The 56,105-nt window shown below is 62.3% G+C and carries 55 protein-coding genes and 1 pseudogene (1 of these 56 running past the window's edge); 30 read left to right on the forward strand and 26 right to left on the reverse strand.

What is annotated here, in order from left to right; genetic code table 11:
* A partial coding sequence (locus ACODTZ_RS21265; protein ID WP_489027849.1) for a hypothetical protein occupies positions 1-185 on the forward strand: 185 nt, incomplete at its 5' end.
* A 139-nt stretch (positions 186-324) separates the two neighbouring features.
* Here ACODTZ_RS21265 and sufB read toward each other — a convergent pair.
* Complete coding sequence (sufB, locus tag ACODTZ_RS21270) at positions 325-1,794, reverse strand: Fe-S cluster assembly protein SufB (protein WP_413396204.1); 1,470 nt, start codon at positions 1,792-1,794, stop codon at positions 325-327.
* A 164-nt stretch (positions 1,795-1,958) separates the two neighbouring features.
* A complete protein-coding gene (locus ACODTZ_RS21275; RefSeq protein WP_489028083.1) occupies positions 1,959-3,125 on the reverse strand; it encodes a cysteine desulfurase family protein in 1,167 nt (388 codons plus the stop codon).
* Between the two features lie 204 nt (positions 3,126-3,329).
* Here ACODTZ_RS21275 and ACODTZ_RS21280 point away from each other — a divergent pair, with 204 nt between their 5' ends.
* Positions 3,330-4,007: an alpha/beta hydrolase gene (locus ACODTZ_RS21280; RefSeq protein ID WP_018902229.1), complete on the forward strand. Its 678-nt coding sequence runs from the start codon at positions 3,330-3,332 to the stop codon at positions 4,005-4,007.
* A 91-nt stretch (positions 4,008-4,098) separates the two neighbouring features.
* On the forward strand, positions 4,099-4,317 hold the full coding sequence (locus ACODTZ_RS21285; RefSeq protein WP_209233485.1) for a hypothetical protein: 219 nt from the start codon (positions 4,099-4,101) through the stop codon (positions 4,315-4,317).
* Between the two features lie 9 nt (positions 4,318-4,326).
* Here the strand turns inward: ACODTZ_RS21285 and ACODTZ_RS21290 are convergent, their stop codons facing one another.
* Together ACODTZ_RS21290 and ACODTZ_RS21295 are read right to left on the reverse strand one after the other, a co-directional pair.
* A complete protein-coding gene (locus ACODTZ_RS21290; RefSeq protein ID WP_209233486.1) occupies positions 4,327-4,854 on the reverse strand; it encodes a GNAT family N-acetyltransferase in 528 nt (175 codons plus the stop codon).
* Positions 4,851-5,975 (reverse strand): anhydro-N-acetylmuramic acid kinase, encoded by a 1,125-nt coding sequence (locus ACODTZ_RS21295; RefSeq protein ID WP_209233487.1) that lies wholly within the window; start codon positions 5,973-5,975, stop codon positions 4,851-4,853. The genes ACODTZ_RS21290 and ACODTZ_RS21295 overlap by 4 nt, the downstream gene beginning before the upstream one ends.
* 130 nt (positions 5,976-6,105) lie before the next feature.
* On the opposite strand from ACODTZ_RS21295, the gene tyrS reads away from it, so the two are divergent.
* Positions 6,106-7,362 carry a tyrosine--tRNA ligase gene (tyrS, locus tag ACODTZ_RS21300; protein WP_489027852.1) on the forward strand — a complete coding sequence of 419 codons (1,257 nt, stop codon included), beginning with the start codon at positions 6,106-6,108 and terminating at the stop codon, positions 7,360-7,362.
* Positions 7,363-7,836: 474 nt separating this feature from the next.
* Here the strand turns inward: tyrS and ACODTZ_RS21305 are convergent, their stop codons facing one another.
* Positions 7,837-11,235 carry a hypothetical protein gene (locus ACODTZ_RS21305; protein ID WP_489027854.1) on the reverse strand — a complete coding sequence of 1,133 codons (3,399 nt, stop codon included), beginning with the start codon at positions 11,233-11,235 and terminating at the stop codon, positions 7,837-7,839.
* A 118-nt stretch (positions 11,236-11,353) separates the two neighbouring features.
* Between ACODTZ_RS21305 and ACODTZ_RS21310 the strand changes: the two genes are divergently transcribed.
* From ACODTZ_RS21310 to ACODTZ_RS21325, 4 genes are all read left to right on the forward strand, one after another.
* Complete coding sequence (locus tag ACODTZ_RS21310) at positions 11,354-11,827, forward strand: peroxiredoxin (protein WP_413391628.1); 474 nt, start codon at positions 11,354-11,356, stop codon at positions 11,825-11,827.
* Between the two features lie 125 nt (positions 11,828-11,952).
* Positions 11,953-13,260: a M23 family metallopeptidase gene (locus tag ACODTZ_RS21315; RefSeq protein ID WP_489027856.1), complete on the forward strand. Its 1,308-nt coding sequence runs from the start codon at positions 11,953-11,955 to the stop codon at positions 13,258-13,260.
* 98 nt (positions 13,261-13,358) lie between these two features.
* Positions 13,359-14,933 (forward strand): DEAD/DEAH box helicase, encoded by a 1,575-nt coding sequence (locus tag ACODTZ_RS21320; RefSeq protein ID WP_489027858.1) that lies wholly within the window; start codon positions 13,359-13,361, stop codon positions 14,931-14,933.
* A gap of 4 nt (positions 14,934-14,937) precedes the next feature.
* Positions 14,938-15,357 carry an NUDIX domain-containing protein gene (locus ACODTZ_RS21325; RefSeq protein ID WP_489027860.1) on the forward strand — a complete coding sequence of 140 codons (420 nt, stop codon included), beginning with the start codon at positions 14,938-14,940 and terminating at the stop codon, positions 15,355-15,357.
* A gap of 25 nt (positions 15,358-15,382) precedes the next feature.
* Here the strand turns inward: ACODTZ_RS21325 and ACODTZ_RS21330 are convergent, their stop codons facing one another.
* Genes ACODTZ_RS21330 through ACODTZ_RS21340 form a run of 3 tightly spaced genes read right to left on the reverse strand, consistent with a single transcriptional unit; the run spans position 15,383 to position 16,374 of the window.
* Positions 15,383-15,700 (reverse strand): TfoX/Sxy family protein, encoded by a 318-nt coding sequence (locus ACODTZ_RS21330; protein ID WP_113011301.1) that lies wholly within the window; start codon positions 15,698-15,700, stop codon positions 15,383-15,385.
* A gap of 13 nt (positions 15,701-15,713) precedes the next feature.
* Positions 15,714-16,208 carry a flavin reductase gene (locus ACODTZ_RS21335; protein WP_489027863.1) on the reverse strand — a complete coding sequence of 165 codons (495 nt, stop codon included), beginning with the start codon at positions 16,206-16,208 and terminating at the stop codon, positions 15,714-15,716.
* Positions 16,209-16,212: 4 nt separating this feature from the next.
* The gene (locus tag ACODTZ_RS21340) at positions 16,213-16,374 is read right to left on the reverse strand and encodes a hypothetical protein (protein ID WP_155947887.1); all 162 of its coding nucleotides are present in this window, start codon (positions 16,372-16,374) and stop codon (positions 16,213-16,215) included.
* On the opposite strand from ACODTZ_RS21340, the gene ACODTZ_RS21345 reads away from it, so the two are divergent.
* From ACODTZ_RS21345 to purB, 4 genes are all read left to right on the forward strand, one after another.
* Positions 16,373-17,455, forward strand: coding sequence for a branched-chain amino acid ABC transporter substrate-binding protein (locus ACODTZ_RS21345; RefSeq protein WP_489027865.1), 1,083 nt, complete (start codon positions 16,373-16,375; stop codon positions 17,453-17,455). The two genes, ACODTZ_RS21340 and ACODTZ_RS21345, sit on opposite strands and share 2 nt — an antisense overlap.
* 39 nt (positions 17,456-17,494) lie before the next feature.
* Positions 17,495-18,172: a ribulose-phosphate 3-epimerase gene (rpe, locus tag ACODTZ_RS21350; RefSeq protein WP_018902216.1), complete on the forward strand. Its 678-nt coding sequence runs from the start codon at positions 17,495-17,497 to the stop codon at positions 18,170-18,172.
* Between the two features lie 37 nt (positions 18,173-18,209).
* Positions 18,210-18,698: a hypothetical protein gene (locus ACODTZ_RS21355; protein WP_489028085.1), complete on the forward strand. Its 489-nt coding sequence runs from the start codon at positions 18,210-18,212 to the stop codon at positions 18,696-18,698.
* A gap of 82 nt (positions 18,699-18,780) precedes the next feature.
* Positions 18,781-20,088 (forward strand): adenylosuccinate lyase, encoded by a 1,308-nt coding sequence (gene purB / locus ACODTZ_RS21360; RefSeq protein WP_209190589.1) that lies wholly within the window; start codon positions 18,781-18,783, stop codon positions 20,086-20,088.
* A 9-nt stretch (positions 20,089-20,097) separates the two neighbouring features.
* Here the strand turns inward: purB and ACODTZ_RS21365 are convergent, their stop codons facing one another.
* Both ACODTZ_RS21365 and ACODTZ_RS21370 read right to left on the reverse strand, forming a co-directional pair.
* A complete protein-coding gene (locus ACODTZ_RS21365) occupies positions 20,098-20,598 on the reverse strand; it encodes a low affinity iron permease family protein (protein WP_489027868.1) in 501 nt (166 codons plus the stop codon).
* Positions 20,599-20,672: 74 nt separating this feature from the next.
* Positions 20,673-21,476: a DUF2189 domain-containing protein gene (locus ACODTZ_RS21370; RefSeq protein ID WP_047512162.1), complete on the reverse strand. Its 804-nt coding sequence runs from the start codon at positions 21,474-21,476 to the stop codon at positions 20,673-20,675.
* Positions 21,477-21,630: 154 nt separating this feature from the next.
* On the opposite strand from ACODTZ_RS21370, the gene ACODTZ_RS21375 reads away from it, so the two are divergent.
* The 7 genes from ACODTZ_RS21375 (at position 21,631) to ACODTZ_RS21405 (ending at position 27,493) form a co-directional block, all read left to right on the forward strand.
* Complete coding sequence (locus tag ACODTZ_RS21375; protein ID WP_026283685.1) at positions 21,631-22,185, forward strand: RBBP9/YdeN family alpha/beta hydrolase; 555 nt, start codon at positions 21,631-21,633, stop codon at positions 22,183-22,185.
* Between the two features lie 401 nt (positions 22,186-22,586).
* Positions 22,587-24,818, forward strand: a complete 2,232-nt coding sequence (locus ACODTZ_RS21380; protein WP_489028087.1) for a putative bifunctional diguanylate cyclase/phosphodiesterase — start codon at positions 22,587-22,589, stop codon at positions 24,816-24,818.
* Between the two features lie 229 nt (positions 24,819-25,047).
* Complete coding sequence (gene purC, locus ACODTZ_RS21385; RefSeq protein WP_018902208.1) at positions 25,048-25,812, forward strand: phosphoribosylaminoimidazolesuccinocarboxamide synthase; 765 nt, start codon at positions 25,048-25,050, stop codon at positions 25,810-25,812.
* Between the two features lie 46 nt (positions 25,813-25,858).
* Complete coding sequence (gene purS / locus ACODTZ_RS21390; RefSeq protein ID WP_018902207.1) at positions 25,859-26,101, forward strand: phosphoribosylformylglycinamidine synthase subunit PurS; 243 nt, start codon at positions 25,859-25,861, stop codon at positions 26,099-26,101.
* Positions 26,102-26,120: 19 nt separating this feature from the next.
* Positions 26,121-26,378, forward strand: coding sequence for a hypothetical protein (locus ACODTZ_RS21395; RefSeq protein WP_112983316.1), 258 nt, complete (start codon positions 26,121-26,123; stop codon positions 26,376-26,378).
* Positions 26,375-27,046, forward strand: a complete 672-nt coding sequence (gene purQ / locus ACODTZ_RS21400) for a phosphoribosylformylglycinamidine synthase subunit PurQ (protein ID WP_489027872.1) — start codon at positions 26,375-26,377, stop codon at positions 27,044-27,046. The genes ACODTZ_RS21395 and purQ overlap by 4 nt, the downstream gene beginning before the upstream one ends.
* Before the next feature lie 48 nt (positions 27,047-27,094).
* Positions 27,095-27,493: a hypothetical protein gene (locus ACODTZ_RS21405; RefSeq protein ID WP_018902204.1), complete on the forward strand. Its 399-nt coding sequence runs from the start codon at positions 27,095-27,097 to the stop codon at positions 27,491-27,493.
* A gap of 23 nt (positions 27,494-27,516) precedes the next feature.
* Here ACODTZ_RS21405 and ACODTZ_RS21410 read toward each other — a convergent pair whose 3' ends face one another.
* Positions 27,517-27,768, reverse strand: a complete 252-nt coding sequence (locus tag ACODTZ_RS21410) for a DUF1127 domain-containing protein (RefSeq protein ID WP_489027874.1) — start codon at positions 27,766-27,768, stop codon at positions 27,517-27,519.
* Between the two features lie 78 nt (positions 27,769-27,846).
* Between ACODTZ_RS21410 and ACODTZ_RS21415 the strand changes: the two genes are divergently transcribed.
* The 8 genes from ACODTZ_RS21415 (at position 27,847) to ACODTZ_RS21450 (ending at position 37,013) form a co-directional block, all read left to right on the forward strand.
* Positions 27,847-29,265 (forward strand): aminotransferase-like domain-containing protein, encoded by a 1,419-nt coding sequence (locus ACODTZ_RS21415; protein ID WP_489027876.1) that lies wholly within the window; start codon positions 27,847-27,849, stop codon positions 29,263-29,265.
* A 142-nt stretch (positions 29,266-29,407) separates the two neighbouring features.
* Positions 29,408-29,974 carry an acyloxyacyl hydrolase gene (locus tag ACODTZ_RS21420; RefSeq protein ID WP_018902201.1) on the forward strand — a complete coding sequence of 189 codons (567 nt, stop codon included), beginning with the start codon at positions 29,408-29,410 and terminating at the stop codon, positions 29,972-29,974.
* 123 nt (positions 29,975-30,097) lie between these two features.
* Positions 30,098-32,332, forward strand: a complete 2,235-nt coding sequence (gene purL, locus ACODTZ_RS21425) for a phosphoribosylformylglycinamidine synthase subunit PurL (RefSeq protein WP_489027878.1) — start codon at positions 30,098-30,100, stop codon at positions 32,330-32,332.
* Between the two features lie 20 nt (positions 32,333-32,352).
* The gene (locus tag ACODTZ_RS21430) at positions 32,353-32,586 is read left to right on the forward strand and encodes a BolA/IbaG family iron-sulfur metabolism protein (RefSeq protein ID WP_018902199.1); all 234 of its coding nucleotides are present in this window, start codon (positions 32,353-32,355) and stop codon (positions 32,584-32,586) included.
* Positions 32,587-32,942: 356 nt separating this feature from the next.
* Positions 32,943-33,857 carry a LysR substrate-binding domain-containing protein gene (locus ACODTZ_RS21435; protein WP_489027880.1) on the forward strand — a complete coding sequence of 305 codons (915 nt, stop codon included), beginning with the start codon at positions 32,943-32,945 and terminating at the stop codon, positions 33,855-33,857.
* 145 nt (positions 33,858-34,002) lie between these two features.
* Complete coding sequence (gene grxD, locus ACODTZ_RS21440) at positions 34,003-34,338, forward strand: Grx4 family monothiol glutaredoxin (RefSeq protein WP_018902196.1); 336 nt, start codon at positions 34,003-34,005, stop codon at positions 34,336-34,338.
* A 142-nt stretch (positions 34,339-34,480) separates the two neighbouring features.
* Positions 34,481-35,686, forward strand: coding sequence for a multidrug effflux MFS transporter (locus ACODTZ_RS21445; RefSeq protein WP_489028089.1), 1,206 nt, complete (start codon positions 34,481-34,483; stop codon positions 35,684-35,686).
* A 46-nt stretch (positions 35,687-35,732) separates the two neighbouring features.
* Positions 35,733-37,013 carry a multidrug effflux MFS transporter gene (locus ACODTZ_RS21450; RefSeq protein WP_489027883.1) on the forward strand — a complete coding sequence of 427 codons (1,281 nt, stop codon included), beginning with the start codon at positions 35,733-35,735 and terminating at the stop codon, positions 37,011-37,013.
* A gap of 37 nt (positions 37,014-37,050) precedes the next feature.
* Here ACODTZ_RS21450 and ACODTZ_RS21455 read toward each other — a convergent pair whose 3' ends face one another.
* From ACODTZ_RS21455 to ACODTZ_RS21515, 13 genes and pseudogenes are all read right to left on the reverse strand, one after another.
* Entirely contained in the window at positions 37,051-37,875 is an 825-nt protein-coding gene (locus ACODTZ_RS21455) for an inositol monophosphatase family protein (RefSeq protein WP_489027885.1), read from the reverse strand.
* A 98-nt stretch (positions 37,876-37,973) separates the two neighbouring features.
* On the reverse strand, positions 37,974-38,867 hold the full coding sequence (ttcA, locus tag ACODTZ_RS21460; protein WP_489027887.1) for a tRNA 2-thiocytidine(32) synthetase TtcA: 894 nt from the start codon (positions 38,865-38,867) through the stop codon (positions 37,974-37,976).
* 70 nt (positions 38,868-38,937) lie between these two features.
* Positions 38,938-39,867, reverse strand: coding sequence for a glutaminase (locus ACODTZ_RS21465; protein ID WP_209233586.1), 930 nt, complete (start codon positions 39,865-39,867; stop codon positions 38,938-38,940).
* A 75-nt stretch (positions 39,868-39,942) separates the two neighbouring features.
* On the reverse strand, positions 39,943-40,560 hold the full coding sequence (gene rpsD / locus ACODTZ_RS21470; protein WP_018902188.1) for a 30S ribosomal protein S4: 618 nt from the start codon (positions 40,558-40,560) through the stop codon (positions 39,943-39,945).
* 308 nt (positions 40,561-40,868) lie between these two features.
* The gene (gene phoA / locus ACODTZ_RS21475; protein ID WP_489027889.1) at positions 40,869-42,323 is read right to left on the reverse strand and encodes an alkaline phosphatase; all 1,455 of its coding nucleotides are present in this window, start codon (positions 42,321-42,323) and stop codon (positions 40,869-40,871) included.
* Positions 42,324-42,505: 182 nt separating this feature from the next.
* Positions 42,506-44,023: a helicase HerA domain-containing protein gene (locus ACODTZ_RS21480; RefSeq protein WP_489027891.1), complete on the reverse strand. Its 1,518-nt coding sequence runs from the start codon at positions 44,021-44,023 to the stop codon at positions 42,506-42,508.
* 100 nt (positions 44,024-44,123) lie between these two features.
* Positions 44,124-45,299 (reverse strand): MFS transporter, encoded by a 1,176-nt coding sequence (locus tag ACODTZ_RS21485; RefSeq protein WP_489027893.1) that lies wholly within the window; start codon positions 45,297-45,299, stop codon positions 44,124-44,126.
* A 125-nt stretch (positions 45,300-45,424) separates the two neighbouring features.
* Complete coding sequence (gene murI / locus ACODTZ_RS21490) at positions 45,425-46,228, reverse strand: glutamate racemase (protein WP_489027895.1); 804 nt, start codon at positions 46,226-46,228, stop codon at positions 45,425-45,427.
* The gene (locus ACODTZ_RS21495) at positions 46,209-47,039 is read right to left on the reverse strand and encodes an RNA methyltransferase (protein WP_489027897.1); all 831 of its coding nucleotides are present in this window, start codon (positions 47,037-47,039) and stop codon (positions 46,209-46,211) included. The genes murI and ACODTZ_RS21495 overlap by 20 nt, the downstream gene beginning before the upstream one ends.
* Positions 47,040-47,124: 85 nt before the next feature.
* A complete protein-coding gene (locus ACODTZ_RS21500; protein WP_489027899.1) occupies positions 47,125-47,451 on the reverse strand; it encodes a type II toxin-antitoxin system RelE/ParE family toxin in 327 nt (108 codons plus the stop codon).
* Positions 47,448-47,708 (reverse strand): CopG family ribbon-helix-helix protein, encoded by a 261-nt coding sequence (locus ACODTZ_RS21505; protein WP_112430990.1) that lies wholly within the window; start codon positions 47,706-47,708, stop codon positions 47,448-47,450. Before ACODTZ_RS21505 ends, ACODTZ_RS21500 begins: the two co-directional genes overlap by 4 nt.
* 104 nt (positions 47,709-47,812) lie before the next feature.
* Positions 47,813-49,781 (reverse strand): annotated as a pseudogene (locus tag ACODTZ_RS21510) (FUSC family protein).
* Positions 49,782-49,889: 108 nt separating this feature from the next.
* A complete protein-coding gene (locus ACODTZ_RS21515; protein WP_489027901.1) occupies positions 49,890-50,420 on the reverse strand; it encodes a hypothetical protein in 531 nt (176 codons plus the stop codon).
* Between the two features lie 188 nt (positions 50,421-50,608).
* On the opposite strand from ACODTZ_RS21515, the gene ACODTZ_RS21520 reads away from it, so the two are divergent.
* The 3 genes from ACODTZ_RS21520 (at position 50,609) to ACODTZ_RS21530 (ending at position 53,073) form a co-directional block, all read left to right on the forward strand.
* The gene (locus ACODTZ_RS21520; RefSeq protein ID WP_047512202.1) at positions 50,609-51,820 is read left to right on the forward strand and encodes an NADP-dependent isocitrate dehydrogenase; all 1,212 of its coding nucleotides are present in this window, start codon (positions 50,609-50,611) and stop codon (positions 51,818-51,820) included.
* 80 nt (positions 51,821-51,900) lie between these two features.
* Positions 51,901-52,347: a GNAT family N-acetyltransferase gene (locus tag ACODTZ_RS21525; RefSeq protein WP_489027903.1), complete on the forward strand. Its 447-nt coding sequence runs from the start codon at positions 51,901-51,903 to the stop codon at positions 52,345-52,347.
* A 96-nt stretch (positions 52,348-52,443) separates the two neighbouring features.
* Positions 52,444-53,073 (forward strand): glutathione S-transferase family protein, encoded by a 630-nt coding sequence (locus tag ACODTZ_RS21530; protein WP_489027905.1) that lies wholly within the window; start codon positions 52,444-52,446, stop codon positions 53,071-53,073.
* Positions 53,074-53,080: 7 nt separating this feature from the next.
* Here the strand turns inward: ACODTZ_RS21530 and ACODTZ_RS21535 are convergent, their stop codons facing one another.
* Positions 53,081-53,932 carry an AraC family transcriptional regulator gene (locus ACODTZ_RS21535; RefSeq protein ID WP_489027907.1) on the reverse strand — a complete coding sequence of 284 codons (852 nt, stop codon included), beginning with the start codon at positions 53,930-53,932 and terminating at the stop codon, positions 53,081-53,083.
* Positions 53,933-54,069: 137 nt separating this feature from the next.
* On the reverse strand, positions 54,070-56,105 hold the 3' portion of the coding sequence (alaS, locus tag ACODTZ_RS21540; protein ID WP_489027909.1) for an alanine--tRNA ligase. It continues 625 nt past the right edge of the window; the window shows 2,036 of its 2,661 coding nt (coding positions 626-2,661); its start codon lies beyond the right edge, outside the window; the stop codon is at positions 54,070-54,072.

Below are 56,105 nucleotides of genomic sequence, written 5' to 3' on the forward strand. Positions count from 1 at the left end.
GGTTGGCGGCAGCAGATCCTCGGGACAAGCCCGAGGATGACGCCGAGTGTGAGGCGACCTGGCCGTCACACAAACCGTCAGACTGGAGACGACATTACAGCAAGGCCATATCCGCCAACGCCAACCATCGTCACCCGTCACCAACCTTCACCACCGTCATCCTCGGGCTTGTCCCGAGGATCTAACCACGTCTCCACTCGTCGCAACGGTCATGGACAAATCCACCACCGTCGAATTCCTGGCCGGCCGCAGCAGATCCTCGGGACAAGCCCGAGGATGACGCCGAGTGTGAGGCGAGCCCGCCGTCACACAGGGGCCGCCTCATTACCCCACAGATCCCTCAAGCGAGATGCTGATCAGCTTCTGCGCCTCGACGGCGAATTCCATCGGCAGTTCCTGCAGGACTTCCTTGACGAAGCCGTTGACGATCAGGGCGATCGCCTCTTCTTCGGGAATGCCGCGCTGCAGGCAGTAGAACTTCTGGTCCTCGGAGATCTTCGAGGTGGTCGCCTCGTGTTCGAACTGCGCGGTCGAGTTCTTCGCCTCGATGTAGGGCACCGTGTGGGCGCCGCACTTGTCGCCGATCAGAAGCGAATCGCACTGCGTGAAGTTGCGGGCGTTCGATGCCTTGCGGTGAGCCGAGACCTGGCCGCGATAGGTGTTCTGCGAGACGCCGGCGGCAATGCCCTTTGAGACGATGCGGCTCGACGTGTTCTTGCCGAGATGGATCATCTTGGTGCCCGAATCGATCTGCTGGTGGCCGTTCGAAACGGCGATCGAGTAGAACTCGCCTCTGGAATCATCGCCACGCAGGATGCACGACGGGTACTTCCAGGTGATCGCCGAGCCGGTTTCGACCTGCGTCCACGAGATCTTCGAGCGCGCGCCACGGCAATCGCCGCGCTTGGTCACGAAGTTGTAGATTCCGCCCTTGCCCTGCGCATCGCCGGGATACCAGTTCTGGACCGTCGAATACTTGATCTCGGCATCGTCGAGGGCGACCAGTTCGACAACGGCCGCGTGCAGCTGGTTTTCATCGCGCTGCGGCGCGGTGCAGCCTTCGAGATAGGAGACGTAGGCGCCCTCTTCAGCGATGATCAGCGTGCGCTCGAACTGGCCGGTGTTCTTCTCGTTGATACGGAAATAGGTGGAGAGTTCCATCGGGCAGCGAACGCCCTTCGGAATGAACACGAAGGAACCATCAGTGAACACGGCCGAGTTCAGCGTCGCATAATAGTTGTCGGAGGTCGGAACGACCGAGCCGAGATACTTCTTCACCAATTCCGGGTGCTCGCGGATAGCTTCGGAGATCGACATGAAGATCACGCCGGCCTTCTTCAGCTCCTCCTTGAAGGTGGTGACGACGGAAACGCTGTCGAAAACCGCATCGACGGCGATCTTCGGCCGTTCGACGCCGGCGAGAATCTCCTGTTCCTTCAGCGGAATGCCGAGCTTCTCATAGACCTTGAGAATCTCCGGATCGACCTCGTCGAGCGACTTCGGGCCCGGCGTCGACTTCGGCGCGGCGTAGTAATAGATGTCGTTGAAATCGATCTTCGGATAGTCGACACGAGCCCAGGTCGGCTCTTCCAGCGTCAGCCAGCGCTTGTAGGCGTCCATGCGCCATTCGAGCATCCATTCCGGCTCCTGCTTCTTGGCGGAGATGAAACGGATGATATCCTCGGACAGGCCCTTGGGCGCCTTGTCCATCTCGATGATCGTCTCGAAACCGTATTTGTACTGATCGACGTCAATCTCGCGGACGCGATCGACCGTTTCCTGGACGGCGGGCATATCGTTCTCCAATCTCGCCGGAGAAAAGGTCCGGCAGCTTGTCGTTCGGGCAATTTTTATTGCCCCTTATGTAAGTGGCCAAAGGGGACTTTTCAGCCCGAATGGCAAGTGGAAATTTGCGTTTTCGCAAATTTATCAGGCGGTCGTGACGCTTTATCAGGCAATCACGCCGCCTCGCCCGCCGGCTTGCGCCGCGCGGCTATCTTCGTGAATGTGGCGACGGCCCTGGCGATATCCTCGTCCGTCGTCGAAAAACCGAGCGACATCCTGAGCGCGCCGAGCTTGGGATCACGCCCCATCGCCACCAGAACATGGCTCTCACCGACCTTGCCGGACGAGCAGGCAGCGCCCGCAGACAGCGCCACACCTTCGAGATCGAAGGCGATCTGCCCGGTCTCCGCCTTCAGCCCCGGCAGGGTGAAGAAGGTGGTGTTGGAGACCCGCTGTTGATCCGCGCCGTAGATGACGACGTCGGCTGCGGCGTTGCGCATTCCGTCTTCCAGCTGCTTGCGCAGAGCGGAGATGCGGGCATTGCGCTCGTCAAACTCCCGGACAGCGATGTCCGCAGCCGCGCCAAAGCCGATCACGGCGAGCGAATTCTCGGTCCCCGAGCGGTGACCCTTCTCCTGCCCGCCGCCATGGATCAGCGCTCTCGGCATCAGCACTTCGCCGCGCGACACCAGCGCACCGGCACCCTTCGGGCCGCCGATCTTGTGCGAGGAGACGATGATGAAATCGGCGCCGAGCGCATTGATATCAAGCGCGATCCGGCCCGCCGCCTGCACAGCATCGACCACCAGCAGGCCACCATGCGCCTGCACGATCTTGGCAACCTCGGCCACCGGTTGCACCACGCCTGTCTCGTTGTTGACAAGCATGACGGCGACCATCGGCAGGCCGGTCGATTTGTCGTGGCCGGCAAGAAGCCTCTGCAGCTGATCGAGATCGACGACGCCATCGGCGGTCACCGCGATCTCGCTCGTGCGGTCCTTCCCAAAACGTCCGCCTTCGCGGATTGCCGGATGCTCGATGGCAGAATGATAGAGATGGCCGATCGCCATCGGCGTGCGGCCCATGCGGAAATCCGGCGTCAGCACCATGTTGGCGGCTTCGGTGGCGCCGCTGGTGAAGACAACATGGGCGGGATCGGCGCCGACGAGGGCCGCCACTTGGCGCCGGGCGCCTTCGATCGCGGCGCGCACCGCGCGGCCCTCGCCATGGACCGAACTCGGATTGCCGAACATATCCAGCGCCCGCAGAACCGCGTCGCGCGCTGCGGGATGCAGCGGTGCCGTCGCGTTCCAATCGAGATAGAGCCGGGCCGGCGCCATGATCTTTTCGTCCTGCGCTTGGTTCTTGCGTGGCAAGCCGGTGCATTTTCCTTGAAAAGTCAGCCGGGCTTGCCTTATGACACATCCAACACTGCGTGGATTGCCATGCAAGTTTCGAATTGTTCTAAACTGCGTTTTAGAAAAGCTGACAACGTCCGTCAAGTCTGCGCAGCGCGAACGCGAGAAATAAAAGCCGGAGTACCGATGCCCGAAGTCATTTTCAACGGCCCCGCAGGCCGCCTTGAAGGCCGCTACCAGCCCTCCAAGGAAAAGAGCGCGCCGATTGCCCTCATCCTGCACCCGCACCCACAGTTCGGCGGCACGATGAACAACCAGATCGTCTACCAGCTCTTCTACATGTTCCAGAAGCGCGGGTTCACGACGTTGCGCTTCAACTTCCGTGGTATCGGCCGCAGCCAGGGCGAATTCGACCATGGCGCCGGCGAGCTTTCGGATGCCGCGTCGGCACTCGACTGGGTGCAGAGCCTGCATCCTGATTCGAAGACCTGCTGGGTCGCCGGCTATTCCTTCGGCTCGTGGATCGGCATGCAGCTCCTGATGCGCCGTCCGGAGATCGAAGGCTTCATGTCGATCGCGCCGCAGCCGAACACCTACGACTTCTCCTTCCTCGCTCCCTGCCCGTCGTCGGGCCTGATCATCAACGGCGACGCCGACAAGGTGGCACCCGAGAAGGACGTCAACGGCCTGGTCGAGAAGCTGAAGACCCAGAAGGGCATCCTCATCACCCACCGCACGGTGCCGGGCGCCAACCACTTCTTCAACGGCCAGGTGGAAACGCTGATGGGCGAATGCGAGGACTACCTCGACCGTCGCCTCAACGGCGAACTGGTCCCGGAACCGGCTGCCAAGCGCATCCGCTGACGATGCGGATCGTTGTCGATACCAATGTGCTCGTCAGCGCATGTATCGGCAACGGCCATAGACTCAGCGTCGTTTTCGAAGAGCGAAATTCATGACGATGCTGAGTTTTCAGGTTTCCAAGGACGTCGAGAGGAAGGTCGCGGACAACGCGGCCGAGAGCGGCAGAACCGTCGAGGATCTGCTGAGCGACATGACCGCACGCATGGTGCGGGACTTCGAAGCGCGCCAGACGTTCGAAACGATGGCGCAACGCGGACGCGGTGAAGTCGACAAGGCGCTCGACTTGCTGCGCAAGTCCGACAGAAGCTAAGCGCGTCCGCTACGCCTGACGCATCTCGGCGGTCAGCTCGAAGGTCGGGCAGGACATATTGTCAATGGTCAGCGGCATGCGGCCCCGCATGCCGATTTTCGTTAAAACGCGCTGCGATGCCAGATTGTCCGGATGCGTGAAGGCGATGAATCGGTCAGCGAATCTCTTGTCGAAAAACCAATCCGCCAACCCCTTCCCCAATTCCGTCGCGTAACCCTTGCCCCACTCCTCGTGGCGGAGCGAATAGCCGAGTTCGAATTCGCCGCGATCTCCGCCATAACGGGAAAAGCCGGCGCGGCCGATGAAGCGGCCGTCTTCGAGGCTGGTGACCTTGTACTTGGTCACGCCATCTCGGGCCTGCTCCGCAAAGAAGCTCATGAAGCGCTCCTGCACCTTGGCTGAACTCCAAGGAGCGGCACCCGAGAGATAGCGGGTGGTCTCGATCGTCGAATGCAACAATTGCAGCAGATGGACGTCATATTGCCCCCACATGGACAAGACGAGTCGTGGCGTCTTCAGGATAACAAGATCGGTCATGGCTTCCTCGCAATCACGCCGCCCGTCACAGCCGCCGAAACGCCTGTCGTGCCGGGAAACGTCAGCGGCAAACCGTTGACCGAGCGCACCGCCAGATAGGCCCAGGCCTCCGCCTCCATGGCGCCGCCATCGAAGCCGGCGGCTTCCGCGGAGACGACCCGGGCACCCTTTGCCTCAGCCAAGTCGGCGAACTCGCCCATGATCACGGGATTGAGCCGCCCGCCGCCGCAGACGACGTATGTCTTGGGCGGTTGCGGCAGGTGATCGGCGAGCTTGACGATCGAGGCGGCCGTGACATGCGCCAGCGTCCTTGCGCCGTCCTCCAGGGACACCTCGCCCTTTTCCGGCGGCAGGAAATCGCCCCGGTCGAGCGAGCGCCTGATATTGCCGGAGAAGAACGGGCTCGACAGATAGCGGTGCGCCAGATCGGGCACCACCGCCCCACGGCTGGCCGTCTCGCCGTTGCGGTCGTAGGCCCGGCCGGTATGCGCCTCGACCCATTGGTCGATCAGCATATTGCCCGGCCCGCTGTCGAAAGCCGAAAGCACGCCGTCGGCGCCGACATAGGTGAGGTTCGAAATGCCGCCGATATTGACGAACACTACAGGCGCCGCAAAACCATCCGGCAGGTTGGCCGAAAGGGCCGCGTGGTAGACAGGGATCAGCGGCGCGCCCTGCCCGCCGTGCACCATGTCGTTGGCGCGCATGTCGTAGACGACGTCGATGCCGGTATCGGACGCCAAGAGCGGCCCGTCGCCGATCTGCACGGTGACGCCGGCATCCGGCCGATGCAGCACGGTCTGGCCGTGAAAGCCGATGAGGTCGACATCCTCAGGCTTGAGGTTATGCCGCGCCAGGAAGGACTTGACCACGGCGGCATGGCAAAGCGTCAGCACCCGCTCGGCGTCAGCAAGGTCGCCCGGCCGGTCGCCGCGCTCGACCGCGGCCTTGGCCGTCTGCAGCGCTTGCTTCCAGCGGCCGCGCAGATCGTCGTCATAGGGCACATAGAGGCTCGGGCCGCGACGGATGATGTTTTCGCCGTCGGTCTTAAGCAGCGCCGCGTCGATCCCGTCCATCGAGGTGCCGCTCATCAGGCCGATCGCTGTCAGGATTTTCCCCATTGTCCCTCGATAATCTACAAATAAAGGAGCCAATCAACCAAATGGTGACTGTGCGAGAAAACAGTGCTAAACGCGCCGCGTTGCTTCAACAATAGCCAATCCGAAAATCCTGATCCGAAAGCAAAAGGTCATGACCGAGTTCAAATCCGATTTCCTCCGCACGCTGAAAGAGCGTGGCTTCATTCATCAGATCTCCGATGAATCCGGCCTCGACGCCCTGCTCGCCAAGGAAACCGTGACCGCCTATATCGGCTATGACCCGACGGCATCGAGCCTGCATGTCGGCCACCTCACCCAGATCATGATGCTGCACTGGTTCCAGCAGACGGGCCATCGCCCGATCTCGCTGATGGGCGGCGGCACCGGCATGGTCGGCGACCCCTCCTTCAAGGATGAGGCCCGCAAGCTGATGACGGTCGACACGATCGAGGAGAACATCGCCTCGATCAAGAGCTGCTTTGCCAACTACCTCGACTACGACAAGGCAGGCAATCCGGCGCTGATGATCAACAACGCCGAGTGGCTGCGCTCGCTGAACTACCTCGAATTCCTGCGCGATGTCGGCCGCCATTTCTCGGTCAACCGCATGCTCTCCTTCGACAGCGTCAAGACGCGCCTCGATCGCGAGCACTCGCTGTCCTTCCTCGAATTCAACTACATGATCCTGCAGGCTTACGACTTCGTCGAGCTCGCCAAGCGCTACGATTGCCGGCTGCAGATGGGCGGCTCCGACCAGTGGGGCAACATCATCAACGGCATCGACCTTGGTCACCGCATGGGAACGGAGCAGCTCTACGCGCTGACCTCGCCGCTTCTGACCACATCATCGGGCGCAAAGATGGGCAAGTCCGCTTCGGGCGCGGTATGGCTCAACGCCGACCTGCTGCCGGTCTATGACTTCTGGCAATACTGGCGCAATACCGAAGACGCCGACGTGCCGCGCTTCCTGAAGCTGTTCACGACGCTGCCGATGGACGAGATCGCGCGTCTCTCCGCGCTTGCCGGCTCGGAGCTCAACGAAGTCAAGAAGATCCTGGCGACCGAGGTCACCACGATCCTGCACGGCCGCGCCGCTGCCGAACAGGCAGCCGAAACCGCCCGCAAGACCTTCGAGGAAGGCGCGCTTGCCGACAACCTCCCCTCGATCGACGTGCCCGCGGCCGAACTCGACGCCGGCATCGGCCTGCTGGCCCTCATCGTCCGCGCCGGCCTCGCAGCGTCGAACGGCGAAGCCCGCCGCCACGTCCAGGGCGGCGCCGTGCGCATCAACGACCAGGCTGTCAGCGACGAGCGCAAGCTCATCGGCGGCGGTGAGTTGACCGCCGACGGCGTGATCAAGCTGTCGCTCGGCAAGAAGAAACACATCCTGATCCGCCCGGCTGCCTGAGAGCGGTAGGTTCAGAAGTTTGCAGAGGCCGGCGTGGAAACGTCGGCCTTTTTGCTGTGCAGGGTGGCGGCTAGGTCCATCGACGTCGCGTTCCTGGCGACGTGCTTAGATCCTCGGGACGAGCCCGAGGATGACGTCGAGGAGGAGGAAATGCTTGCATCCTCAAAGCGTTAGCGACGGCATCGATCCATCGCCGCGTCATCCTCGGGCTTGTGCCGAGGATCTAAGCACGGTTCCACTTGCTCGACGTGAGTGGACACTTGGCGCGAGTTTCCAACGGTTGGATTATACCCGAAACACGGCTGGACCCGCACCGCCGGCGACATCACCGTCGCACTCAAGGCCACGTGCTTAGATCCTCGGCACAAGGCCGAGGATGACGTCGAGAATGGAGAAATGCCGCTAGTTCAAAAGGTTATAGACCGTTGCCAGACATCCTTGTCACAACCAACTCCCGCACGCCTCGGCCCCGCCTCACTGAAACTCGAAGATATTCCGGAATACCCCGGGCGCGATGATCGAGAGCGGGTTGATCGTGAGGTTCGGCGCATCGAGCTTGCCGGTCAGCTTGAAGGTGATGCCGATCAGGCCGCGGTCGGTGCCGTTGCCTAGGATGATGCCGATGATCGGGAGTTCGGCGAAGAGGCGGTTCAGGCCGTAGGCGGGCATGAAGGTGCCGTTCATGTCCATGTTGCCGCGAACGTCGCGCAGCGTGCCCTGGAACACCGCGCCGACCTGGTCGCCGCGCACCACGCCATTCTCGATGCTGACGACACCATTTCTTGAAAAGATACGGGCGAAGCCGCGCTGGAAGCGCTGCGCCGAGGTGTCGATGTCGCGCTTGACGGCCGCGTTCAGGCTGCGTTGCTCCTGACCAACGGGCGTCGAGACGATCGAGTGGAGGCGCTGCTCGTTGACGATCGAGAACCGGCGCACATCGATCGACCCATCCCAATCGTCGCCGGCGCCGAGCCGGATCGAAAGGTTGAGCAGGCCGCCGCGCATATGCTGGTAGAGGTCGGCGAAGCGCGAAACCGCGCCGGCATCGCCGCTGGTGATGTTGATGACACCGTTGCCTTGCGTCTGCGCCACAACGGCTTCGCCGCTGCCGGTGACGCCGGAGAGGTTGAGAGACTGGATACGGCTGCCCTGCGCGGCATAGGTCAGCTGGACATTCTGCAATTTTTCGTCGTTGAAGCCGACGACGCTGTCGAGCTTGGCCTTGAGCGAAATGCTGCCGTCGTTCTTCGACCCGCCGTCACCCTTGTCGCCGCTGCCCGATTTGATCCGCGCCAGAACCGGCCGCACATCGGCGCTGCTGCCGGAGACCGAGACGTCCATGCCGCCCTTGGCGCGGCGAAGCGAGATCGCGAAATTGTCGAGCGACGACAGTTTCACGCTGTCGAAATCGGCCTTCTGCAGATTGCCCTTGCTGAGCGACAGCGCGCCGGTCGCGCCAAATCCGTCGCCCTTCAGCACGAAGTTCTTGATCTGCAGATTGTCGTCGGGACCGGAAATCTCGAAATCGGCGGTGGCGCCGATGCCGCTCCCCTTGGACCAGCCGATCCAGGGCAGATCGAGCCGCGCCTTGCCGAGATCGAGCGACACAGATTGGCGATCCTTGTCGATGCGGTCGAGCTCGACGCTGATCGGGCCATCGATGATATCGGAGAGCCCCGGCAGGATCTTCTCGCGCTGATCATTGCTCAGCGTCGCCGTCACGCTTTGCTGCGGCTGGATGTCGGAGGCCTTGTCGGTCGGCTCGACCAGCTTCACCGTCGCCGGCACGCCGTCGATATCGCCCTTGCCGTCGAGAACCACCTGCTTCGGATCGGCGGTCAGCACGCCGTCGAGATTGGTGATCTTGCGCCCCGATATCGCCTTGGCGACGTCGAGGTCCTGCAATTGCAGCGTCGCCTTCCACTCGACCGGCGGCGGGTTTTGAGAAGCGATGAGGCCGATCCGCGCCTGCACCGAGGCCTTCACATTGCCCTTCAGGTCCTCGGGCACGAAGCCGGCCCGCTGCAGCACCTGGATCGGTTTGAAGGTCAGCAATTCGCCGATCGCGTCGGCAGCCCCCGAGATCGGCAGGTTGAGCTCGGCCATCAGCGGCTTTTCATAGGTCGACGGCAGGATGAAGGTGCCCTCGCCGACATCGACGGTGCGCCCTGACGGGAAAAACGACTTGCCGCTCTTGATCGAGATCGTCGCTTTCGGACCAGCCAGCTCGAAATGCGCGCTGGTGTCGCGGATCGGCGGAATGTCGCCGGTGACGTTCATACGGGTGCCGGCAATGTCGAAGGCGATCTTGATCTGGTTCTCGTCCAGCTTCAGCCCCTTGCCGATGGCCTCTTCCAGCCGGTCGAAGGGAATGAAAACATCGATCGAGGCATTGGTGACCACGCCACCATAGAGATTGCGCTCGACCCACTCGCGCCCCTTCGACGCCATCCAGAACGGCCAGAGCTGCTTCACGGCCGTGGTCTGCAGCTGCTGCGACTGGCCGGAGAAGCTGATCTCGGGCGACTTGCCGCCGAAGCGGACATGCAGCGAGCCGTAGAGCGATCCGGCCGGGCTCGACACCGCCATGTTGGGGAATTGCAGCTCGCGCGTGCCGACGAAATAGCGGCCCGTCGCCTGGATATCGAAGGGGAGCGGCTGCTCGCCCGAGGTGACGGGTGCTGCGTTGCCGCCGCTGACGAGCAGATCGACGCCAAAACCCTTTTCGGCGGCCGGGTCGATCTTGTCGAGGTCGATCAGCGCGCCGTTCAAAGGTACGATCGTCGGCCCGAACTGCAGCTGCGAGCGCGCGATCTCCAGCGATTGCTTGGTGAAATCATAGGCGAGATTGATGCGTCCGCCGGTCAGCGGCTGCGCATCGCCATCCATGTAGAAATTGCCGGGCTGCAGATTGACCGTGGCGGCGAGCGAAGGCTTGGACGTCTCTCCGCCGCGCTCCGCCGAAATGATCGTGTCGGCAAGACTGTCGACGCCCTGGCGGATTTCGCCGATCGCATTGCGCTTGAGGGTGAACGGCGCAAGGTCGGCGCCAGCAAGTTCGCCCGTCAGCCGCGACGTGCGGCCATCGGTCTTCTCGGTGCCGATATGCAGCGTCGTGACGCGGCCGTTGATCGCGACCTCGCCATCGAGCTGCAGCGCGCTCTGCGCGTTTCTGGAGAACACCAGGCTGTTGACGACGATGGAGAGCGGCCCGTTGTCGGTATCCGCGAGCTTTATGTCGAGCCCCTCGAGCTTGATCGACTTCGTGCCGCCGCGATCGACAAAGCCATCAAGAATATCCAGCTGCTGGAATGCAGTTTCCATCGCCGCCGGGATCTGGTCGATCCTGAGATTATCCAGCTTGACCGGATCGCCCGAGGGCAGGAGCGCGGTGTCGAGCGCTATATCCTGCGCCTCCACCTGCGCGATCGCGATGCGTCCCCGGAAGAGCTGCAGCGGATCGAGCGCCATGCGCATGGCACCCGTCGTCGACATGTGCTGGCCGCTCTTCTCGTCGATCAGGTTGACGTCGCGCGCCTCGAGCGCCAGCCGCATGTTGGAGGTGAAGCGGATGACCGTGGAGCCGACTTCAGCCCGGTAGCGTGGCCCGATCGCGGAATTCAGCGCCGATTGCGCCTGCCGCGACAAGGGCTCGTCGAAGATGCCGCTTTCGACGGTGAAGATGATGGCGGCGATGATGAAGATCAGCACGCCGATGCAGCCGCCGGCAAGCCCCGCGGTCCGGCGCATGCGCGAGCGCATGGGCGGGCAATGCACGATCAGCGGATCTTCCGTCCGCGCCGAGGGGAGATCGTGCAGCGCGACGATATCTTTCTTGCGGAATCTAACCTTCTCGCCGCGGATCGCCGACATGCGCCTCGCCTGTCTCCCTGTTCTGTGATTGGACCAGACTGGCTGGACGGTGATTTGTCCAATATATATCTGGCAAATCACCTCTTATCCACAAACCCGGCAAAAGAAAGGTTTCCCCATGGCGGAACTCAGCATCGGCTCCAGCGCGCCCGACTTCGATCTCCCGCGCGATGGCGGCGGACGCGTAAAGCTGACGGATTTCCGCGGCAAGGCATTGGTTCTTTTCTTTTATCCGAAAGACGACACCTCGGGCTGCACGACCGAATCGATTGCCTTCACAGCTCTTGCCGACGAATTCGAAAAGGCAGGCGCCGCCGTCATCGGCATGTCGCCGGATTCGGCGGCATGCCATGATCGCTTCATCAAGAAGCACAAGCTCGGCGTGACGCTTGCGGCCGATGAAGAAAAGACCACGCTGGAAGCCTATGGCGTGTGGAAACAGAAGAGCATGTACGGCCGCAGCTATATGGGCGTTGAGCGCACGACATTCCTGATCCGCCCGGATGGCACGATCGCCACGATCTGGCAGAAGGTAAAGGTCGCGGGCCACGCCGAAACCGTGCTGACGGCGGTCCAGAATCTCGCCTCCTGAGTGTGGCGAGAGTAAACTCCAAAAATTCGCCCATGCGTTGAATAAGGCCGAATCTAAGGCTTTATTAACCTTAACAGTGTGTAATCGACCCAATTGAGGCAGGTCCGTCAGTTGGGAGATTCTCCGTGGCGCACACACAGCAGAACGGCGTATTCGGCAAGCAAAAACAGGAACATATCCTGATCCTTGCCAGCGGCGATCGGGTTCGTCACCTGACCGTCAAGCCGTGGATGGCGGCAATCGCGTTCTGCTTCGTCGGCGTTTTCGCCATCGGCTACCTGCTCGCCACCTCCTATTTGGTGCTGCGCGACGACCTGATCGGCGCAACCATGGCGCGCCAGGCGCGCATGCAGCATGACTACGAGGATCGCATCGCGGCACTGCGCGCCCAGGTCGATCGCGTCACCTCCCGCCAGCTGCTCGACCAGCAGGTCGTGGAAGACAAGGTCGACAAGCTGATGGAGCAGCAGCAGGCGCTGACCTCGCGCCGCGGCAAGCTCGGCCAGCTGCTCGACCGCGCCGAAAGTTCCGGCCTCGACGCCAAGACCGAAACGCCCGCCTCCGCCTATGCGCCCGAGACCAAAGGCAAGCGCGCCGAACTGCCCGCCGCCATGCAAGCGATCGAGCGGCAACTCGCCGGTGACGCAGCGCCGGCTGACGTGACGCCAGACAATTCGACGCTCTCTTATGTGCCGGCCCGCGAAACCATGGGCGACCGCGCCGACCGCGTTTTCTCGAAGGTGACGCTGTCGCTCAAAGGGATCGAGCAGCGCCAGCGCGATCGCGTCAGCCAGCTGACGACGGATGCGACCGATGCCTCTGCGGCGATCTCCAACGTGCTGACCCGCTTCCAGATCCGCGTCCCCTCGGAGACGGCGAGCGCAAAGGCCACAGACGACAGCGCCATCGGCGGTCCCTATGTCGAGCCAGAGAGCGGCGACGACTTCGACAATTCGCTGGCACAGCTCGACACCGCCCTCACCCGGCTTGAAACCGTGCGCAACACCGCCTCGTCGCTTCCCTTTCAGAACCCGGCCATCGGCAAGGAAATCACCAGCCCTTTCGGCAACCGTCGCGATCCCTTCATCGGCCGGCTGGCGCTGCATTCCGGCGTCGATTTCCGCTTTGCACCCGGCGAAAAGGTCCGCCCGACCGCGCCCGGCAAGGTGGTCACGGCCGGCTGGACCGGCGGTTATGGCAACATGGTCGAGATCGACCACGGCAACGGCATCTCCACCCGCTACGGCCACATGTCCGAAATTCTGGTCAAGGTCGGCGACACCGTCGGCCGTGAGGATACGATCGGTTTAGCCGGAAGCACGGGCCGCTCCACGGGCACGCATCTGCATTACGAAGTGCGCCAGAATGGTCGCGCCGTCGACCCGATCTACTTCATCAGCGCCGGCACGAAACTCGCCAGCTATATAAACTGAACGATCCCGCTAACCGTGGTTTTACCTCAACAACCCTGAGACCGCGCCGGTTCCTTGACTTCTCAACCGTTTCAGCCTATGTGGCGCTGCATTGCGGCATGCAATCCCGCCGACTCAAGCCTGAGCCTGGCCGAACCGGAACGGAAACAGTTTTCCCTTTGACGACATTTGCTGATCTTGGCTTGAGCCAAAAAGTGCTTTCCGCTGTCACCGACGCGGGCTACACGGTGCCAACACCTATTCAGGCTGGCGCGATTCCGTTTGCGCTTCAGCGCCGCGACATTTGCGGCATCGCACAGACGGGCACCGGCAAGACCGCTTCCTTCGTTCTGCCGATGCTGTCGCTGCTCGAAAAGGGCCGCGCCCGCGCTCGCATGCCGCGCACGCTGATCCTCGAGCCGACCCGCGAACTCGCCGCTCAGGTGGCTGAGAACTTCGAGAAGTACGGCAAGAACCACCGCCTCAACGTCGCGCTTCTGATCGGCGGCGTTTCGTTCGAAGAGCAGGATCGCAAGCTCGAGCGTGGCGCCGATGTTCTCATCTGCACCCCCGGCCGCCTGCTTGACCATTTCGAGCGCGGCAAGCTCTTGATGAGCGGCGTCGAGATCTTCGTCATCGACGAAGCCGACCGCATGCTCGACATGGGCTTCATTCCCGATATCGAACGCATCGCCAAGATGATCCCGTTCACGCGCCAGACGCTGTTCTTCTCGGCCACCATGCCGCCGGAAATCCAGAAGCTGGCAGACCGCTTCCTTCAGAACCCGGAACGTGTCGAAGTCGCCAAGCCCGCTTCCGCATCCAAGACCATCACGCAGCGCTTCGTCGCGGCGCACGGCAAGGATTACGAAAAGCGTTCGACGCTGCGCGATCTCATCCGCGCCCAGGAAGAGCTGAAGAACGCCATCATCTTCTGCAACCGCAAGAAGGACGTCGCCGATCTGTTCCGCTCGCTGGAACGCCACGGCTTCTCTGTCGGCGCGCTGCATGGCGACATGGACCAGCGTTCGCGCACGACCATGCTGCAGAATTTCCGCGACGGCCATCTCCAGCTCCTGGTGGCTTCCGACGTCGCGGCCCGTGGTCTCGACATCCCCGATGTCAGCCACGTCTTCAATTTCGATGTGCCCATCCACGCGGATGACTACGTGCATCGCATCGGCCGTACCGGCCGCGCAGGCCGTGCAGGCTCTGCTTTTACCATCGTCACCAGCCGCGACCAGAAGTTCACCGACGCGATCGAAAAGCTGATCGGTGAGAAGATCGAATGGCACAATGGCGATCTCTCGTCGTTGCCGCCGGCCGAGCCGAGCCGTGACGACGATCGCTCGCGCCGCAAGGGCGGCCGTGAGCGGGATAAGGACCGTGGCCGCGGCAGAAATCGTTCGGGTCATAAATCTGATATCGCCGCCGAGGATAATGGCGTCGAGACGATCGAAACAGCAGCCGCACCGGTACAAGCCGCACCAGCAAGGGTCGAAAGCGTGAAGCAAGAGCGCAAAGCAGAAAACAACAGGCAGAACAACAATGCTCGCGACCGTCGCCCTTATCCGGCTAACGATGACAGTCGTGACCGTCGCCGCTACCGCGACCATGATGACGGCCCGACGCCAGTTGGCTTCGGCGACGACATCCCCGCCTTCATGCTGATCACGGCAAACGCCAAGATCTGATAGCATGGGCAGCCCCGGCATTGATTTTCCGGGTCTCGGCGTAGGATTGGTAATCCTGCGCCACAGAAAGATCCTCCTCTACAAGCGCGTCAAGGCGCCCGAAGCCGGCCACTGGAGCATCGTGGGCGGCAAGGTGGATCATATGGAGCCGGCCGAACAGGCGGCGAAACGCGAGGCCGAGGAAGAAAGCGGCCTCGAAATCGGTCGGGTCAGGCTTCTCGGCCAGACCGAGGTGATCAGCGACGCCGACCGCCAGCACTGGATCTCGCTGCTATACATCGCCGAAGACTACGCCGGCGAGCCTGCTCTAACCGAGCCCGACAAGCTGTCGGACTTCGGCTGGTTCGCACGCAACGATCTGCCGCGGCCGCTCTCGGCATTCGCCGAGGCCGCCATCGGCCATCTCGGCGCCGAACAGTTCTAGAATTGAATTTGGAAAGCGCGGCCGGTCACTCCGCCCGCATCGCCGCCTCGTAAGCCAGCCGCACCCAGCCCGCCATCAGATCGGGATCGTCATAGGCGTCTTCAGGGATCGACCAGTACGGCATCTTCACCGGCTTGCCGGTCTTTCCCTCATAGGTCCACTGGCTGGCGCCGGCTTCGGCAAAGGCGGGCGAACTGACGTCATCGGCCTTCAAAAGCATGTCGCCGCGAAACTCGAGCGCGATGATCCGGCCGAGGTGATAGATCCCCTTGCCGCCGAACATGCGCTTGATGGTGACGGGGCCAAGCCCCTGAAACATCTCTTCGATTTCGGCCGCGTCCATGAGAAAACTCGCTCTACAGGCTGTAATAATCGCGGTTCATGTAAAACAGCGCCGGCTTCGCCTCGTCGAACCGCACCGCCATGACTTCGCCGAAGATGATGTGATGCGTCGTCATCTCCTTGATCTCCGTCACGCGGCAATCGAAGGAGGCGAGCGCGTCCATGAGCACAGGCGCGCCGGTGGCCATCTTGTCGAAACGGCCCGTCGAGAAACGATCACCGTCTTCCATTTTCGTGCGCCCGGAAAACGCGTCCGCCAGCGCCTGATGATGCGCGCCCAGCGTATTCAGCGCGAAGATCCCGCTGCGGAAGAAAATCTCGTTCTTCGGATTGCTGTTGTTGAGGCACACCAGCACCGTCGCCGGGCTGTCCGAGACGGAGCAGGCCGCCGTGATCGTCACCCCGCGCCGCTGATCGCCGACCGCGGTCGTCACCAACTGAACGTGCCCGCCAAAGCGGCTCATCGCGTCCCTGTAAATGCCGGGATCGATCGGTTGCTTGCTCAACAAAATTTCACTCCACGAACACACGCATTTCGCGCGCATTATGACGGTCATAGGTTATCTTTTCTACAAACCGATGCCGAAAAGCGACCAATCCGCGCGTTTTTCTTTGACGATCCATTCCGGACGGATAAAAGAGCAGGAATAAACGGTTGGGGCGTGCATCTTTCATGACTATCTCGCGTTGCTTAGGTCTTCTGCCGCTGCTGCTTGTCGCAGCTGGGGAATGCCATGCAGCCGGCGTGACGATTGGCGTCGTCGCTCCGCAGACGGGTAGTTTGGCGCCGCTGGGCGCTGAGATCGTTGCCGGCGCAGAGGCGAAGATCCGCCAGGATGGCGACACCATCGTCACCGTCAACGAGCCCTGCGAGGACAATAGCGGCGGCGCCGTCGCCGATGCGCTGATCGCAGCCAAGGTCCAGGTCGCTATCGGCTTCCTCTGCAGCCAGACGCTCGACGGCGCGCTCCCCAAGCTGAAGGACGCCAACATCCCGGCTATCACCGTGTCGGTCCGCTCCCGCATTCTCATGGAAGATGCGCTGAAAAACGGCTGGCCGCTGTTTCGCCTTGCGCCCGCCGATGGCGCCGAGGCCGCCAAGATCATCGAGGTCATCCTGCGCGACTGGGCATCGAGCCCCATCGCCCTTGTCGAAGACGGCACGATCCACGGCCGAGAACTCACCGAAGCGGTGCGCAACGCGCTGGAGCAGAACGGCCTGAAGCCGGTCTTCACCGATACATACCGCCCCGGCCAGGAGCAGCAGATCGCACTCGTTCGCCGGCTCAAGAGAGCGGGCGCCACTAAGGTCTTCATCGGCGGCGACCGCAGCGACGTCTCCATCATTGCCCGCGACGCCAAGGCCGAAAAGATCGCGCTCGACCTGATGGGCGGCGACGGAATGCGCGCGGCCGACCAGCCGCTGCCGCTCGCCGACGGCGTGCTGGCGGTAACACTGCCCGATTATACCGCCCGCGCCGATGCATCGCCCGCTGGTGTGGCGCTCCGCGCCGCCGGCATAGAACCCGAGGGCTACGTCCTGCCGGCCTATGCCGCGGTCGAGATCGCGATCAAGGCGGTGCAGGCGGCGGCAGCGGACGAGCGGCCGGTCGCCCAGCATCTCGGCGGCATGCCCTTCGACACCGTGCTCGGCCAGATCACCTTCGACGCCGGCCACGAGCTGTCGCAAAACCCTTACCAGCTGATGCAATGGCGCTCCGGGGCATTTGTCCCCTTCAGCGCGCCGGCGCAATAACGCCTGCTTGATCCCAGGCGACTTCAACGGAGAGAGACAATGACCCAGCCCATCCGCATCGCGCCATCCGTTCTGGCCGCCGACTTCGCCAAGCTCGGCCAGGAGGTGCGCGACGTGACCGCGGCCGGCGCCGACTGGATCCACCTCGACGTCATGGACGGTCACTTCGTTCCCAACATCTCCTTCGGCCCCGATGTCATCAAGTCGCTGCGCTCCTACACCGACGCCACCTTCGATTGCCACCTGATGATCGCGCCCGTCGACGATTATCTCGAAGCCTTCGCCAAGGCCGGCTGCGACCGGATCACCATCCATGCCGAGGCCGGCCCGCATCTGCACCGCTCGCTGCAGACCGTGCGCAATCTCGGCAAGAAGGTCGGCGTCACCCTCAATCCGGCAACGCCGCTCTCCGTTTTCGAAAACGTGCTGGATGATATCGACCTGATCCTCATCATGTCGGTCAATCCCGGTTTCGGCGGCCAGAAGTTCATTCCCGCCATGGCCGACAAGATCGCCGCCGCCAAGTCACTGATCGGTGACCGGCCGATCGATCTCGAGGTCGACGGCGGCGTGACGATCGAAACAGCACCCGTGATCGGCAAGGCGGGCGCCAACGTGCTCGTCGCCGGCTCCGCCATCTTCAAGGGCGGCTCGGTCGAGGCCTACAAGCAGGCCATTTCGGCGCTCCGTACGGCGGCTGAAGGGCAATCCAAATAAGATCGGGCAAAGTAATATCGGGAGCGGCGTGTCGCTGATGGGAGACCGGCTACGGGCTGCGTCCCCGCCCTACTCCGCCGTGCTCATCGGCGCGCCGCTCTGGGCTCTCCAGATGCTGGCCTCGGCGATGAGCACGCTCTATCTGCGCAACGGCCTGGAGACCAGTCACCTCGGCGATCTCGCGATCCTCTATTTCGCCGGCGGCCTGCTTGCCTGGCCCTTTGCGCTGATGCTCGGCCGCTTCTTCGCGCACAAGCGCCGGATCGAAACGCGCTTCGCCGCCTTCTTCGTGGCGCTTGCGGCCTGCACCATCCTGATGACGGCGTTTCTCTTCGCGATGGACTACCGGGTTTTCTACTCGCGCTGGCATGCGCCGGGAGGATCGATGATCTGGTTTTTCCAGCTCATCTTCACCGGCGCGAGCTCCGTCTATCAGTTCATGGTCCTCGGTTTGCGGCTCTTCGTGCCCCTCGGACTCGTCTGCCTGCTGGCAACGAGTTTCGCGCTTGCGAAACGCATGCGTTGAGATTGCCGCGCGTCTTTGCTACACGGGCGCCAACATTCCCCTTTAGAACGCCAACATTCCTTACGAACGAAAGCAGGAAGCCATGATCCCGCGCTACTCCCGACCTGAAATGGTCGCCATTTGGTCGCCCGAAACCAAGTTCCGTATCTGGTTCGAGATCGAGGCCCATGCCTGCACCGCGCTCGCCAATCTCGGCGTCATCCCGCAGGAATCCGCGCGCACCATCTGGGAAAAGGGTTCGGTCGCCGAATTCAACGTCGCCCGCATCGACGAGATCGAAGCCGTCACCAAGCACGACGTCATCGCCTTCCTGACGCACCTCGCGGAATTCATCGGCCCCGACAGCCGCTTCGTCCACCAGGGCATGACCTCTTCCGACGTGCTGGACACGACCTTCAACATCCAGCTGGTGCGCGCGGCCGACCTTCTGCTTGCCGATATGGACCGCGTTCTCGCAGCACTGAAGACCCGCGCCTTCGAGCACAAGGATACGGTCCGCATCGGCCGCAGCCACGGCATTCACGCCGAGCCGACGACGATGGGCCTGACCTTCGCGCGCTTCTACGCTGAAATGAAGCGCAACCGCGATCGCCTGATCGCCGCCCGCGCGGAAGTCGCGACCGGTGCGATCTCGGGCGCCGTCGGCACCTTCGCCAATATCGACCCGAGCGTCGAGGAATATGTCTGCGAACAGCTGGGCCTCGCTGCCGAGCCGATCTCCACCCAGGTCATCCCGCGCGACCGCCACGCGATGTTCTTCGCCACGCTCGGCGTCATCGCCTCGTCGATCGAAAACGTCGCCATCGAAATTCGCCACATGCAGCGCACCGAAGTGCTCGAAGCCGAAGAGTTCTTCTCTCCCGGCCAGAAGGGCTCGTCGGCCATGCCGCACAAGCGCAACCCGGTGCTCACTGAAAACCTGACGGGTCTAGCCCGCCTCGTGCGCATGTCCGTTGTTCCGGCCATGGAAAATGTGGCGCTCTGGCATGAGCGCGACATCAGCCATTCGAGCGTCGAGCGCGCCATCGGCCCCGACACCACGATCACGCTGGATTTCGCGCTGAACCGCCTGGCCGGCGTCATCGAGAAGCTGGTGATCTATCCTGAAAACATGCTGCGCAACATGAATCAGTTCAAGGGACTGGTCATGAGCCAGCGCGTCCTTCTGGCGCTCACCCAGGCCGGCGTTTCGCGCGAGGACAGCTACCGTCTGGTCCAGCGCAACGCCATGAAGGTCTGGGAAAAAGGCGCCGACTTCCTCGAGGAACTGCTTGCCGACGCCGAAGTGCGCGCCGCACTGTCGGAAGAGGAAATCCGCGAGAAGTTCGACCTCGGCTACCACACCAAGCACGTCGACACGATCTTCAATCGGGTCTTCGCCAACAGCTGATCGACCTGATCAACTCTTCTGCGGCGCCTTTCGGGGCGCCGTTTTTCGTTTGTCCTTCTGCGAACGCGCGGCATCGATCTTCTTGCGCACGGCGGTTGCCGTCTTCGTGGATTTCGGCGCGGCATCGGCCGCCGCCTGCTTCTGCGCCTGCCCGCCCTTCGCAGCCTTTGCCACCAGCCGGTCGAGATGCTTCAGGTCGTCCTCGTCGAGGTTTTCGATGCCGATGAACCGGTTCTCCGCATGGCTGGTCAGGATCAGTTCGTCGAGCTTCGCCTGGATGGCGCGCGTATCGCGCGTCTGCGCGTTCTGCAGCACGAACACCATGAGGAATGTGATGATCGTGGTGCCGGTGTTGATCACCAGCTGCCACGTCTCGGAATAGTCAAAGAACGGCCCCGTAACGGCCCAGAGGATCACCAGGATCAATGCGAGGACGAAGGTCACGGGCTTGCCTGCCCATTCCGACGTCTTCGCCGAAAAGCGCATGAAGATATGCTGCGTGTCTGCCATGTTTGCCTCCCTCAAAGCTTGCACCAGTCAAACTCCGCGGGAGGCATTGGGTTCCTGAGTGAACCAGATGGCGATCAAACGATCGGCGGCGCCACCAGCTTGCGATAGAGATGCCAGGTCGAATGGCCGAGGATCGGCATCACCAGCGCCAGCCCGACGAAGAGCGGGATGGTGGCGACGGCAAGCGACACCGCGACGATCAGGCCCCAGCACAGGACCGGAACCGGATTGGCGAACGTCGCCCGCAATGACGTCTCCATGGCCGCCACGAGGCCGATGTCGCGGTCGAGCAGGATCGGGAAGGTGACGACGGTCGTCGCCAGCACGATCAGCGCAAAGCCGAACCCGATCAGGTTCCCCCAGATGATCAGCTGCATGCCTTCTGTTGTGCCGAAGATCTCGGAGAAGAAGGCTGACATCGATCGCGGAAACACGTCGCTCAGCACATTGAGATAGAGCGTCTGCGCGGCCACCAACCAGACGACGAAGAAGGCAAACAGCATCAGCCCGCCGGTGACGATCGACGGAAAGGCCGGCGACCGCGTCACTTCCATTGCGTGCCGCCAGGAACTGTCCATGCCAGCCTCCCGCCGCCTGCTGATCTCATAGAGGCCGATGGCAGCCAAAGGCCCGATCAGCGCAAAACCTGCGATCAGTGGAAAGATCATCGGCAACAGGTTGGCGCTCGACGTGGCAACCGCGAGAAAAATGCCCGCGATCGGATACATCAGGCAGAGAAACACGTAATGCGATGGTTTTTCCCTGAAATCCGCCATCCCGAGCCGAATGGCGTCGAAGACGTCCGCAAGGCCAATTTTGTTGATGACCGGGCGCGAATAGACATCGTCCGCGCCGGACATGACGTGAAATGCCGTCATGGCTTTCTCCTCCTCAGCCATTGAGGCCGGCGGCGAAAGCATCGGCGGTGCCGACATCGAGCGCGACCGGCAGTGGCCTAACATAACAAAAATTGACCGAGCTGTCCTGCTTTCCCTTGACTTTATCGCCGCGCCTTCTCACATCGGCGGCACCATGAAAGCTTCAGACGCCGAAATCCTCATCATCCCCGGTTACACCAATTCCGGCCCCGACCACTGGCAGAGCCGCTGGGAGGCGAAACTCAGCACCGCGCGCCGCGTCGAACAGGCGGAGTGGTCCAAGCCCGTGCGCGAGGATTGGGCAGCGCGGATTGCCGAGGAAGTCAACAAGTCGACCCGTCCGGTGGTGCTTGTCGCCCACTCGCTGGGCGTGCCGTCGCTTCTGCATGCGATCCCGCAGTTCGAAAAGCCGGTCGCCGGCGCTTTTCTGGTCGCACCGCCTGATGTCACCAACCCCGACATCCGCCCGAAGCACCTGATGACCTTCGGCCCCTACCCGCGCGAGCCCTTGCCATTCCCGAGCGTCACGGTCGCCAGCCGCAACGATCCCTTCGGCACCTATGAGCATGCCGACGAGATCGCCGCAAGCTGGGGCTCGTTGCTGGTCGATGCGGGAGAGTCCGGCCACATTAACGCCGATTCCGGTCACGGCCCGTGGCCCGAGGGCACGATGGTCTTCGCGCAGTTCCTCAGCCGTCTCAAAGGCTAGGCCGCGCCCGCATTCCCACGCGGACAAAACTCAGTCGCCCTCGCCGCGCACGAAAAACACGCTCGCGAAACCGGCGAGCACGACGCATTGCATGATGAACATTGGCCAATCCTGAGCCATGGCTTTTCCTCCATACCCATCATATAGGGCGGAAAACACCGAACAGCTATTTTGCCGGCGTTGTGACGCCGTTGCAAATGACATCGACGCGATTGCTCCGCCGGATGCATGTGACCGAGAGCACGACTTTGGGAGCACTGGACAGCGCGATAAGTTTGCTCCGATATTAAGCTCGGCTTAATTTAATATAAGCAAATTGACACACGCCAGACGAGCGAGTGCGAGCATTGACGAAGAAGAGGCCTGATCAACCGATTGGTTCAAGCAAAAGCGGTGACAGCATCGCTTCAGCGACTGCTTCCGAACGCGAGACCGACGCGCTCGTCGAGCGAGAGAGCCGCTGGAACTACGCCCTAGTCGGCTCCGATCTCGGCGTGTGGGATCACAACCTCAAACTTGGAACGCGCTATTACTCCGAAACGTGGAAGACCATGCGCGGCATGGCGCCCGACGAAGAGGCGGATGGCGACTACGACGTCTGGATCGCGCTGATCCATCCCGACGACCGCGCCTTCGTCATCGAGGCGATCGACCGGCAGAATGCCGGAGACCCCAATTTCCGCGTCTTCGAATATCGCGAGCGACATAGGGACGGCCACTGGATCTGGATCGAATGCCGCGGCGCCTGTGTCGAATGGGACGAGAACGGCTTGCCCGCCCGCCTCGTCGGCACCGACACCGACATCACCGCCCGCAAGGAAGCGGAAGAGCGGCTGGCGCACATGTCGCGGCGGCTTGATCTTGCGCTCGACATTTCGGGGATCGGCGTGTTCGAATCCGATCTCGATGCCGGCACCGTCGAATGGGACGCGCGCCTCTTGTGGATCTACGGCATCACGAACCCGACACGCGCCTCGCTGGGCGACGTCTGGACCGAAACGCTGCATCCCGACGACCGTGACCGGGTGCAGGCGACAGTGGCTGAGAACATCGAACGCCAGTCGGGCTTTCAGCACGAATTCAGGATCATCCGCGGCGACGGCGCGGAGCGCGTCATCCGCGCCAAGGCCGCCTTCTTTATCGACGGCAACGGCCACCGCAAGCTGATCGGCGCCAATTGGGACGTGACCGAGGAAGTGGCGCTCAACGCCGAGCTCCAGCGCGCCAAGGACCTCGCCGAGGCCCACAACCGCGAACTCGAGGCGGCCAAGGAGAGCATCGAACACCTCGCCCTTCATGACTTCTTGACCGGGCTGCCGAACCGCCGCTATCTCGACCGCAAGCTGGAAGAATATTCGACGAGAGCAAGCACTTCCGACGATACGCTCGCCGTGCTGCACATCGACCTCGACCGCTTCAAGCAGATCAACGACACGCTCGGCCACCGCGCCGGCGACGCCATGCTGAAGCACGCAGCCTCAGTGCTGACCGAGACCGTTCGCCCGGGCGACTTCGTGGCCCGCATCGGCGGCGACGAATTCGTGGTGCTCTGCGCGCTCGATGTCACGCCGAAGAAGATCTCCAACATGGCCGAGCGCATCGTGCGCGAGCTCAGCCGTCCGATCCGCTACGAGCATCACGAGTGCCGCTTCGGCGCCAGCGTCGGCATCGCGACCGACAGCGGCCCGATGCTCGATGGCAAGCAGCTCCTGCTCAACGCCGACATCGCGCTCTATCGCGCCAAGAGCGGCGGCCGAAACCGGCACGAATTCTTCTCCAAGGACGCCCGCCGCCAGGTGATCGCCAGCAAGCGATTGGCCGACGATATCCTGATCGGCCTCGAGCGGCGCGAATTCGTGCCCTTCTATCAGCCGCAGTTCGATGCCCGCACGCTCGACGTGACCGGCGTCGAAACGCTCGCCCGTTGGCAACACCGCGAACACGGCCTGCTGGCCCCCGATCGCTTCCTCGATATCGCCGAGGACATCAACGTCGTGGCGACCATCGACGGCGTCATTCTCGAGCAGGCGCTTGTCGATCGCGCCGCCTGGGAGAGCGAGGGCATCGTCATTCCGAAGATCGCGGTCAATGTCTCCTCCCGGAGACTTGACGACCCGGCGCTCGGCAAGAAGCTGCGGGCGCTGAAGATCGTGCCCGGAACCATCGCCTTCGAGCTTCTGGAATCCATTTCGCTCGATGATTGCGACGACGCCGTCATCGCCAATCTCCGCCAGTTCCGCCGCCTCGGCATCGACATCGAGATCGACGATTTCGGCACCGGCCACGCCTCGATCGTCAGCCTGCTTAGGCTTAGCCCGAAGACGCTGAAAATCGACCGAGAACTGATCCGCATGCTGCCGACCTCGTCGGAACAGCGCAAGCTCGTCCGCTCGATCATCGAGATCGGCCGCTCCCTGAGCATTCTGGTGACCGCCGAAGGTGTCGAGACCATGGAGCACGCCCGTATCCTGGGCGACCTCGGCTGCGACGTGCTGCAGGGCTATGCGCTGGCCCGCCCGATGCCGGCAATGCAGATCCCCTCCTTCGTGCGCGCCGCCAGCTGGCGCCAGGCGGCATCTGCCGCCCATACGCCGACGCCACGCAAGCCGAGCAAGGCCACCGCCTCCAAATAAAACACTGCACAACCCCGGCATAAACCTGAGGTCGTTTTGTTAAGCCGGGAAACGGGGTAGAATACATTTCTTAGACATTCGATTCTCGCATCGGTGCTCCGGAAGACCGGAATCCGGGGAAGGAGTGACAGGCGGATTGTGAAACCCTCGCTTTTCCTTTATGGGGACGCCACGAGATCGATCCACTCGCGCTAATCCCAAGAGCGCCAACGACAAGAGAACAATCGCAATGAACCGTCGCCGCCGTATTTACGAGGGCAAGGCCAAGATTCTGTATGAGGGACCCGAGCCAGGCACGCTGATCCAGTTCTTCAAGGACGACGCCACCGCCTTCAACAAGAAGAAGCACGAAGTCATCGATGGCAAGGGCGTTCTGAACAACCGCATCTGCGAGTTCATCTTCAACCATCTGAACAAGATCGGCATTCCCACGCACTTCATCCGCCGCCTCAACATGCGCGAGCAGTTGATCCGCGAAGTCGAGATGATCCCGCTTGAGATCGTCGTGCGCAATGTCGCCGCCGGCTCGCTGGCCAAGCGCCTGGGCATCGAGGAAGGCGTGGTCCTGCCGCGCTCGATCATCGAGTTCTACTACAAGTCGGACGCGCTCGAGGACCCGATGGTCTCCGAAGAGCACATCACCGCCTTCGGCTGGGCCAACCCCGCCGAGCTCGACGACATCATGGCGCTGGCGATCCGCGTCAACGACTTCATGACCGGCCTGTTCCTGGGCGTCGGCATCCAGCTCGTCGACTTCAAGATCGAATGCGGCCGCCTCTATGAAGGCGACATGATGCGCATCATCCTCGCCGACGAAATCTCGCCGGACAGCTGCCGTCTCTGGGACATCGACACCCAGGAAAAGATGGACAAGGACCGCTTCCGTCGCGACATGGGTGGCCTTCTCGAAGCCTATTCGGAAGTGGCACGCCGCCTCGGCATCATCAACGAAAACGAACCTGTGCGCGGCACCGGTCCGGTTCTCGTCAAGTAACATAACGGCTAAGCAAGACATTCGCTAAAAAGGCAGGGAAGACAAAGTGATCAAGGCTCGTGTAACCGTCACGCTGAAAAACGGCGTTCTCGATCCGCAGGGCAAGGCCATCGAAGGCGCGCTCGGCGCTCTCGGCTTCGACGGCGTCGGCCATGTCCGCCAGGGCAAGGTGTTCGACGTCGAAGTCGAAGGCACCGACAAGGCCAAGGCCGAAGGCGACATCAAGGCCATGTGCGAAAAACTCCTCGCCAACACCGTTATCGAGAACTATACTATTTCTCTCGACTAACGGTTGCGGAGATTGTCCGATGGCTGAAGTGACACAAGAATTTATGTTTGAGTTCTTTAAGCGCATTCAGGCCGAAATTTCGGGGCTGAAACACACTCAGAACGAAATGAGAAGCGAGTTGAACTCCATGCGAGGAATACTCGTTTCAGTGAATCAGGACATCCACAACATCTACAGCGTGCTCGACCGTCACGACCAACGCCTAGAACGCATCGAAAACCGTCTCGAACTTCGAGAACTCGCAGAAGCACAAGCAAGGTTTGAACCACACCCATGAAATCCGCCGTCGTTCAGCTTCCGGGCCTCAATCGCGATCGTGACATGATCGCCGCTCTCACCAAGATCTCCGGCCAGGCGCCGGTGACGATCTGGCAGACGGAGACCGATATCCCTGATGTCGATCTGATCGTCATTCCGGGTGGGTTCTCCTATGGCGACTATCTGCGCTGCGGCGCGATCGCAGCGCGCATGCCGGTCATGCAGGCGATCATCGAGAAGGCCAACAAGGGCGTGAAGGTTCTGGGCGTCTGCAACGGCTTCCAGATCCTGGTCGAATCCGGCCTGCTTCCCGGCGCGCTGATGCGCAATTCCTCGCTGAAGTTCGTCTGCCGCGAGATCAAGCTCGAAGTGGCGAATGCCGAGACGGATTTCACCCGCGCCTATGCCAAGGGCCAGGTCATCCGTTGCCCGGTCGCCCACCACGACGGCAACTATTTCGCCGATGCCGAAACGCTGGCGAAGATCGAAGGCAATGGCCAGGTGATCTTCCGTTACGCCGAGGGCACCAACCCGAACGGCTCGCTGAACGACATCGCAGCCGTCATGAACGAGGGCGGCAACGTGCTCGGCATGATGCCGCATCCGGAAAACCTGATCGAAGCAGCCCATGGCGGCTCCGACGGCCGGGCGTTGTTCGCTTCCGCGCTCGACGTAATCGCTGCTTAACCTTAAACGGATATGAGGCCATTCATCCGGTCCACTGGAGCAAGATCGATGCGCCCTCACCTGCCCCTGACACATGTCCTCGCCATTGCCGCGACCGCGGCACTGGTTGCGTCGTGCCAATCCAAGACACCGGCGCCCAGCCAGGACCGCAGCGCGCTGTCGACCATGGAACGCGTGGCGGTAGCGGCCAACAATTGCTGGTTCAAGTCGGGCGACGCGACATTTGCCGCCTACAAGCTGGCACCGGAACTCAACTCCTTCTCCGGGCGCCCGCGCATTCTCGTCGTCCACAAGGGCAGCCCGGAAAGCCGGCCACTGCTGGTCGTCCAGGCGGAAGGCAACCCTTCCAAGCTCGACGCCTTCGGCCCGATGATGGATAGTCCGGCACGCCCGCGGATCGCCGGCGACGTCACGCGCTGGGCCGGCGGTAACAAGAGCTGCAGCTAAGCCAGCATTAGGCGCCCAGAGCCTCAATCCCAGAAGAACGACTTGCCGACTTCCTTGGCGGCATCGGCCCTGCTGATGCCGATATCGAGGAGTTCCGTATCCGTCAGATCCCTGAGCACGCGCCGGCTGGCCCGCTTCTGCTGCCAGAGCGCGACCTTGTCCCAAACGCGACCAAGAGCGGCCCACACATCGTGCCGGTCAAACCTCGGCGTATCACGGAATTGTTCCGCTCGATGTACCCGATTGTCTCTCCTGAAGTCAGGCGCTACTGACATGTCACTATCCGATCGCTTGTATGCGTCCACCCTGATAGACTTGACAGGACAAGGGTGACAATCTAGGAAATTGTCATCATGACAAATTGGCTCCCTGATCTCTCGCGCGGTTCCGGCCCAGTCTATCTGCGGCTCGCGGACAATATCGAATCCGCCATTGCCAGCGGCGCCCTGCCCGCAGGCAGCAAGCTGCCGCCGCAGCGCAATCTCGCTTACGATATCGGCGTGACAATCGGCACAAGCGGCCGCGCCTACGCGCTGGTGCACGAGCGCGGCCTGGTGGCGGGCGAAGTTGGGCGCGGGACTTACGTGCTGGACCGGGCGGAGACGGCACCGGGTAACCAGCCCGATCCGCTGACGATTGCGCTCGGCGGCACCAGGACAATCGACGCTCCATCGGGAAAGATCCGCTTCGACACGACGGCGGCTCCCGATCTTGGCCAGGGAAAAGCCATCGGCCGCATCCTTGCCGATATCGGCGAGCAGCAGCTTGCCGAAATCTCCTCCTATTCGCGCGTCTTCCCGAAGAACTGGTATGAGGCGGGGCGCCGTTGGCTGTCGCGCAACGACTGGGCGCCCGACACCGAAAACATCGTGCCCACGCTCGGCGCGCACGCGGCCGCCATCGCGGTCATCTCGGCCATATCCTCGCCCGGTGACAAGATCGTCTTCGAGAACCTCAGCTATACGCAGGTGAGCCGCAGCGCCCGCATCCTTGGTCGGCGGACCATCACCGTCGATTCCGACGAGCATGGCGTCATTCCCGATGATTTCGAGCGCCTCTGCTCGCAGCAGCACCCTAAGCTCGCCTTCCTGATGCCGACGGCCCACAACCCGACTCTATCAACCATGCCGCATGAGCGGCGCGCCAAGATCGCCGAAATCGCGCGAAGACACGGGGTTTGGCTCATCGAGGACGATCTCTACGGCGGCATGACCGGCGACGAAAAACCGTTGCTCGCCTCGCTGGCGCCCGATCGCACCTTCCTGATCAGCGGTCTCTCGAAATCGGTGGCCGCCGGCATCCGTGGCGGCTGGGTCGCCTGCCCGCCGCATTTCGCCCAGCGCATCAAGGTCACCCACAAGATGATCACCGGCGGCCTGCCCTTCATTCTGGCCGAAGCCTGCGCCCGGCTTGTCGAGAGCGGCGAGGCGCATGATATCCGCGAGGCCTGCATCACCGAGCTTTCAGGGCGCGAGCGACTGGCGCGCGAGACGCTGCAGGGCTTCGACTTCGTCTCGCACCCGCATGTGCCGTTCATCTGGCTGAAGCTTCCCGATCCCTGGCTCTCGGGCACCTTCAAGAACGCCGCCTTCCGCGACGGCGTGCTTCTTGACGACGAGGACGAGTTCAAGGCGGCGCGCACCGACAAGGTCTATCACCGCGTGCGCATCAGCTTCTCCTCCCCCAAGGATAGAGGGGAAATGGTTGCAGGTTTGATGACAGTTCGACGCCTGCTTGAAAGTGGCGGCGCCGGATACGACGGAGAGGTCTAAAGCTGTTGCAGATCAGCCGCACCCGTTAAAATCTAGGGCTTTCAGCGCCTGTCTGCTTTACCGAATCGATTTGCATGCTACCAATTAGGGTGAGGACGGCGATCTGCGCCGGCACCAAAGGCGGCGCATGATAATGAACAGCATGGCATCGGCATCGACCGGTCGCGGACTACTTCTCGCGGCTCTCCTTGCAAACATCTCGCTCCTGCCGGTCTCGGCCCATGCGGATGAAAAGATCTTCGACGAATTGCGCTTTGGCGCCTCGGCGTCGATACAGGGCGGCCACAGCCACGAAGATGGCGTCTTCCCCGAAGTCACGGTCTTCTTCGACCCGTTCGGCCAGGATACGGCAACGGACTGGAAGCAGACGCTGGCGCGTCCGCGCCTGAACCTCGGCACCTCGATCGGCACCTCGGGCGAAGCGACGCAGATCTTTGGCGGCTTGGCCTGGACCGTGAACTTCAATGAGAAGGTCTTCGCCGAAGCCGGTTTCGGTGGCGTCTGGCACAATGGCGATCTCGATAACAGCGCCGATGGTCCCGATCTCGGCTGTCGTTTCCTCTTCCACGAATATGTCGGTGCTGGTTATCGCTTCGACGCGCACTGGAATGTCATGGCGCAAGTCGCCCATTCCTCGCACGCCAATCTCTGCGATGGGCCGAACAACGGCATGACACGCGCCGGCATCCAGGTCGGCTACAAGTTCTAAACTTCCCGATATTGCACTTCGAAGCCCGCTCTCTGTGAACAGCGGGCTTTTTTCTGTCGCGCGCCGCACCCACTTAGGCTAAAGACACCGAAATCGCGCAACGGCAGGGACTTCGCAGAGCTCATGACCATTTCCAATACCCGCCCGATCACTCCAGAATTGATCGCCGCCCACGGCTTGAAGCCGGACGAATACCAGCGGATTCTGGATCTGATCGGCAGGGAGCCGACCTTCACCGAGCTCGGCATCTTCTCGGCCATGTGGAACGAGCACTGCTCCTACAAATCCTCCAAGAAGTGGCTCCGCACGCTTCCCACCAAGGGTCCGCGCGTTATCCAGGGCCCAGGCGAAAACGCCGGCGTCGTTGATATCGATGACGGCGACGTCGTCGTCTTCAAGATGGAGAGCCACAACCACCCGTCCTACATCGAGCCCTATCAGGGCGCCGCGACCGGCGTCGGCGGCATTCTGCGCGACGTCTTCACCATGGGCGCCCGCCCGATCGCCGCCATGAACGCGCTGCGTTTCGGCTCGCCTGATCATCCGAAGACGAAGCACCTCGTGTCCGGCGTCGTCTCCGGCGTTGGCGGCTACGGCAATTCCTTCGGCGTTCCGACGGTCGGCGGCGAAGTCGAGTTCAACGCGCGCTACAACGGCAACATCCTGGTCAACGCATTCGCGGCCGGCCTTGCCAAGTCCGACGGCATCTTCCTCTCCGAAGCCAAGGGCGTCGGCCTTCCCGTCGTCTATCTTGGCGCCAAGACCGGCCGTGATGGCGTCGGCGGCGCGACCATGGCATCGGCCGAATTCGACGAATCGATCGAAGAAAAGCGCCCGACCGTTCAGGTCGGCGACCCCTTCACCGAAAAGTGCCTGCTCGAAGCGTGCCTTGAGCTGATGCAGACGGGCGCCGTCATCGCCATCCAGGACATGGGTGCGGCCGGCCTCACCTGTTCGGCTGTCGAAATGGGCGCCAAGGGCGACCTCGGCATCCTGCTCGACCTCGACACCGTTCCGGTGCGCGAGGACCAGATGACCGCTTACGAGATGATGCTGTCGGAAAGCCAGGAGCGCATGCTCATGGTTCTCGAGCCTGCCAAGGAAGAAGTCGCCAAGGCAATCTTCGTCAAGTGGGGCCTCGATTTCGCGATCGTCGGCAAGACCACCGACGACCTGCGCTTCCGCGTCATGCACCAGGGCGTTGAAGTCGCCGACCTGCCGATCAAGGATCTCGGCGATCAGGCACCGGAATATGACCGCCCCTGGCGCGAGGCCGACAAGCGCGCACCGCTCCCTGCCAATCTGGTGGCAGCCCCCGAGGATTACGGCCAGACGCTGCTCCAGCTCGTAGGCTCGCCGAACGAGTCCAGCCGCCGCTGGGTCTACGAACAGTATGACACGCTGATCCAGGGCAACTCGCTGCAGCTGCCGGGCGGCGATGCCGGCGTCGTGCGCGTCGACACGCATCCGACCAAGGCGCTTGCCTTCTCCTCCGACGTGACGCCGCGCTATGTCGAGGCCGATCCGTTCGAGGGCGGCAAGCAGGCTGTGGCCGAATGCTGGCGCAACATCACCGCAACAGGCGCCGAGCCCCTGGCCGCGACCGACAACCTCAACTTCGGCAACCCGGAAAAGCCCGAGATCATGGGCCAGTTGGTGCAGGCCGTGAAGGGCATCGGCGAAGCCTGCCGCGCGCTCGATTTCCCGATCGTCTCCGGCAACGTCTCGCTCTATAACGAAACCAACGGCGTCGCGATCCTTCCCACCCCCACCATCGCCGGCGTCGGCCTGCTTGGTGATTGGAAGAAGATGGCGCGCATCGGCAGCGCATCCGATGGTGACAAGGTCATCATGATCGGCACCGATGGCAGCCACCTCGGCTCGTCCATCTATCTCCGCGATATTCTCGGCAGCACCGACGGCCCGCCGCCGGAAGTCGATCTCTTCGCCGAACGCCGCAACGGCAACTTCGTCCGGTCCGTCATTCGCAACGGCCAGGCAACCGCCTGCCACGACATTTCCTCGGGCGGTCTCGCGCTTGCTCTGGCGGAAATGGCGATGTCCTCGGGCAAGGGCCTGAAGATCAGCCTCAGCGAAGGCCGCGGCGAAACCCACGGGCTTCTCTTCGGTGAAGACCAGGCGCGCTACGTGCTGACCGTACCGGCCGATGTCGCCAGCTTCGTCTGCGCCAACGCCGAAGGTACGGGCGTTCCGTTCCGCCGGCTCGGCACGGTCGAGGGCGACGCGCTTGTCGTCGACGATCTGCTGTCGCTGCCGATTCAGCAATTGCGCCACGCCCATGAATCATGGTTCCCTGAGTTCATGGATGGCAGCGGCACGCTCGCTGCCGCGGAATGATGCGCAAGGAGTAATCGACCATGGCCATGAAACCCGGTGACATCGAAGACATGATCAAGGCCGGCATCCCCGGCGCAAAGGTGGTCATCCGTGATCTGGCCGGCGACGGCGATCACTACGCCGCCGAAGTCGTAGCCGAAGCCTTCCGCGGCAAGAGCCGCGTGCAGCAGCACAAGATGGTTTACGACGCGCTGAAGGGCAACATGGGCGGCGTCCTGCACGCGCTGGCGCTGCAGACCTCGGCGCCGGAATAAGGCCTGCCGTCATAGCCTGTTAAAAAATGCCCGGTTCCGCCGGGCATTTTTGTTTCTCATTCTTCCGTGAACGCGTGCCGTCAATTCAATCGTCCCTCGACTGCCTACGGCGGCGCGTCTCCACTCTCGACTCCACATCCCAATCGTCTTCAATCGGCCAATCGCCGGTCGCTCGCCACGCTTTGTCGGCGCCGCGCGGCTGAAACGAGACGATCCGGATGACATCTATGATCAGACGATAGACTTCGCTACACATGGTCTTTCCTCGCGGGTTTGATCGCGATGGCCATTGAATTCCGGTTGCCCAAGGTCTTCAAACGAGCTTATCGTCCACTTCGCATGACTTGAGGTTATCCATGAAACGTGGTCGCTTACCTTTGACCGCCCTACGCAGTTTCGAGGTCGCGGCGCGTCTGCGGAGTTTCACCCGGGCTGCCGATGAGCTGCTGATTTCTCAGTCCGCGGTTAGCCGGCAGGTGCGCGAACTGGAGCGGCAGCTTGGCCAGCCGCTGTTCGAGCGGCGTCACCGTATGGTCGCTCTCACCGGCTCGGGCGAGACGTTGCTGGCCGTCCTTACGGCGAGTTTCGATGCGATCGGCACATCTCTCGACCGCCTGAAGGCCAGCAAGCCCGCCTCTTCATTATCGATCAGCGTCGAACCGTCCTTCGCGGCGGGCTGGCTGGCGCCGCGCCTGGCCTCATTTAGTCGCTTGCAACCCGATATCGACCTGCTGCTTGACGTGGACCCGCGCCCGGTCGAATTCAGGGCCGGCCGTGTGGAGATCGCCGTTCGCCACAGCGCGACGAGAACGGAGTGGCCGAGGGTGGAATGCCAATGGCTCGCCGACGTGACAATGATCCCCGTGATCGCGCCCGATTTGCTGAGTGCGCGCGCCCCCGTGACCAAGCCGAAGGATCTGCTGCAACTCCCGTTGCTTCATGAAGACAATCGAGACCTTTGGCATCGCTGGTTTACGGCCGCCGGTGCACAGGCCGGCGAAACGCGCGGCTCGGTCTATCCCGATGGCGCGCTCATCCTGCAAGCGACGCTGCGCGGAGAGGGTATCGCATTGATGGACAGGATGTTTATCCGCGATGAACTCATGGCGGGAGAACTTGTGCAGCTCTTCGATACCACCATTCCGCATGGCGCATACTGGCTTGTCGCCAGGAGTTTCGATGATCTCTCGCCTCAGGCCTCTGTCTTCGTGGATTGGCTTAAAACCTCCGTAAATTCTCAGGAGGCTTCAAAAGGCGATGGCCAGGCGTAACGCTTCGGCAACAGCGGGAACATCAGACCGATAGGGCCCTCCTTTTTTTGTTCCCACCTGCTGGAATTCCGGTCGTCACATGCTATCTAAGCTTAACGATTGAAACGGCGGGCCTTTAACTCGCCTGTTGAAAGGATTAAGTCCCATGAGCGGCATCAACGAATTCATCGACAACGAAATCAAGACCAACGACGTCGTCCTCTTCATGAAGGGCACGCCGCAGTTTCCCCAGTGTGGTTTCTCCGGCCAGGTCGTGCAGATTCTCGATTACATCGGCGTCGACTACAAGAGCGTCAACGTGCTCGCTGATTCGGAAATCCGCCAGGGCATCAAGGATTACTCCAACTGGCCAACCATTCCCCAGCTCTACGTCAAGGGTGAATTCATCGGCGGCTGCGACATCGTCAAGGAAATGTTCCAGGCTGGCGAATTGCAGCAGCACTTCCAGGAAAACGGCGTAACCGTTCGCGGCGCTGCTTGACCTGACCGGTCACCGGGCGTCCGCCCGGTTTCCATTTCTGTATTTTGAGTCCGAGGCGCTGTGCTGAACAGCGCCTTGGCCTGTTTTTGGGAATTACATTGTGACAGATTCATCACAAGCCGCGCACGTGGGCCGCATCCCCATGCGCAAGGGTGAGTTCATCGCGCTTGCCGCCTTCCTGATGGCGATCAACTCGCTGGCGATCGACATCATGCTGCCTGCGCTGCAGCAGATCGGCGCCAGCCTGAACGTCGAAAGCGAAAACCATCGCCAATTCGTCGTCTCCAGCTACCTTCTCGGCTTCGGTTTTGCCCAGCTCATCTATGGCCCGCTGTCCGATCGCTTCGGTCGCCGCCTCCCCCTGCTGGCCGGCATCGGCATCTACATCTGTTCCTCCCTCGGCAGCGCGCTGATTCCCACCTTCGAAGGCCTGCTGATCCTGCGCTTCGTACAGGGTCTCGGCTCCGCAGCCACCCGCGTCATCACCATCTCGATCGTTCGCGATATCTATGGCGGCCGACAGATGGCCGAGGTCATGTCGCTGATCATGATGGTCTTCATGATCGTTCCCGTCATCGCGCCGGGCAGCGGCCAGATCATCATGCTGTTCGGCAGTTGGCACCTGATCTTCCTGTTCATCGCCGTCATGGCGGCCATCATTGCCGGCTGGGCTTATATCCGCCTGCCCGAGACGCTGCGCCCGGAAAACGTTCGTCCCTTCACCGCGAAATCGGTGCTGGGCGGCTTCAAGCTCGTTCTGACGAACCGCATCGCGCTCTGCTACACGATCGCCAGCACCTTCATATTCGGCTCGCTGTTCGGCTTCATCAACTCGGCGCAGCAGATCTATGTCGGCATCTATGGCCTCGGCGTCTATTTCCCCTTCGCCTTTGCCGGCGTCGCGGTCTTCATGTCGATGTCGTCGTTCCTGAACTCGCGCCTCGTCGGCAAGTTCGGCATGCGCCGCCTGTCGCATGGCGCGTTGCTTGGCTTCATCACCATCAACACCATCTGGCTGCTTGCCCTGGTGTTCGGGCCGCACCCGATGCCGTTCTTCCTGTTCATCGGCTTCTTCGGCCTGGCGATGTTCCAGTTCGGCTGGATCGGCTCGAACTTCAATTCGCTGGCCATGGAGCCGCTCGGCCACGTCGCCGGCACCGCCTCCTCGGTCCTCGGTTTCATGAGCACCGTCGGCGGCGCGCTGATCGGCGCCGGCATCGGCCAGGCCTTCAACGGCACCGCACTTCCCATGGTCGCTGGTTATTTCACCGTCTCGATCATCGGCCTCGTCTTTGTGCTGATCGCCGAGAAGGGAAAGCTCTTCCAGCCGCATAATCCGGCTGTTTGAGCAAGCATGCGACGATTGAGACAAATCTATATTTCAGGACAATCACATGACGCCGCCCCATAAGCCGCATACCGAAAACCAGGGGTCCAGCCGTATCGGCATGGGCTTCCTCGAATTCGTGATCACCATCGCCATCATGACGGCAAGCGTCGCCATGGCGATCGACAGCATGCTGCCTGCCCTGCCCGCCATGGGCCATGCGCTTAATGTCGCCAACGCCAACGACGCGCAGCTCGTCATCGGCGTCTTCTTCCTCGGCTTCGGCGTATCGCAGATCATCTTCGGCAGCCTGTCGGACACGTTCGGCCGCCGCAACATCATGCTCGGTGGCCTCGCGGTCTATGTGCTCGCGATGTTCGGTGCCGCTGCCACCGGCAGCTTCGAGATGCTGTTGGTCATGCGCTTCATCCAGGGCCTCGGCGGCGCGGCCGTGCGCATCACCACCATGGCCGTCGTCCGCGATTGCTTCGGTGGACGCGAAATGGCACGCGTCATGTCCTATGTCATGATCGTCTTCATGATCGTGCCGATCGTCGCTCCCTCCGTCGGCCAGTTGATCATCACCTATGCCAACTGGCACTGGATCTTCATCCTGCTCGGCATCGTCGGCGCCATCCTGTTCATCTGGGCATCACTGCGCCTGAAGGAATCGCTGCCGCGCGAAGAGCGCATTCCGCTCTCCTTCGGCAACATCGTCGATGGCTTCAAGACGGTTCTGACCAACAAGATCACCTGCGGCTACATGATCGGGCTGACGATGTTCACCGCCGTCATCAGCGCCTACGTGATCTCCGTTCAGCAGGTCTTCGGCGAGGTCTACGGCCTTGGCGACTGGCTTCCCATCGCCTTTGCGGCGACCGCCGGCGGCATCGCGGTCGCCAACTTCGCCAACGGCTTCTTCGTGCGCAAGTTCGGCATGCGCCGCATCTCGCACGTCGCGATGATCCTCTTCACCATCATCTCGGCGATCGGCTTCTTCAAGGCGCTCGGCGGCACGCCAAGCTTCACGCTGGCCTATACGCTGTTCACGATCCTGTTGATGATGTTCGCAGTGATCGCCACCAACTTCACGGCGATCAGCCTGGAGCCGATGGGCAATCTCGCCGGTACAGCCACCTCGATCACCGGCTTCGTCTCGACCACCTTCGGCGCCATCCTCGGCGGCGCGGTCGGCCAGCTGTTCAACGGCACCGTGCAGCCGCTCTTCGGCGGCTTCGCACTGTTCGGCCTTATCAGCATCGCAGCCACGCTCTGGGCCGAAGGCGGCAAGCTCTTCACCCACCCGGGCGACGATCCGCAACTCGATCCGGGCGCGGGACATTTCTAAAACACGAAGCCCGCCGATTTGGCGGGCTTCTTTTATTCTAAACCGTAAACACCTCGCGCCGAAGCAGCTCCCAGCTCTCCTTGTCCGGCGCGATCAGCAGGCCGCCGTCGACATGCTCGGGCAGATAGGCCGAACCGTCGAAGCGCGCCGCGTAGCCTCCGGCTTCGACGCAGGCGAGCGTGCCGCCGAGGTGATCCCAGGGCATCAGCTTGTTGTACATGAGGTAATGCACATGGCCGCCGGCAAACGCCCGGTGTTCGTGTGCGGCGCAGCGGTAGTTGCAGATGAAGCGGACCTTGGCGAGATTGGCGAGCACCTCGGCGCGTTTGGCTGGCGCCAGAAAGCCCGTCGAGGCCATGCCGACCATTTGCTCGAGCGCTACGGGCGCGGTTGTACGAAGGCGCTGCGTATCGCCATCGGGACGCTTCAGCCATGTGCCGGCGCCCTTCTCCGCGATGACCCAGTCGTCGCCCATCGGATCGTAGATGATGCCGGCGATGCATTCGCCGTTCGCGACTACCGAGGCCATGACGCCGAAGGCGGGAATGCCCGAGGCGAAATTGAAGGTGCCGTCGACGGGGTCGACGATGATCGACAGCGACGCATCCTTCAGCTTGCCAAGCAGTGCCGGATCGGCCGCGACGGATTCCTCACCGATGAACAGCGCCTCCGGCCACAGCGTGGCAACTTCGGCCTTGATCATGCGCTCGGCTTCAAGATCGGCTTCCGTCACCAGATCGGTCGCTTCGGTCTTGGCGCGCACATCGTCGCTGCCGAGCCGGCGGAAGCGCGGCAATATTTCCGCCTTCGCTGCTCGCCGCAAGAGATCGGCAAGCGTGGTGACATCTATCGTGGAAACCATGGTCAATCCTTCCTGGCGCTGTGACATGCCGAAAGACTATGCCGCATTTTTGCGACAACGGCATGTGTCAAAACAAGAACTTAAGCGCGCACGGAAGTTCACTTTTCCGGCGCGGCATCGCCCGCCATCAGGCCGGCGAAGTCAAAAAGCTTGGGGTCGAGCAGATGCGACGGGTTCACATGCGAGAGCGCCCGCAGCATCGTGTCCTTGCGGCCCGGCATGCGGCGCTCGATATCGGCGAGCATGTCCTTCATGGCATTGCGCTGTAGTCCGTCCTGCGAACCGCAGAGATCGCAGGGGATGATCGGAAACTGCATGGCGGCGGCGAATTTCGCCATTTCGTCCTCGGCGCAATAGGCCAGTGGACGCAGCACCATCAGATCGCCCTCGTCGTTCAGGAGCTTTGCCGGCATCGAGGCCAGGCGGCCGCCGTGGAAGAAGTTCATGAAGAAGGTTTCGAGAATATCCTCGCGGTGATGGCCGAGCACCAGCGCGTCGCAGCCTTCCTCGCGGGCGATGCGATAGAGGTTGCCGCGGCGCAGGCGCGAACAGAGCGAGCAATAGGTGCCGCCGGCCGGGACCTTCTCCTTCACGATGGAGTAGGTGTCGCGATACTCGATGCGGTGCTTGACGCCAATCTTCGCCAGATACTCCGGCAGGATATGCTTCGGAAAGTTCGGCTGGCCCTGGTCAAGATTGCAGGCGACGAGTTCGACCGGCAGGAGGCCGCGCCATTGCAGGTCGAGCAGCAGCGCCAGCAGGCCGTAAGAGTCCTTCCCACCGGAAAGCCCGATCAGCCAGCGCTTCTGGCCCTTGAGCATGCCGAAATCGTCGAAGGCCTGCCGCACCTGGCGCAGCAGCCGCTTGCGCAGCTTGTTGAACGAGACGGAGCTTGGCGCATCGGCAAACAGCGCATGCGCGATCGCGCCGTCTGTCTCAGGCGTTTCAAGCTCATCTCCGATGCTTGGCGCTATATTGGCTGCGATATTCATTGTCTCATCCGTTCAGGCCCCAGGTCAAAACCAAACCCCGTCTAGCAGAAAGCCGCGCCACAACCCAGCATCAATCGCCGAAAACCGACCATCCGGTGCGTGCCGCCAGCATTTCCAGCGCAACGGCGCCAAGCTGCGAATTGCCGACCTTGTTCAGCCCAGGCGACCAGACCGCGATCGAGGCGATACCCGGCGCCACCGCGAAGATGCCGCCGCCGACGCCGCTCTTGCCGGGAAGACCGACGTGATAGGCGAAATCGCCGGATCCGTCATAATGGCCGCAGGTCAGCATCAGCGCGTTGATGCGGCGCGCGCGCTTGGGCGAGACCACCGAATGGCCGGTCATCGGATTCGCGCCACGGGCTGCGAGGAAGAGACCGGCGCGCGCCAGCTGCTCGCAGGTCATCGAAAGCGCGCACTGGTGGAAATAAACGCCGAGCACATGCTCGACCGGATGATCGATGTTCTTGTAGGCGCGCATGAAATTGGCCAACGCGAAATTGCGATAGCCCGTCTGCGTCTCGGATTTGGCGACCTTGTCGTCGATCGTCACCGTCTCGTCATCGGCCAGATAGCGCACGAAGCGCAGGACTTCGCCGATCGCCTCGCGCGGCTCGTGTCCGGCAAGCACCACGTCGGCCACGGCAATCGCGCCGGCATTGATGAAGGGATTGCGAGGGATGCCCGCTTCCTGCTCGAGCTGGACGATCGAATTGAAGGAATTGCCTGAAGGCTCGCGCCCGACGCGCTTCCACAGCCCCTCACCAACCTTGCCGAGCGCCAGCGTCAGCATGAAGACCTTGGAGATACTCTGGATCGAGAAGGGTACGGCCGCATCGCCGACGCTATAGACCTTGCCATCCACAGTGACGACCGAAAGCCCGAACTGCGCGGGATCGATCTTGGCAAGCTCAGGAATATAATCCGCGACCTTGCCCTCGCCGATGCGCGGCTGGAGTTCGGTATAGATACTGTCGAGGACTGCCTGCAAATCCGTCATCACGACCCCTCTCAAGATAACAAAAAAGCCGCCCCGAGAGGCGGCTTTTCCGTATGCGAAAACGCCTCGCGCTAATTAACGCGAATAGAATTCGACCACCAGGTGCGGTTCCATGACAACAGCGTACGGTACGTCGCTGAGAGCCGGTACACGAGCGAAGGTAGCGACCATCTTGTTGTGGTCGACTTCGATGTACTCAGGAACGTCGCGTTCAGCCAGGCTGATAGCTTCGAGAACCGAAACCAGCTGCTTGGACTTCTGACGAACTTCGATGACGTCGCCGGCCTTGCAACGGTAGGAACCGATGTTGACGCGAACGCCGTTCACGGTCACGTGGCCGTGGTTGACGAACTGACGTGCAGCGAAGACGGTCGGAACGAACTTGGCGCGATAAACGATCGCATCCAGGCGGGATTCCAACAGACCGATGAGGTTTTCAGAAGTGTCGCCCTTGCGGCGAGCTGCTTCGGCGAAGATCGCGCGGAACTGCTTCTCGCGCAGGTCACCGTAGTAACCCTTGAGCTTCTGCTTGGCGCGCAGCTGCACACCGAAGTCCGAGAGCTTGCCCTTGCGGCGCTGGCCGTGCTGGCCCGGGCCGTATTCGCGGCGGTTCACCGGGGACTTAGGACGGCCCCAGATGTTTTCGCCCATACGGCGGTCAATTTTGTACTTGGACGATTCGCGCTTGCTCATCGTATTTCCTTTCAGAATGTTACGGCGGTCTGTTTCCAAACCGCTCGAAGGAAACACGCCCTCCTTTGGCCTCTTTGAGGGAGGCCCGACAGGATTTTCCAGTTACGCGAACTGGAAACTCCACGGGACATGTCAAATGAAACACGGGACATTGCTGCCCCGTGCTGGCGCGGTCTTTAGGGTGAAGTCACTGGAATGTCAATCACAATCCATGGCCGCACCGGCAAAACCGTATGATCCCAAGCAAGCCGGAACGGATTGCTTCCAAGAAAGCCGGAGCGGCTTGCTTCCATGAAAGCCGGAGCGGCTTACTTCATGGCGGCCTTCTGGGCTTTCAGGCCGAGTGCATCGCTGATCGTGTAGAACAGGTCGGTCTGGTCGGTCAAACCGCTGACGTTGGCCGCACGCGGACCGTAGGCTGCGATACGCAGCTGCGAACCGGTGTGGCCCTGGTCATCGACTTCGTCCGAGTTGCCATAGCTGACAGCCATCACGGCGCCATCCTTGGTCATCAGCGCTTCCGTCAGGCCGGGAGCCTTGGCGCTGGCGTCGATGATCTGGCTGGCATGGGCGTGGTCGGCGGTGACGATCACGAGCGTATCGCCCTTCTGCTCCGCGAACTTCAGCGCTTCCTGAACGGCTTCGTCGAGATCGACGGTCTCGCCGATCTGGCCGCAAGGGTTGGCCGCATGGTCCTGCTTGTCGATCGAGGCGCCCTCGACCTGCAGGAAGAATCCCTTCTCGTTGGTGCTGAGGAGCTCGATCGCCTTAGACGTCATCTGCGCGAGCGTCGGCGTGGCAGCCGTGCGCTTCTCGTTCGGCTTGCAGACGACGGGCTCCTTCTCGACATTGCCGTAGTGGCTCGCCTGCGGGCCCTGCCAGCGGATCGGCATGTTGCCCTCCGCGAAGAGACCGAGAACGGGTGCGCTGTCATTGGCCTGCTTGACGGCGGCAAGCTCATCGGCGTTGGTGACGATCTTGTAGCCGCGTTCTTCGGCCTGCTGGCGCAGCGTCTTGCCCTTCCACTCGCCGGCCTTTGCCATCTCGCCGAAGCTCTTGGCGCCGCCGCCGAGCGTAACGTCGGCGCGGGCATTGATCAGCTGCTCGGTGATCGAGCCCTTGCCGCCGTTCTCGAGCGCGTTGCTGACGCACTTCTCGGTGGTTGCTTCCGGACCATAGCACTTGCGCTGCGTGACATGAGCGATCTGCACGGCAGGCGTTGCGTCCTGCAGCTCGGCAGTCGAGACGTTGCCTGTCGCAAGACCGGCGGCCTTCGCCTTCTCCAGCAGCGTCTCGTGCGCCTCTTCGCGGATATCGACGCCGATAGCGCCGTTGTAGCTCTTCACGCCGGTTGCCCAGGCGGTGCCCGATGCGGCCGAGTCCGTCACATAGGTCGGCTTGCCGGTCTTCTTGTCGAGCGAATAGTGCGTGTACTGGCCGGTGACGGGCAGAGCGTCGATGCCCTTGAAATACTGGCCGGCACCGACGGCGTAGTTGCGGGCGATGGTGATTTCGGAATCACCCATGCCATCACCGATCAGGAGGATGACGTTCTTCGGGCGGCCGTCGACGATCGCAGCACGGTAAGCCTCGGTGATGTCGCCGGAGATGCGGCGCGCGCCGCCGGGCGTGCTCAGGTCCTCGCTAGCGCCGCGCTCCATGAGCTTGGTCGCAGCCGCATCGGCGGCATGAACAGGCTGGATGGCAACGGTGGCAAGCAGCGCTGCTGCAAATGCGGTGATCGCACGGGTGGAATTCGACATGGCCAACATCTCCTCTGGGCAAAAGGTCTAAATACGCCCGCGTGGGGCATGCGGGGTTATCCACCCCTGAGATGAACAGCACGTGACAGGATCAACCCTATCGTGTACCGAAATGCCGATACACGACAAAAAACCGCAAGGCGGTTTTTATCTCAAAATGTGAATATGGAAGCGGACCGCTTTTATTCAGCAGCCGACTGCACGCCATCGACATCAGGCGCATTGGCATCGCCCGGCGCCGTCTGGCAGTTGATGTCGGGGAAGGCGACAATGCGCTTGCCGGAGAAATCGGTATGGACCACAACGGTCCCCTGCTCTTCGAAATAACCGAGGAGACGGCGAGCGCGGCGTGCAGAATGCGTGCCATAGGCGCGCGCGATGCGTGCGTCCGACGGGCACGGCTCACCGCAGACGGCGGCCTTTGCGAGCATCAGGAAGACACCCTGCAGATCATCCGTCACGCTTGACGACAGCGACAGCGCCGTCGCCCATGCTTCCGTCCCGGCCGTCTCCGGATCGACGCCCGAGCGCGATACGGCGACGCGGCGGCGGAATTCCGGCAGCGACATCGGCGATCCCGGCACGCGGCGCATGCGAAGGCGCACGAGGAACTCCTGATAAAGCACCGAATCCGTGCGGAAACCCGAACCCGGATCGTCGAGGATCTCGCTCAACACGGCCGAGACACGCTCCTCGCGGTCTTCCGCCGACATTTCCGGCTGGCTCACGCGGCCTTCGGCCGGCTGCGGCGCGGTGGCGGCGGGTGCGGAGCGCGAAAGCTCGGCCAGGATATCCGTGGTCGGGCGTGGCGCGGGTGCTGCGCGGCGCACGATCGGCCGCTGGAATTCTTCCGGATCCGGCGTGAAGATCAGGTCTTCGACGTCCTGAGGAGAGTCCGGCAGCGGCATCAGCTTCGGGCTCGACGAACGCGCCGAGGTCTCCACATTACCGATCTGGATCGGCAGCGGGCGACGCGACAGGGCCGGACCGAGTGCCACGAAATTACCGCGCTTCAGATCGCGGAACATTTCCGCCTGGCGACGGTCCATGCCGAGCAGATCGGCGGCGCGCGCCATGTCGATATCGAGGAAGGTGCGGCCCATCAGGAAGTTGGAGGCTTCGGCGGCGACGTTCTTGGCAAGCTTGGCCAGACGCTGCGTGGCGATGACGCCGGCCAGACCGCGCTTACGGCCACGGCACATCAGGTTCGTCATCGCGCCGAGCGACATCTTGCGCGCATCGTCGGAGACTTCGCCGGCGACCGACGGCGCAAACATCTGCGCTTCGTCGACAACGACGAGCACCGGATACCAGAATTCGCGATCAGCATCGAACATGCCGTTCAGGAAAGCCGCTGCCGCGCGCATCTGCTGCTCGATCTCCAGCCCTTCGAGCGTGAGCACGCAGGAGACGCGGTGCTGGCGAATACGATTCGCAATGCCCGCAAGCTCCGCCTCCGTGCGCTCGCCATCGACGACCACGTGGCCGAACTTGTCGCTCAACGTGACGAAATCGCCCTCGGGATCGATGATGACCTGCTGCACCCACGGCGCGGATTGCTCGAGCAGGCGCCGCAACAGGTGCGACTTTCCGGAGCCGGAATTGCCCTGAACAAGGAGACGGGTCGCCAGCAGCTCCTCGATATCGAGCGTGGCCGGATTGCCTCCCGACGCCGATCCCATATCGATACCAACCTGCAAGTCCCATTCCCCTTCTGAAATCAACGCCACTCTTTAGCAGATTCGCGGCGGAATGCTCGGCCTACGGAACAAAACCCACAACCAATCGCGTCTTTTCGAATCAGGCCGCCTTGTCGGCCACGACAGCGCTTGCATGGCTCTCGGTGCTCGGTATCAGCATGCGGGTGAAGAGTAGGCTGACGGCAAGCGGAATGAGCAGGATGCCCAGCCCGACACGCAGTCCGAAGGCTTCGGCAACGAAGCCGATCGCCGGAGGGCCGACGAGGAAGCCGCTGAGCGCAATGAAGGTCAGGATGGCGACGCTTGCGGCCGCCGGCCGGTCCGTCAGACTGGCCGATGCCGTGACCGCCAGCGGGAAGCCGACCGATACGCCGACGCCGATCGCCGCGAAACCGATCAGCGCCACCGCCGTGTTCGGCGCAAGCAGCACGATCACCATGCCGGCAAGCGACGCGCAGCCGCAGACCCTGGCGATGGCAACGGCGCCGAAGCGGCTCTTCATGTAATCGCCGCCGAAGCGCCCCGTTGCCACGAGGCAGGCGAACACCGAGTAGCCGAGACCTGTCAGCGCCCCGGTCGCAAACAGCACGTCGCGCAGATAGACCGCCGACCAGTCGGCGATCGCGCCCTCGGTCATGGTGATGCCGAAGGTGAAGGCGCAGATGCCGAGAAGGGCTGCACTCGGCAGCTTGAACGGTACGCTTTTCGCATGCGATGCCTCGGCCGCCGGATCGGGCCCAAGCGGCAGCCGCACACTGACGAAAAGCGCGATCGGCAGCACCGAGAGCGCGATCAGGGCGATCGACCAGTTCGCCGGCAGGTGCAGCGCGGCGGCTCCCACGCCAAGCAGGCTGCCCGCCATGATGCCGAGGCTCCAGAAGCCATGGCATCGGCTCATGATCATGAGGCCAGTCGTCTTCTCCGCCCGGTCGGCCTCGACATTGAGGCCGAGCTCAAGCGTCGACAGCGTGACGCCGAGGATCATCAGCGCGAAGAACAGCGTCGTGATATTGTCGGCGAAGGCCGGCAGGGAGACGACCGCGAGAAAGGCCACGAAACCATAGATGATCGTGGCGCGCCCACCGATTTTCGCGACCAGCCGGCCGGCGAAGGGCAAGGTCATCAGCGTGCCGATCGGCAAGCCGAGCAGCGCGATGGCAAGATCCGCCGGCCCCATGCCGAGCTTTGCCTGCACATCGGGAATGCGCGGCAGCCAGCTGCCGAAGGCGATCGGCTGCAGAAAGAAGATCAGCATCACAAGTCTTTGAAACGACATAAGACATTCCCCTGTTCGCGTCAGGGAGCCGAAGCCCGCGAACGATTCTCCATCTCAGAGCTTGCGATATCGGCATCGCGAAGGAAAGCGCCGACGGCGCGAAAGATCGCCACAATGGAACGATGTCACCTGACGGTGAGACCAAATCCCTGCATCAGCCGTTTCGTCGAGAAATCCGGATTGCCCGAGGTGAAGACCGCGAAGTCGAAATTGTCGGGATGCACGGCATCGGCCACTTCAGGGACGAGGCTGCGCGCCCGCCGCGCGATGGCCTCCGCCGGATCCAGCCAATCCACCGGCCACGGCGCCAGTCTCCGGAAGATGTTGGCCATGAACGGATAGTGCGTGCAGGCCAGCACGACGATATCCGTCTTCCTGCCGTCCTTCTCGACGAAGCACTGGGCGATCTCGCCCATGACCGCCTCATCGGAGAGCGTATCACCGCGAATATAGGCCTCCGCCATGCGGGCGAGGTTTTCCGAGCCGACGAGGCGAACATGGCATTGCTGCGCGAAGGACTGGATAAGATCGCGGGTATAGGCGCGCTTGACGGTTCCGGGTGTCGCGAGCACCGAGACGAGGCCCGAGCGCGTCCGCTCCGCCGCCGGCTTGATCGCCGGCACGGTGCCGACGAAGGTCATGCCGGGGAATGCGGCACGCAGATCGGCGCCTGCCAGCGTGAAGGCGGTGTTGCAGGCGATGATGCAGACCTCTGGGTCGTGCTCGCGAAGCAGCCGGGCGAAGAGAGCGATGATCCGCTCCCTCAGCGCCTGCTCTTCCCAGCCGCCATAGGGAAAGCCGGCATCGTCGGCGACATAGATGAAACCGCGTTCGGGCATCAATACCCGCGCCTCGCGCAGCACCGTCAGCCCGCCAATACCTGAATCGAAGACCAGGATTGGTTTCAGCTCATGCGTCGCTGCTGTCATCTTCCTGCTGTTCCTTGACGTCTGCGGGCGCCCGGCTTCCGCGCGGATATTTCCGCGAGAAACGGTCGAGGGAGGAGATCACGCCGCGCATCACGCTGATTTCCTGCTCCGTGAAGGCGCGGCGGGAAAGGACTGCCCGGAGATTGTCGATCATTTTCGGCTTTTTCGCGGGCGGATGGAAATAATTGCGCGAATCCAGCGCTTCTTCCAACTGGTCGTAGAGCCCGTGCAATTGTTCCTTCGTCGATGGCGTCTGTTCCATCGCCTGGAAGGGAACGCTGCCGAGATCCTCCATGCCCGATTTCATCCACTCGTAGGACATGAGCAGAACCGCCTGCGCGATGTTGAGCGAGGCAAAGGCGGGGTTGACGGGAAAGGTCACGATCTCGTCTGCCAGCGCCACTTCTTCGTTGGACAGGCCCCAGCGCTCGCGCCCGAAAAGGATGCCGGTCCCCTCGCCCGCCGTAAACCGCGCACGCAACGTCTGCGCCGCCACCACTGGCGAACGCACCGGCTTGAAGCCATCCCGCTCACGCGCCGTCGTCGCATAGACGAAGTTGAGATCGGCGATTGCCTCTTCCAGCGTCTCGAACACCTTGGTGCCCTCGATCACATGGTCGGCCTTCGACGCTGCGGCCTGCGCCTTCTCGTTCGGCCATCCGTCACGCGGATTGACCAGGCGCAGTTCGGACAGCCCGAAATTCGCCATGGCGCGCGCCACCATCCCGATATTCTCGCCCATCTGCGGTTCGACCAGAATGATGACGGGACCTTCCGTCAGAAGAAGACGCTCGCTGTTCGTGCCTGCCATGAAGTCAAAATCCTTTTGCTAGGCGCGGAAATAGCCAAGACGGGCTGAAACGGCAAGGCTTATGCGATGCCGCACGCCGCACGCCTCATTCCTCGTCGTCGTCAAGGCCAGCATCGAGATCAAGATCAGGAGTTTGTGCGACGGTGCGACCATGGCGGATGGATGTCACCTCGATAGCTTCGCCGTCGTAGGAATAGTCGAGCAGATAATCGCCGACCACCAGCGTTCGGTTGCCCGATATCTGCAGACCGTGCATGTGGTTTCCGACCTGTGGAAACGTGCGAAGCAATTCCCTCGCCTCCTTAACGGCCTGCGAGAATTTGCGGGCAACGGCGGGGCTGTGATGACGCAGGTATTCGGCTTCTCTACGGACGTAATTGGCCGCATCCCTAGAAAGCCGGACAGGGATCATGCAACCTTCCCGGCGATGATCTTGTCCATTTCGGCGATCACATCATCAAGGTCTTCATACTCGCCCGATGCGATCTGCTCACGCCCCTTGATCGCGGCAAAAATGTCCGCTCCCTCGTTCATGAGATATGTCCTCAGCGCGCGAACGATGATGTAGCTTCTGGATCGGTCGGTCGCATCGGCAATGGCTTGAATATCCGACAGCACCTCACTGGGAATGCGAAGCGTGACGGATTCGGACATGTTCGCTTTCGTCATCGTCGTCTCCTGATGCAGATGAAACCCGTAAGACATTGTAAGACAACTTGCGCGCCAGCACAAACGCGCGGCCAGCCCCGGGCATCAACACGGATCGCTAGGGCTTATGCGTCCGGATACAGCCGCTCCAGCGTCAAGCCGATCATCTCAAGCCCCTGCCGCCATCCCTTGCTGGCGTGTGGATGGTGGCGCGTGGTCGATACGGGAACCTTGCGATCGACAAAGAAACACTCCGAGCGGCGCGCCGATGCCGAGGCGACGCGGGTCATGCTGGCGTCGATCAACTGGCGCGCATCGTCGCTGGTGATCGAAGCCTCCCGGTTCTTCGCCATCATCCGCGCCCAGTAGGTGGCGGCGAGGAAGATGGCCAGCGTCTGCCGGACCTGTCCCGGCTTGGTGACAACCGACCATGACGAGCCGAGCGGCCGCGCCGTCGTCGCCAGATCCTTGTAGGCGGCATCCAGCGTCTGCGACAGGTCGATCAGCCTGTGTCGCGGCTCGCCGGCTGCGGCGGCCTTCAGCAGAGCATCCAGCGCCGCAAACCACTTATCGAGAACGAGATCGAGCGCGCCGCGGGTGCGGGCCGGAAAGACGACGAAGGCGACCAGTGTGCCGACCGCCGCGCCGAGCGCGGTTTCCTCGACGCGCAGCAACAAGAGATCCAGCGTCAGCGATCCGATCATCCCGTAAACCAGGCAAAGCGCGATCGACACGAAGAAGGTCATGGTCGCATAGCTTGTCTGCAGGAAGTAGAAGGCGAGGAAAATGGACAGGCTGGTGATTGCGAGCGCCGGAGCCAGAGGGCCGCTCAACAGTGTCGCGAGCAGCAGTCCGATGCCGATCCCGAACAACGTGCCCACCGAACGCTGCAGCGCCTTCATCGCCGTGTCGCCGCGCGAATTGGTGTTGGTGAAAACGAGGAAGGAGGCGAGCACCGCCCAGAACCAGCGCTCGCGCGACAGACCGAGACCGAGCGTCATGGCGATCGCCGCGGCGACGGTGATCTGCAGCGCCGAGCGCATGAGCGGATTGCTCAACGAGAAATCTGGAAGGGATGCTTGAGCCGGCGCCTCGGCCACGGCGGCGATATCGGCAAAGCCCGTCCGGTTGCCCCCTTCGATGGTCTCGACGAGCTCAGCCCGCGCATTGCCGAGTCTGATCAGCGCCCGTGTCGCCTCGGCCGAGGGACCTTCGTCATCCTCGGCGGGCGGGCGCACCTTGTGGCCCTCGATGATCCGATGCACCAGTTCGAAGGGCGGAAGCGATTTCTGAGCAGAGCATGATCGCCCCCTCGGCAGCCAGATGCGCGTCGAAGAGACGGATAGCGAGCTCGCCGGCCGGCTCCGTGCCCGGATCGAACATGCCACTCGGAGGCCTGGGAATGAAGCTCTCGGCCATCAGCACCACCTCCTTCAGCCGCTCCTCCAACTGATTGAGCTCCTGCCGGTCCGCATCCAAAACGTGCCCCTCAGCCGCCAGTGCGGCGATCTTGAACAGGATCTGGTTGATCCGCCCCTGCACGCTCTCGAGCGACCGCAACAGGTCGCGCCGCCAGTCGTCGGGCAGCACGACGGAGCGCACCGCATGCGCGATCAGCGAGGAGACGATCGGGCCGATCGCCACGAAGGGAAGCTCGGCAAGCGGCGGTTGGAAATAGGCGCCGAGGAAATACGACATGAAGGCAAACATGCCGATCGCATGGCCGCGCGGCCCGAAGACGCGCGCGGATGCCGCGAGAAAGATGATCAGAAGAAAGACGGCGTCGGAGATCAGCCGGTGCCCTTCCAGCCCGGCGGCGATGACCACGACCACCAGACTGGCGGCGCAGCCGAGAAGCCGCGTCACCAGCTGCCGCCCGCCGCCCTTGTCGCGCACCGCGACACCACCCTCGATCGCCAGCACGATCCCAAGCCCATAGGAGGCAATCGGCAGCGGAAACAGCAGCGAATGGATGACCAGCAGAAGACCGAAGGACAGCGCCACCGACAGCGTGACGCGGAGCGCCATCCTCAGCCGCGACAGGGCCGGATCGTTGGCAAGCAGCCAATCTCGGAAATCAAAACCGGAAAACAAGCAGTTCAGGCCCCGGAGCGGAGGAAGGTGTTTCACCGCTCACATATCGCCACGGGCATCAAAAGCAAATCAATCTTGCCGCGCGACAGCGCCCCGATCGAGAGCTCGTCACTGCCCCTTGGCGATCTGCACCATGGTGTTCTTCAGCGAGTTCGCCGGCTGGCCGGGGTCGCCTTCGGTGAAGACGTCATCGACAACGGCCTTGCCGCCCTCTTCCAGCACCTCGAAGCGCACCGTGGTCAGCGCCTGCTTGTCGTCGATCCCGTCCATGCAGGTCTGCTTCTTGAAGGTGACCACGACTTCCGTCGCGCCGTTTTGGCCGGGCTTCGGCGTATAGGTCATGTCCTGCAGCGGGCACGCGTCTTCGCCGTTGACGATGACATCGTAATCGAACGGCGACACGCCATCCTCGTCGGCTGCCGGGTTCTGCATCGCGGCGCGATACTTGGCGACGAAATCCTTGCTGTAGATCCGCGTCAGCCTGCTCTCGTCGAAGATATCCTGCCACTCCTCGTCGGCGCCGGACCAGTTCTTCGTCGTGGCCTCCATGATCTCCTTGACCGGCGCCGTCGCGTCAGCGGCGAATACCGTGGCGGTGAGGCCGAGCAAGGCGGCAAAGGCAAGCGAAATCGTCTTCATGATCAAATGTCCGAGGCAATGGTTTTGCGCGGAGACTAGCCATTTTCCGCCGCTTGGCAATGGCGCAAAAAGACGCAAATCTGCCCTGCTTGCGGCTTTGCACTCCGGGCGCACAATGCTATAGCCCACGGGATTTTAAATCACCCACCCGGGACGCATGTCCCTCAAAAGCTTAACGAGGCAGATACATGAAGAAGATCAAGGTCGCCAACCCCGTCGCCGATCTCGACGGCGATGAAATGACGCGCATCATCTGGCAGTTTATCAAGGATAAGCTGATCCACCCGTATCTGGACCTCGAAATCGACTATTACGACCTCTCGGTCGAAAACCGCGACGCCACCAACGACCAGGTGACTGTTGATGCCGCTAACGCCATCAAGAAGCATGGCGTCGGCATCAAGTGCGCGACGATCACGCCGGACGAAGACCGCGTCAAGGAATTCAACCTCAAGCAGATGTGGAAGAGCCCGAACGGCACGATCCGCAACATCCTCGGCGGCGTCATCTTCCGCGAGCCGATCATTTGCCAGAACGTTCCGCGCCTCGTTCCCGGCTGGACCAAGCCGATCGTCGTCGGCCGCCACGCCTTCGGCGACCAGTACCGCGCCACCGACTTCAAATTCCCCGGCAAGGGCAAGCTGACCATCAAGTTCGTCGGTGAAGACGGCCAGGTGATCGAGAAGGAAGTGTTCGACGCTCCCGGCGCCGGCGTGGCCATGGCCATGTACAACCTCGACGAGTCGATCCGCGAATTCGCCCGTGCCTCGATGATGTACGGCCTGATGCGCAAGTGGCCGGTCTACCTGTCGACCAAGAACACCATCCTCAAGGCCTATGACGGCCGATTCAAGGACATCTTCCAGGAAGTCTACGAGGCTGAATTCCAGGATCAGTTCAAGGAAATCGGTATCACCTACGAGCACCGCCTGATCGACGACATGGTCGCATCCGCTCTGAAGTGGTCCGGCGGCTACGTCTGGGCCTGCAAGAACTACGACGGCGACGTTCAGTCCGACACGGTTGCCCAGGGCTTCGGCTCGCTCGGCCTGATGACCTCCGTTCTTCTGACCCCCGATGGCAAGACCGTCGAAGCCGAAGCCGCACACGGCACGGTGACGCGTCACTACCGTCAGCACCAGAAGGGCCAGGAAACCTCGACGAACTCGATCGCCTCGATCTTCGCCTGGACCCGTGGCCTCGCGCACCGCGCCAAGCTCGACGACAACGCCGAACTGGCGAAGTTCGCCGCCACGCTCGAAAAGGTCTGCGTCGACACCGTCGAAGCCGGCTTCATGACCAAGGATCTGGCGCTGCTCATCGGCCCGGATCAGCCCTGGCTCTCGACCACGGCTTTCCTCGACAAGATCGACGAAAACCTGCAGAAGGCCATGGCATAAGCCATCTGGAATATGCGAACGATGCGGCGGGGTTTTCCCCGCCGTTTTCGTTTCAGGGACATCAGGAGGGGAACAACAAGATGACCACGACCATCCGCCCGCTACAGCCATCGGACCGTAGCGCCTGGGAACCGCTCTGGGCCGGCTATCAGCGCTTCTACGAAGTCACGATCCCCGAGGAGACGACGGATATGACCTGGGACCGCTTCCATGACCCCGCAGAGCCGATGCACGTACTCGGCGCCTTCGATGGCGACGGCAGGCTGGTCGGCATCGTGCACGCGATCTTTCACCGCTCCACCTGGCTGCCGAAATGGACCTGCTACCTGCAGGATCTCTATGTCGACGACAGCCAACGCGGTCTCGGAACCGGCGCGGCATTGATCGAGGCCGTCGCCGATCTTGCGCGCGAGCATGGCGCCGGCCGGCTCTACTGGATGACACACGAGACCAACGCCACGGCGCGAAAGCTCTACGACCGCATCGCCGAGCGCTCCGGCTTCATCCAGTATCGCAAGGCGCTCTGACCGGCGCCGCTACTGCCAAAAATCTGACGTCGCCATGCCATAGACGTTGCCCCGCCGCTGGCCCGCGCCAGTTATGTAAAAAACGAGGAGAACACCATGGCCGACGAACTGATTTTCTATACCAACCCGATGTCACGCGGACGGATCGCCCGCTGGATGCTGGAGGAAACCGGCGCCCCCTATACGACCGAGATCCTCGGCTTCGAAAACAGCATGAAGGCACCGGATTATCTCGCCATCAACCCGATGGGCAAGGTGCCGGCGATCCGCCACGGCAAGACTGTCGTCACCGAATGCGCCGCCATCTGCGCCTATCTGGCCGAATCCTTTCCGGAAGCGGGCCTTGCGCCGACGGCCGAAGAGCGCGGCAGCTATTATCGCTGGATGTTCTTCGCCGCCGGGCCGCTGGAAGCGGCCACGACCAACCGCGCCCTTGGTTTCCACACGCCGGCCGACAAGAGCCGGATGGCGGGCTATGGCAGCTATTCCGACGTGATGGACACGCTCGAAAAGGCCGTCAGCGCATCGCCTTACATCGCCGGCAACCGCTTTACGGCCGCCGACGTCTATGTCGGATCGCATGTCGGCTGGGGCCTCGGCTTCGGCACCTTCGAGAAGCGCCAGGCCTTTGCCGATTACGTCGGCCGCGTCACCGACCGCGCCGCCTATAAGCGGGCGAACATGATCGATGACGAAGCCACCAAGGCGCTGCAGAAGAGCGCCTGATGAGCGCTCAGATAAGGGGCATGTAGATCTCGGTCACGAGTTCCGTCGGCGGCACGTCGCGCGGATTGTTGAGGTAGTCCTCGAACATCAACCCGTCGCGCAGCTGCCGGCCCGAGGTCGGCAGCCATTCAGAGAACAGCCACTGATAGGCCTTGTGCATATCGGCATAGGGTCCCTTGTGGCTGAGCACCGCATACTCCCCGCCCTCGAGCGTGATGGGCTCAAGCGGTGCTTCGACCTTAATCTCGCCTTCGACCGAGACGCAGGCGATGGAGCGAAGCTCGTCGGCCGGCACGAGATCGGGATCGTCGAAATAGACGCCGATCATTTGCATATCGGGCCTCGCCAGCCCGCGCGCGTGGAGCGTGCCGAAGAGAACCTCGAACGCCTTGCTGATCTGCATATACGAGCCCTTATGGCGCACGCCGACAAGCGCGATCGGCTCGATCTTCCGTAAGGTAACGTTGAACATGGCTTTAGTCCTTCCGTTAGGTGAGGGTTGGAACTCCGTGTGGCTTCCCTCTTTCCGGTAACGGGCCGGCGGCATGCCGTAGACCGATTTGAAAATGCGGTTGAAAGACTGGAGGTTGGGATAGCCGGATCGCCTGGCAATCTCCCCGATACCGAGATCCGAACGGACGATATCGCCCGCCGCGCGATGCAATCTCAACCGCTTGACGGTCGCCGCCAGCGTCTCTCCATGGACCGCGCGATAGATCCGGTGCCAGTGATAGCTCGACATGCAGGCGATCTCGGCAAGCTTATCCATATCCAGCTCTTCATCGAGATGATCATGAATATAGGCCGAAACCCGCCTCAGGCGGCTTTCATAGAGTGCCCATGCCGTGGTGCCGTTCATGTCGAAACCTCATGCCAGTTGACCGGCTGCAGACAAACATAACGCGATTTGACAAATCCTGCTGAGTTGCCGGCGCAAAAGAAAAAGGCGGGCACTCGAAGCACCCGCCTTTCGCAATTTAATCAAAGACAGGCCGATCAGCCGGCCAGCGCAGCCGCCACGGCCTCGAGCGCCTCGTCGGCCTTCGATCCGTCCGGACCGCCGGCCTGCGCCATGTCGGGACGGCCGCCGCCGCCCTTGCCGCCGAGAGCGGCAGAGGCGATGCGGACGAGATCGACGGCGCTGAAACGACCAACGAGATCAGCGGTGACCGCGACCACGGCGCTGGCCTTGCCATCGTCGGAGACGCCGATCAGCGTCACAACGCCGGAGCCGAGGCTGGCCTTGCCGTCGTCGGCGAGACCCTTGAGATCCTTCGGATCGACGCCGGAAATGGCCTTGCCGAGGAACTTGACGCCGGCGATGTCGCGCACGGCCTCTTCCGAGGCGCCCTGCCCGCCACCCATGGCGAGCTTGCGCTTGGCGTCCGCCAGTTCCTTCTCGAGCTTGCGGCGCTCGTCCATCAGCGCTTCGACGCGCGTCAGCACGTCGGCCGGCTGCACCTTCAGCGAGGTCGCCAGCGCCTTCACGCGCTCGTCCTGCTCGGCGAGATAGGCACGAGCCGCCTCACCGGTGACGGCTTCCAGACGGCGAACGCCGGAGCTGACGGCACTGTCGCCGAGAATGCGCACGAGACCGATGTCACCGGTCGCAGACACATGCGTGCCGCCGCAAAGTTCGATCGAGTAAGGCTTGCCCGTCTTCGCCCCATGCAGCCCCTGGCCCATGGAGACGACGCGGACCTCATCGCCGTATTTTTCGCCGAACAGCGCCATCGCGCCCTCGGCACGGGCGTCGTCGACGCTCATCAGCCGGGTCGTGACTGGCGAATTCTGCAGAATGATCTCGTTGGCCATGTCCTCGACCACCTTGAGCTCTTCCGCCGTCATCGGCTTCGGATGCGAGACGTCGAAGCGCAGGCGATCCGGCGTGACCAGCGAGCCCTTCTGGGCGACATGGGTGCCGAGCACTTCGCGCAGCGCCTCGTGCAGCAGGTGAGTCGCGGAGTGGTTGGCGCGGATATGCGAACGGCGGGCGTGATCGACGGTCAATGCCACGGCATCGCCGGCCTTGACGGTGCCTTCGATGACGGTGCCCGTGTGAACGAACAGGCCCTCGCCGCGCTTTTGCGTATCTGTGATTTCGATCTTGGCGTTATCGGACGAAATCACGCCCGCATCGCCCATCTGGCCACCGGATTCGCCGTAGAACGGCGTCTGGTTGACGACGATCTGCACCTTGTCGCCCTTGGCCGCTTCGCTGACGGCAGCACCATCCTTGACGATCGCCTGGACAACGCCTTCGGCGGTTTCGGTGTCATAGCCGAGGAATTCGGTCGCGCCGTGCTTGTCGCGCAACTCGAACCAGATCGTCTCGGTCGCCTTGTCGCCGGAGCCGGCCCAATGCGAGCGTGCCTCTGCCTTCTGGCGCTCCATGGCGTCGGTGAAGCCGGCGAGATCGACGTTGATTTCGCGGGCGCGCAACGCGTCCTGCGTCAGGTCGAGCGGGAAGCCGTAGGTGTCGTAGAGCTTGAACGCGGTCTCGCCGTCGAGCATATCGCCCTTGCCGAGCGTGGTCGTGGCATCCGACAGAAGCGACAGACCGCGCTTCAGCGTCGTGCGGAACTTGGTCTCTTCGAGCTTCAGCGTCTCGGTGATCAAGGCTTCCGCGCGCACCAGTTCAGGATAGGCGCGGCCCATCTGCTGGATCAGCGCAGGCAAAAGCTTCCACATCAGCGGCTCGCGCGCGCCGAGCAGTTCGGCATGGCGCATGGCGCGGCGCATGATGCGGCGAAGCACGTAACCGCGGCCCTCGGCGGACGGCAGGACGCCGTCAGCGATCAGGAAGGCGGACGAACGCAGGTGATCGGCGATGACGCGATGGCTGGCGCGCTGCTCACCCTCGGCCTTCACACCGGTTGCTTCCTCGGAGGCCGAGATCAGCGCGCGGAAGAGGTCGATGTCGTAGTTGTCGTGCTTGCCCTGCAGCAGGGCTGCGATACGCTCGAGACCCATGCCGGTGTCGATCGACGGACGCGGCAGGTCGATGCGCTCTTCCTTGGTGATCTGCTCGT

This window comes from Rhizobium sp. FG113, from assembly GCF_057809895.1.

What these genes read in the sequence shown, in the direction of transcription:
- ACODTZ_RS21345 (WP_489027865.1), top strand. Translation starts at nt 16,373, where the DNA reads ATGACTATCTCGCGTTGCTTAGGTCTTCTGCCGCTGCTGCTTGTCGCA.
- ACODTZ_RS21305 (WP_489027854.1), bottom strand. Translation starts at nt 11,235, where the DNA reads ATGTCGGCGATCCGCGGCGAGAAGGTTAGATTCCGCAAGAAAGATATC.
- ACODTZ_RS21515 (WP_489027901.1), bottom strand. Translation starts at nt 50,420, where the DNA reads ATGAAGACGATTTCGCTTGCCTTTGCCGCCTTGCTCGGCCTCACCGCC.
- ACODTZ_RS21465 (WP_209233586.1), bottom strand. Translation starts at nt 39,867, where the DNA reads ATGACGGATTTGCAGGCAGTCCTCGACAGTATCTATACCGAACTCCAG.
- ACODTZ_RS21445 (WP_489028089.1), top strand. Translation starts at nt 34,481, where the DNA reads ATGCGCAAGGGTGAGTTCATCGCGCTTGCCGCCTTCCTGATGGCGATC.
- ACODTZ_RS21290 (WP_209233486.1), bottom strand. Translation starts at nt 4,854, where the DNA reads ATGACCGATCTTGTTATCCTGAAGACGCCACGACTCGTCTTGTCCATG.
- ACODTZ_RS21320 (WP_489027858.1), top strand. Translation starts at nt 13,359, where the DNA reads ATGCAATCCCGCCGACTCAAGCCTGAGCCTGGCCGAACCGGAACGGAA.
- ACODTZ_RS21410 (WP_489027874.1), bottom strand. Translation starts at nt 27,768, where the DNA reads ATGTCAGTAGCGCCTGACTTCAGGAGAGACAATCGGGTACATCGAGCG.
- phoA (WP_489027889.1), bottom strand. Translation starts at nt 42,323, where the DNA reads ATGTCGAATTCCACCCGTGCGATCACCGCATTTGCAGCAGCGCTGCTT.
- ACODTZ_RS21375 (WP_026283685.1), top strand. Translation starts at nt 21,631, where the DNA reads ATGAAAGCTTCAGACGCCGAAATCCTCATCATCCCCGGTTACACCAAT.
- ttcA (WP_489027887.1), bottom strand. Translation starts at nt 38,867, where the DNA reads ATGAATATCGCAGCCAATATAGCGCCAAGCATCGGAGATGAGCTTGAA.
- ACODTZ_RS21395 (WP_112983316.1), top strand. Translation starts at nt 26,121, where the DNA reads ATGGCTGAAGTGACACAAGAATTTATGTTTGAGTTCTTTAAGCGCATT.
- ACODTZ_RS21450 (WP_489027883.1), top strand. Translation starts at nt 35,733, where the DNA reads ATGACGCCGCCCCATAAGCCGCATACCGAAAACCAGGGGTCCAGCCGT.
- ACODTZ_RS21295 (WP_209233487.1), bottom strand. Translation starts at nt 5,975, where the DNA reads ATGGGGAAAATCCTGACAGCGATCGGCCTGATGAGCGGCACCTCGATG.
- ACODTZ_RS21455 (WP_489027885.1), bottom strand. Translation starts at nt 37,875, where the DNA reads ATGGTTTCCACGATAGATGTCACCACGCTTGCCGATCTCTTGCGGCGA.
- ACODTZ_RS21500 (WP_489027899.1), bottom strand. Translation starts at nt 47,451, where the DNA reads ATGATCCCTGTCCGGCTTTCTAGGGATGCGGCCAATTACGTCCGTAGA.
- ACODTZ_RS21325 (WP_489027860.1), top strand. Translation starts at nt 14,938, where the DNA reads ATGGGCAGCCCCGGCATTGATTTTCCGGGTCTCGGCGTAGGATTGGTA.
- tyrS (WP_489027852.1), top strand. Translation starts at nt 6,106, where the DNA reads ATGACCGAGTTCAAATCCGATTTCCTCCGCACGCTGAAAGAGCGTGGC.
- ACODTZ_RS21415 (WP_489027876.1), top strand. Translation starts at nt 27,847, where the DNA reads ATGACAAATTGGCTCCCTGATCTCTCGCGCGGTTCCGGCCCAGTCTAT.
- ACODTZ_RS21330 (WP_113011301.1), bottom strand. Translation starts at nt 15,700, where the DNA reads ATGGACGCGGCCGAAATCGAAGAGATGTTTCAGGGGCTTGGCCCCGTC.
- ACODTZ_RS21520 (WP_047512202.1), top strand. Translation starts at nt 50,609, where the DNA reads ATGAAGAAGATCAAGGTCGCCAACCCCGTCGCCGATCTCGACGGCGAT.
- ACODTZ_RS21495 (WP_489027897.1), bottom strand. Translation starts at nt 47,039, where the DNA reads ATGGCAGGCACGAACAGCGAGCGTCTTCTTCTGACGGAAGGTCCCGTC.
- ACODTZ_RS21285 (WP_209233485.1), top strand. Translation starts at nt 4,099, where the DNA reads ATGACGATGCTGAGTTTTCAGGTTTCCAAGGACGTCGAGAGGAAGGTC.
- purC (WP_018902208.1), top strand. Translation starts at nt 25,048, where the DNA reads ATGAACCGTCGCCGCCGTATTTACGAGGGCAAGGCCAAGATTCTGTAT.
- ACODTZ_RS21530 (WP_489027905.1), top strand. Translation starts at nt 52,444, where the DNA reads ATGGCCGACGAACTGATTTTCTATACCAACCCGATGTCACGCGGACGG.
- ACODTZ_RS21340 (WP_155947887.1), bottom strand. Translation starts at nt 16,374, where the DNA reads ATGAAAGATGCACGCCCCAACCGTTTATTCCTGCTCTTTTATCCGTCC.
- murI (WP_489027895.1), bottom strand. Translation starts at nt 46,228, where the DNA reads ATGACAGCAGCGACGCATGAGCTGAAACCAATCCTGGTCTTCGATTCA.
- ACODTZ_RS21525 (WP_489027903.1), top strand. Translation starts at nt 51,901, where the DNA reads ATGACCACGACCATCCGCCCGCTACAGCCATCGGACCGTAGCGCCTGG.
- purL (WP_489027878.1), top strand. Translation starts at nt 30,098, where the DNA reads ATGACCATTTCCAATACCCGCCCGATCACTCCAGAATTGATCGCCGCC.
- ACODTZ_RS21370 (WP_047512162.1), bottom strand. Translation starts at nt 21,476, where the DNA reads ATGACGGCATTTCACGTCATGTCCGGCGCGGACGATGTCTATTCGCGC.
- ACODTZ_RS21310 (WP_413391628.1), top strand. Translation starts at nt 11,354, where the DNA reads ATGGCGGAACTCAGCATCGGCTCCAGCGCGCCCGACTTCGATCTCCCG.
- rpsD (WP_018902188.1), bottom strand. Translation starts at nt 40,560, where the DNA reads ATGAGCAAGCGCGAATCGTCCAAGTACAAAATTGACCGCCGTATGGGC.
- ACODTZ_RS21430 (WP_018902199.1), top strand. Translation starts at nt 32,353, where the DNA reads ATGGCCATGAAACCCGGTGACATCGAAGACATGATCAAGGCCGGCATC.
- rpe (WP_018902216.1), top strand. Translation starts at nt 17,495, where the DNA reads ATGACCCAGCCCATCCGCATCGCGCCATCCGTTCTGGCCGCCGACTTC.
- ACODTZ_RS21435 (WP_489027880.1), top strand. Translation starts at nt 32,943, where the DNA reads ATGAAACGTGGTCGCTTACCTTTGACCGCCCTACGCAGTTTCGAGGTC.
- purQ (WP_489027872.1), top strand. Translation starts at nt 26,375, where the DNA reads ATGAAATCCGCCGTCGTTCAGCTTCCGGGCCTCAATCGCGATCGTGAC.
- sufB (WP_413396204.1), bottom strand. Translation starts at nt 1,794, where the DNA reads ATGCCCGCCGTCCAGGAAACGGTCGATCGCGTCCGCGAGATTGACGTC.
- purB (WP_209190589.1), top strand. Translation starts at nt 18,781, where the DNA reads ATGATCCCGCGCTACTCCCGACCTGAAATGGTCGCCATTTGGTCGCCC.
- ACODTZ_RS21280 (WP_018902229.1), top strand. Translation starts at nt 3,330, where the DNA reads ATGCCCGAAGTCATTTTCAACGGCCCCGCAGGCCGCCTTGAAGGCCGC.
- ACODTZ_RS21535 (WP_489027907.1), bottom strand. Translation starts at nt 53,932, where the DNA reads ATGAACGGCACCACGGCATGGGCACTCTATGAAAGCCGCCTGAGGCGG.
- ACODTZ_RS21505 (WP_112430990.1), bottom strand. Translation starts at nt 47,708, where the DNA reads ATGACGAAAGCGAACATGTCCGAATCCGTCACGCTTCGCATTCCCAGT.
- ACODTZ_RS21485 (WP_489027893.1), bottom strand. Translation starts at nt 45,299, where the DNA reads ATGTCGTTTCAAAGACTTGTGATGCTGATCTTCTTTCTGCAGCCGATC.
- ACODTZ_RS21365 (WP_489027868.1), bottom strand. Translation starts at nt 20,598, where the DNA reads ATGGCAGACACGCAGCATATCTTCATGCGCTTTTCGGCGAAGACGTCG.
- ACODTZ_RS21420 (WP_018902201.1), top strand. Translation starts at nt 29,408, where the DNA reads ATGGCATCGGCATCGACCGGTCGCGGACTACTTCTCGCGGCTCTCCTT.
- ACODTZ_RS21405 (WP_018902204.1), top strand. Translation starts at nt 27,095, where the DNA reads ATGCGCCCTCACCTGCCCCTGACACATGTCCTCGCCATTGCCGCGACC.
- ACODTZ_RS21275 (WP_489028083.1), bottom strand. Translation starts at nt 3,125, where the DNA reads ATGGCGCCGGCCCGGCTCTATCTCGATTGGAACGCGACGGCACCGCTG.
- ACODTZ_RS21355 (WP_489028085.1), top strand. Translation starts at nt 18,210, where the DNA reads ATGGGAGACCGGCTACGGGCTGCGTCCCCGCCCTACTCCGCCGTGCTC.
- grxD (WP_018902196.1), top strand. Translation starts at nt 34,003, where the DNA reads ATGAGCGGCATCAACGAATTCATCGACAACGAAATCAAGACCAACGAC.